Annotated in this window: 31 protein-coding genes (2 of these 31 only partly in view); 29 read left to right on the plus strand and 2 right to left on the minus strand. The window is 41.2% G+C overall.

What is annotated here, in order from left to right; all coding sequences use genetic code 11:
- Positions 1-113: the 3' end of an excinuclease ABC subunit UvrA gene (gene uvrA, locus BN1546_RS14150; protein WP_090738026.1), read on the plus strand. Its footprint begins 2,749 nt before the window's first position; only the last 113 of its 2,862 coding nucleotides appear in the window; the start codon falls outside the window, past its left edge; its stop codon occupies positions 111-113.
- Between the two features lie 409 nt (positions 114-522).
- Positions 523-1,734, plus strand: a complete 1,212-nt coding sequence (locus BN1546_RS14155) for a hypothetical protein (protein ID WP_090738028.1) — start codon at positions 523-525, stop codon at positions 1,732-1,734.
- Between the two features lie 117 nt (positions 1,735-1,851).
- On the opposite strand, the gene BN1546_RS14160 is transcribed toward BN1546_RS14155, so the two are convergent.
- Positions 1,852-3,477 (minus strand): nitrite/sulfite reductase, encoded by a 1,626-nt coding sequence (locus tag BN1546_RS14160; RefSeq protein ID WP_090738030.1) that lies wholly within the window; start codon positions 3,475-3,477, stop codon positions 1,852-1,854.
- A 359-nt stretch (positions 3,478-3,836) separates the two neighbouring features.
- Here BN1546_RS14160 and BN1546_RS14165 point away from each other — a divergent pair, with 359 nt between their 5' ends.
- From BN1546_RS14165 to galU, 5 genes are all read left to right on the plus strand, one after another.
- The gene (locus tag BN1546_RS14165; protein ID WP_090738032.1) at positions 3,837-5,069 is read left to right on the plus strand and encodes a S1C family serine protease; all 1,233 of its coding nucleotides are present in this window, start codon (positions 3,837-3,839) and stop codon (positions 5,067-5,069) included.
- A 49-nt stretch (positions 5,070-5,118) separates the two neighbouring features.
- Positions 5,119-7,032 (plus strand): stalk domain-containing protein, encoded by a 1,914-nt coding sequence (locus BN1546_RS14170; RefSeq protein WP_090738034.1) that lies wholly within the window; start codon positions 5,119-5,121, stop codon positions 7,030-7,032.
- Positions 7,033-7,224: 192 nt separating this feature from the next.
- Positions 7,225-7,665, plus strand: a complete 441-nt coding sequence (locus BN1546_RS14175) for a GNAT family N-acetyltransferase (RefSeq protein WP_165079902.1) — start codon at positions 7,225-7,227, stop codon at positions 7,663-7,665.
- Positions 7,666-8,098: 433 nt separating this feature from the next.
- Positions 8,099-10,609, plus strand: a complete 2,511-nt coding sequence (locus BN1546_RS14180) for a U32 family peptidase (protein WP_058712204.1) — start codon at positions 8,099-8,101, stop codon at positions 10,607-10,609.
- A gap of 193 nt (positions 10,610-10,802) precedes the next feature.
- The gene (gene galU / locus BN1546_RS14185; RefSeq protein ID WP_090738040.1) at positions 10,803-11,684 is read left to right on the plus strand and encodes a UTP--glucose-1-phosphate uridylyltransferase GalU; all 882 of its coding nucleotides are present in this window, start codon (positions 10,803-10,805) and stop codon (positions 11,682-11,684) included.
- Positions 11,685-11,772: 88 nt separating this feature from the next.
- On the opposite strand, the gene BN1546_RS14190 is transcribed toward galU, so the two are convergent.
- Positions 11,773-14,229: an O-antigen ligase family protein gene (locus tag BN1546_RS14190; RefSeq protein ID WP_090738042.1), complete on the minus strand. Its 2,457-nt coding sequence runs from the start codon at positions 14,227-14,229 to the stop codon at positions 11,773-11,775.
- 520 nt (positions 14,230-14,749) lie between these two features.
- Here BN1546_RS14190 and BN1546_RS14195 point away from each other — a divergent pair.
- From BN1546_RS14195 to ligA, 22 genes are all read left to right on the plus strand, one after another.
- A complete protein-coding gene (locus tag BN1546_RS14195; protein WP_255305363.1) occupies positions 14,750-16,153 on the plus strand; it encodes an ABC transporter permease in 1,404 nt (467 codons plus the stop codon).
- 16 nt (positions 16,154-16,169) lie between these two features.
- On the plus strand, positions 16,170-17,441 hold the full coding sequence (locus BN1546_RS14200; RefSeq protein ID WP_090738044.1) for an ABC transporter ATP-binding protein: 1,272 nt from the start codon (positions 16,170-16,172) through the stop codon (positions 17,439-17,441).
- A gap of 9 nt (positions 17,442-17,450) precedes the next feature.
- Positions 17,451-18,365 (plus strand): class I SAM-dependent methyltransferase, encoded by a 915-nt coding sequence (locus BN1546_RS14205; protein WP_255305364.1) that lies wholly within the window; start codon positions 17,451-17,453, stop codon positions 18,363-18,365.
- Positions 18,366-18,383: 18 nt separating this feature from the next.
- Positions 18,384-19,844: a hypothetical protein gene (locus BN1546_RS14210; RefSeq protein ID WP_090738046.1), complete on the plus strand. Its 1,461-nt coding sequence runs from the start codon at positions 18,384-18,386 to the stop codon at positions 19,842-19,844.
- Positions 19,845-19,880: 36 nt separating this feature from the next.
- On the plus strand, positions 19,881-20,870 hold the full coding sequence (locus BN1546_RS14215; RefSeq protein WP_090738048.1) for a glycosyltransferase family 2 protein: 990 nt from the start codon (positions 19,881-19,883) through the stop codon (positions 20,868-20,870).
- Positions 20,871-20,885: 15 nt separating this feature from the next.
- A complete protein-coding gene (locus tag BN1546_RS14220; protein ID WP_090738050.1) occupies positions 20,886-22,118 on the plus strand; it encodes a glycosyltransferase family 4 protein in 1,233 nt (410 codons plus the stop codon).
- Positions 22,119-23,021, plus strand: coding sequence for an NAD-dependent epimerase/dehydratase family protein (locus BN1546_RS14225; RefSeq protein ID WP_090738052.1), 903 nt, complete (start codon positions 22,119-22,121; stop codon positions 23,019-23,021).
- Positions 23,022-23,090: 69 nt separating this feature from the next.
- On the plus strand, positions 23,091-23,834 hold the full coding sequence (locus tag BN1546_RS14230; RefSeq protein WP_090738054.1) for a sugar phosphate nucleotidyltransferase: 744 nt from the start codon (positions 23,091-23,093) through the stop codon (positions 23,832-23,834).
- Between the two features lie 21 nt (positions 23,835-23,855).
- Positions 23,856-24,404 carry a dTDP-4-dehydrorhamnose 3,5-epimerase gene (rfbC, locus tag BN1546_RS14235; protein WP_090738056.1) on the plus strand — a complete coding sequence of 183 codons (549 nt, stop codon included), beginning with the start codon at positions 23,856-23,858 and terminating at the stop codon, positions 24,402-24,404.
- Positions 24,405-24,504: 100 nt separating this feature from the next.
- Complete coding sequence (gene rfbB, locus BN1546_RS14240) at positions 24,505-25,524, plus strand: dTDP-glucose 4,6-dehydratase (protein WP_090738058.1); 1,020 nt, start codon at positions 24,505-24,507, stop codon at positions 25,522-25,524.
- Between the two features lies 1 nt (position 25,525).
- Positions 25,526-26,392, plus strand: coding sequence for a dTDP-4-dehydrorhamnose reductase (gene rfbD, locus BN1546_RS14245; protein WP_090738061.1), 867 nt, complete (start codon positions 25,526-25,528; stop codon positions 26,390-26,392).
- Positions 26,393-26,570: 178 nt separating this feature from the next.
- Positions 26,571-27,488, plus strand: a complete 918-nt coding sequence (locus tag BN1546_RS14250) for a glycosyltransferase family 2 protein (RefSeq protein ID WP_304364168.1) — start codon at positions 26,571-26,573, stop codon at positions 27,486-27,488.
- A gap of 116 nt (positions 27,489-27,604) precedes the next feature.
- A complete protein-coding gene (locus BN1546_RS14255; RefSeq protein ID WP_090738065.1) occupies positions 27,605-29,896 on the plus strand; it encodes a hypothetical protein in 2,292 nt (763 codons plus the stop codon).
- Between the two features lie 138 nt (positions 29,897-30,034).
- Complete coding sequence (locus BN1546_RS14260; protein ID WP_090738067.1) at positions 30,035-31,024, plus strand: glycosyltransferase family 2 protein; 990 nt, start codon at positions 30,035-30,037, stop codon at positions 31,022-31,024.
- Entirely contained in the window at positions 31,021-31,422 is a 402-nt protein-coding gene (locus BN1546_RS14265; RefSeq protein ID WP_090738069.1) for a GtrA family protein, read from the plus strand. The genes BN1546_RS14260 and BN1546_RS14265 overlap by 4 nt, the downstream gene beginning before the upstream one ends.
- Before the next feature lie 556 nt (positions 31,423-31,978).
- On the plus strand, positions 31,979-32,056 hold the full coding sequence (locus BN1546_RS28505; protein WP_354005523.1) for a putative holin-like toxin: 78 nt from the start codon (positions 31,979-31,981) through the stop codon (positions 32,054-32,056).
- Between the two features lie 370 nt (positions 32,057-32,426).
- A complete protein-coding gene (locus BN1546_RS14270; protein ID WP_016324754.1) occupies positions 32,427-33,335 on the plus strand; it encodes a glycosyltransferase family 2 protein in 909 nt (302 codons plus the stop codon).
- Positions 33,332-34,732 (plus strand): undecaprenyl-phosphate glucose phosphotransferase, encoded by a 1,401-nt coding sequence (locus BN1546_RS14275; RefSeq protein WP_013373301.1) that lies wholly within the window; start codon positions 33,332-33,334, stop codon positions 34,730-34,732. The genes BN1546_RS14270 and BN1546_RS14275 overlap by 4 nt, the downstream gene beginning before the upstream one ends.
- 221 nt (positions 34,733-34,953) lie before the next feature.
- A complete protein-coding gene (locus BN1546_RS14280; RefSeq protein ID WP_058830155.1) occupies positions 34,954-35,826 on the plus strand; it encodes a phosphatidylinositol-specific phospholipase C/glycerophosphodiester phosphodiesterase family protein in 873 nt (290 codons plus the stop codon).
- Positions 35,827-35,952: 126 nt separating this feature from the next.
- Entirely contained in the window at positions 35,953-36,663 is a 711-nt protein-coding gene (locus BN1546_RS14285) for a heptaprenylglyceryl phosphate synthase (protein ID WP_090738071.1), read from the plus strand.
- A gap of 42 nt (positions 36,664-36,705) precedes the next feature.
- On the plus strand, positions 36,706-39,030 hold the full coding sequence (gene pcrA, locus BN1546_RS14290; RefSeq protein WP_058830154.1) for a DNA helicase PcrA: 2,325 nt from the start codon (positions 36,706-36,708) through the stop codon (positions 39,028-39,030).
- Between the two features lie 94 nt (positions 39,031-39,124).
- Positions 39,125-40,614, plus strand: partial view of an NAD-dependent DNA ligase LigA gene (ligA, locus tag BN1546_RS14295; RefSeq protein WP_013373297.1) — the 5' portion only. 526 nt of this gene lie beyond the right edge of the window; only the first 1,490 of its 2,016 coding nucleotides appear in the window; it begins with the start codon at positions 39,125-39,127; its stop codon lies beyond the right edge, outside the window.

The raw sequence follows: 40,614 nt of genomic DNA on the forward strand, positions 1-40,614 counted from the left end.
GGACACCAGAACAACTTGTAAAAGTAGAGGAATCCTATACAGGCCGATACTTAAAGCCGATCCTTGAACGGGATACACAGCGCAGTCAAGCGCTTCAGACCGTCGATCTATAGATACAGTTTTAACGTACGTTGTGAAAGCCCTGCACAGACAGGAAGGCAGAATACAAATTAGCGTATTTGTGCCTTCCCGTTGGCAGGGTTTATTTTTTTTGTAAAAAAAGAAAACTTTTATTAAATTCCTGCGTTAAAGCATGTGACACATAGTTTACCAAGCGCTGGAATAATAAATCTATAGGTATATTCTTCGATAGAAAGTCTCTGAGTAATCTCTACATTTTAGAGTTTTGGATGTTTAGGCTCGGGCTTGAAGAGGTTAATATATAACTTATGATTATCTAGCATCATACGAGGTTCCGTGCCCACGTGACAACCATTACTAGTTGAAGCGACCGTTTATAGTTAAATTGCATCTAAGGTTTATATCACATCTCTGAGGAAGTCATGAAGGGAGCTGGAACGTTTGAAGATTAAGCAAAGTAGAGTTCTACGTACACGTGTATACTCATGGGCAGCAGGAGTCGCTTTAGCGGCATGGTTGTTGGGTTATAGTGCTGTACCGGCCTATGCATCCGAGGTGTCCGAGGCGTATGCGCCCAAACAAGCCGAGATCGAAACTAGTGCAGCGATTGGCAGTATTAAGGATTCCGAGAGCGCTCACAATTACATTCAGCCCGCAGCAAAGGGCGGGTTCTTAATGCTGAACGTCGAAGACGATACAGAAGCAAGTGTAGTACACGTCACGTATGGCAAGCTGGATAGTTCTCTGGAGACAGTATGGAAACACCAGCAAGATCTGAGCGTACAACCGGGAACAAGCAGCAAGGGAGTCCAGCGGGAGACGTCGGATGGTGGCTTGCTGTTTCTGCTTGATTATACCCAACCGAACGGAATGCGAGATGTGCAGGCTTCACGATTGGATGCGGATGGAAACCCCCTGTGGTCCAAAACGTTATCCACTGACGGTTTGATATCCTATGGGGAGAATTCTCAGGTAGGATTGGAGCCACTGGAGGATGGTAGTTTTCTAGTGTCCTCGCTGAACCCTGCGGAGCAGTCCTTCACTGTACTCAAATACACTGAAACTGGCGATATACAATGGAATCGAACGACAAACGGAGTGACCTCGGGTTGGCTGGTCGGCAATCACAATGGATATTATGCGCTATTGAACAGCTCAGATGGTCCCGTGGGGGTACAAGCCGATGTGTATGGTCGCAATATCCGTGATGTCCATCTGGACTTAGGATCAGGTAAAGAAATTGCCGCGGTACATGAGTTGTCTAGCGGTCATATTGCTGTAACAGGGCTTAAAGGAAACAGCAAACGCACCCAGGTGTTAAGTAATGGTCTGCAATTGTTTAGTAACACAGAGGACTATGCGGCTGACCGGGTATATCTGCCCGAGGAGCAGTTGTACGTCCAGTTCAGTGATCAATATGACCCACTGGGTAAAACCACGAAGATGCATGGCATCACTATCACAGGCTTAAAAGGAAACGGTACGAAGGTATGGGAAACGAAGACTCATTATAAGGAAGATAACTCCTTCGGCATCCGATATGATACGGGATTGATATATAAGATACCTTCAGGCTACGCGGTGGTGACATCTACAACAGGCGCTCATAAGCCAATAGTACTCGATTTTGCGAAAATATTGATACCGGAGTAATCCGGTGTCTTTTTTATGCAATCAAAGAAGTAGGAAGTAGGTATGGCGCTGGTTTATGGCATAAGAAACAGCCTGCTTGTATATAAAATACAAGCAGGCTGTTAATGGACTTAATGTCTAGGATGCAACGTGGCTGGACTGTAAAATGGCGGACAGCTTTTCCTGGAAAGACGGAATGCCTACACGCTGTACATACGCATAAAAGCTTTCGCCAGCAATCCTATTTTCTTTGTAGAACAGAATAAGCTCTGCCAATACAGGACCAACCTGGTCCCCACGTACGCGGCCTTTGAGTGTCTTGTTGAACTGGGCACCAGCTCCAAGCGCCCCGCCAACAGCGATGTCGAACGCGTCAACCATGCCTTCAGGTGTCTTAAGGAGCGAGCCTTGCAGTCCAATATCCGCAATATGCTTTTGACCGCAGGAATTCGGGCAGCCGATAAAATGGATGCGCACCTTTTCATCCAATTGTACGTGCTGATCCAAATACTCGGCAACGTCAACCGCTCGCTTTTTCGTTTCCACAATCGCCAGATTGCAAAATTCATTTCCTGTGCACGATACCGTACGGCTCATAAAATGCTTGGGCTGTGGTGTCAGGCGTTGCAGCACAGGAGCTTTCAGTAGCTCATCTACTTGGTCATCCGGCACACCGCTCAGCAATATATTTTGCGACATCGTGGTACGAATCTGCCCATCGCCGTAGAGATCAGCCAGGTCGGCCAGTTCGTGCAACTCGTCAGCACTGAGGCGACCGACAGGTACGTTCAGACCGACATAGTTCAGACCTTCTTGGGCTTGGGGATGTATACCGTCAAAATAGGCGGCTTGCCACCCAATGGTTTTATCTTCACCTCGTCCTGGCATTTCGCCAGTGTACTCGGTAAGCTTGGTCAAAAACTTGTCCGGGCCCCAATCGGCAATGAGGAATTTCAGACGGGCATGGTGCCGTTTTTCCCGATAGCCGTAATCACGGAAGATGGTTGTGACAGCAATAGCAACCTTCAGCACTTCCTCAGGACGGACAAACAAGTCCAGCGGATGTGCCAAATGCGGCTTGGCAGATAATCCACCGCCAACCATCACATGGAAACCAACCACTTCTTTTCCGTCAAGGATCTTGGTGGCCGGTGTGAAGGACAGGTCGTTAATTTCAGCCTGTGCATTGTTGTAGGTATTACTGGAGATGGACATTTTGTATTTGCGCGGAAGATTGGAAAAGTCACGATTTAATAAGAAAAAGCGGTTTACTTCATCTACAATCTCCTGAGTATCCACCAGTTCATTAGGATCAATGCCAGCCAGCGGATTGCCGACAATGGTACGCGGGCAGTCCCCACAGGCTTCAAAGGAATACAAACCGACCTTTTCCAATCGTTCGAAAATATCCGGCAAGCTTTCAACGGTCAGCCAGTGAAATTGAATCGCCTGACGGGTGGTGACATCTACGAGACCACGCCCATACAACGCGGAGATGTCCGCTAAGGCACGTGCCTGGGCTGAAGTCATGATCCCTGTGTTGATGCGGACGCGCATCATGAAATGGCCATCCTTGGGTTTTTGCTGGTAAACCCCAGCCCATTTGAATCGGTCCATATCGTCCGCAGTGATCGAGTCATAGCCTTTGTGCGCATAGCTTTCAATGATGGTGCGTATAACGTCGAGACCGTCCTTTTCCAGCTTGACTAACTCAAACTTGTTAAGCTTATCGGGATGAGCATTCCAGATTGGTTCATAGGCCATCCTTTTAACCTCCTTCAGGTGTCTTATTTATACTTGAGATGTTAGATATAGAACTCACGATTTTATTTTTATTTCCGACAATATAACTAAGATATAATGTGATGGTATCATAGTTGGTTATGCCCGTAAACGAAGGAATGGTCTAAAAGGTATAACGATTTTTTATTGTTTTTGCTTATTTTTTTGATATAAGGATTTGGAAAATTTATAATATAAATAGCATGAGAGGATAGGGATGCAGCAAACGGCGCTTTTTTAGAAAAAGATAGGGCTTAAAGCGATTGTATGCGTGTCCCCTCTATGGTAGATTTGGACTAACTGATAGAACAGGGTCATGTTAGAGAGGAAATGGTGAGTATATGCGTAAGATGGGGAAAAGGGTGGCTGTGTTGGCTTTGGGCAGCGCTCTATGTGTTTCTGGAACGGCAGGTGCAGCCAGCAGTGGAACTGCGTTAAAGGCCAAGGTCATTAATGGTGGGGTCTATGTTAACGTAAGTGATATGAATAAAGCATTAGGAACCAACGGCGCGTATAACAGCGCAAATGGTACATATACGTTATCGGCCGATCGTGTGCCACAGGTCGTTAAAAATGTTTCTCCTTCTGTAGTCGGTATCATTGGCCGTTCAGCGACAGGAGAGACCGTAGCAGGGGGAGACCGATACAACCTGGCTCACGGCACGGGTGTCATCATTCGGGCAGATGGATGGATTGTTACGAATGCGCATGTTATCGAAGGATTAGGTGATGCCGTAGTTGTAACTTCGGACGGAAAATCTTACGGAATCATCGACAGCTACAGCGATCCGATCAGTGATTTGGCGTTGATTAAAATTAAAGCAAGCGGCCTTAAGCCTGCTACCTTTGCAGCTTCTACGAACAGTTTACAGGTAGGCGAGCAGGTAGTGGCTATCGGTACGCCGATCTCTTTCTCACTTCGTAACTCGGCAACCTCAGGTGTTGTTAGCGGGCTGAACCGTGGTGTCAACGCTGCTTATCGTCTGATCCAAAGTGATACCGCGATCAACCCTGGTAACAGCGGTGGTCCGCTGGTCAACCTCAAGGGCGAGGTCATCGGGATTAATACAATGAAATTCTCAGCGGTCGGAATTGAAAATATGGGTTTTTCGATTCCGGCAGATACAGTGAAATATGTCATCAATCAATTTTTCAAATATGGCGAGGTTCGGCGTGCTAGTCTTGGCTTAGGGCTCGAAGAGAGCTGGTCAGCTATCGTCGGATTGCCTACCGAGGATCCTTTGAAAGTCACGAAAATCACTTCAGCCAATGCCGTACAGGCCAAAATCAAGGAAGGCGATGAGCTGTATAGTATTAACGGCAAGCGTGTAGCCTCTGCCATTGATGTCAATGAGCTGCTTAAAAACTATCAACCAGGGCAAACGATAAGTGTACTTATGCAATCGGACGGTGATATTGTAAAGCGCAAGCTGGTACTGACACAGGATAATGGTGAAATTTATGATTCCATTCAGTCTGGAGAAGATCTTGAGGATTCGAATGAATCAGGAGCTACTGTAGATGACGGCATAGCGCCTTCGAAAGAAGCATCAGATTCAGCTACGGGAAAATGAACGATAACGGCTCATGAATCTATAAAATAAAGCTAAAGGGAGATTTACTGTGAACCATATGCAAAGAAAAATGATGCGTAAGCTGGGGGTCGGCGCTGTCGCATTGTCCCTTCTGCTTACCGCTTTACCAGCAGTTGCAGCAGATCAAGATAAAAACATATTGGAATTGCGGCTGCAAAGTGGCAGCAATACAGCCATCGTGAACGGTCAAAATGCGAATATTACGAAGCCCTATTCCAAAAGTGGTGCACTGATGGTTCCGGCTGGTGTGTTTAAAAAGGCATTTAACAGCAAAATTCGCCTAGCTGAAGATAATGTGGTCAAGATCACCAGCGGCACTCACGTCGTATCGCTGACAATTGGTAGTCGTACAGCCTGGGTGAGGGGCCACAAGGTAACACTTCCGGCTCCGCCAGAAATGTCATCAGGGATCCTCATGGTGCCTTTGCGTCAAGTAGCAGAAGGGCTTGGCGGTAAGATGGAGAAGAATGGCGCAGGAATCATCATTCGGATGCAAGCCCAAGAAGAGGTGGGTACGGTAGCTGAAGAAACACCGAACATTGATAATGATGAGGGCAAGACGCAGATCGGGAACAGTTACTACGATTGGTCCATGAACTATCCAACAGGACTCGTCATCGGTCAGGGAGGTGGAGATGAGAGCATTTCCACATTTATGGACGAGAACAGTGCATACTATATGGAAGTACACACAACAATACAACCGGTTCCATTGAATGCAGACGATCTGCTGCAACAATTGGTGCAGGCAGCCAAGGAAACGGGAGAAACTGTGGTGGACCGAAAATCCTTCCCGAAAGCGAAAGTGCCTTATGCGCGTGTTATTACGAAGGATGGGGACGGCGTACTATGGGAAAATCGTCAGTACTATGACAATGGACGACTGTATGTAATATATTTTTCCGATGCTAAAGCAACGAACTATAAAGATCTGGCCCAGTATGCCGGACTGCTGAACTCCTTTAAAACCTCTTTTAACGCACAGGATAAAAGTATTAAAGACTTGTCCACTGTTGTCGGAGGCACACGCGAGGCCGGGAACCCAGACTATGGTGTGTCACTCAAAATACCCGCAGGCTGGAAAATGGACGACCAGCGAATGCAATATGAAAGCAATGACGGATCAAGCTTCAACATGAAAGTCACCTCAGCTCCTGCGGATGGAAAATTGGAGAACTGGGGTCAGCAGCTGCAAAAATGGCTGAGCGATTCATTTGTGTCCACTGCTTATGAGGCACAAAAGACATATCCGCTGGAAGTTGCAGGCGTTCAGGGATTAGTGCAGGAGTACCGCTATAATTTTGGAGATGAATGGGTCAAAGAGTACAATGTGCTGATTCAGCAAAATGGATACCGCTACCTGGCTGAATATGCAGTGCCTGAAAAAGTAAGCAAGGGAAATGACCAGTTCAACGCGATCATCTCCTCGCTTCAAATTGATTTTCAAACGGTAGCAAATAACTTCGGACAATTGGAAGAGGATGACTACCTGGCCGACAAAACGAAAACGATTAAAAAGACGTCTAAAGCATATGAATATACAGTGAATATCCCACGCTATTGGACCGCGGTTAGCGATCAATTTGAATTGGGAGATATAGAGTATCAATTTACCGGAGGACGTTTTTCCATCAAAATCGACAACGACCAATCCTTTGAATTAACGGTGTCTCAGCTTAAGGACTTCTATGATAAGCAAGCCAAGAACTATAAAAACCTCAAAGTAGAGGAAGTGAAGGACGTAACGTTTGCTGGAGTTCCAGCAGTGTCCTTTACATTCCACCGTGTAGAGGAAGGTATCGGTTATACAGGTCGCCAAATCGTTTTGGAGCATAACGGTAAAACCTATACCGTGACAACGACATTGAACGATGCGAACAACACAGCGGCACAGTCTAATGCACTAGATTCGACGCTGAATTCGTTTCATTTTGTGAAGTAGAGGGTGTGGGGAAAAGATTAGTGAGTTGTAGTCGGTAGAGGCTACGCGTACCATTTGTTCCTACGATCGCTGGCGCTTCTTCGGATTCAAATGGCCCGCTTCGCTGACGACCGCCAAATACCACTAATCTTTTAAAGAGTGAAGTAAGCAGGGAAGATCGAAGATGTTGTTCTATATAGGAGGAATCTAAAAATAATTACATTAAAGGCAGTCGATAAAAGTAATTGGGAAGAATGTGTTGAGCTTGAACCGAGTCCTGAACAACAAAGATTTATGGTATCTAATCTTTACTCAATTGCCGAATGTCAGTTTTTAGATGGATTTTTATCTAAAGCAATTTATAATGATGACGTATTGATTGGCTTTACGATGTTTGGTTTAGACCCGGATGACGGAAACTACTGGGTTTACCGATTTATGATTGACGAAAGATTTCAAGGTCGAGGTCATGGTTACCATGCAATGTTGCTGGTTATCGACGAAATCAGGAAAGCCAGTGATAGGACTGATGTTATCATGATTGGATATAAACCAGACAATGAACTAGCTAGAAAGCTATACAGAAAATCTGGTTTCAGGGAGGAAGGAATATCACCCTGGGGAGAAATGCTTGCGAAGTATAGGTTTGCTTAGTTAATGATATGATGACGCACCTCCAAAGCACCGCTGACCGGGATTGGAGGTGTTTTTGTGCTTTTAGTATTATATTTTTAAAGGAATCGCTTGGAAAGTGTAGAAGCTTGGGGCGCAGTCTGGTACACTAGATTAGTTACAAGATAAGAATGATTTCTGCCGCAGATGTTTGTGATGCGGATTTTTTGAGTTGGGTGCGATTCATGCGGAGGACCGATGATTCGGTGTGTGAATGATCGGACAAGATGATAGAGACAGATAGGACTTAATAATATGATTCTTAGTAAGTTTCCATTCCCCTGACTGAACATAACCAGCTTTGGAATGAGTGGATGGAACGTTCTTGAGATGACCAAGTAAGCAGCATAGCTGCCCTGAAAACAACGAGATTCAATGAGGGGTCATTCGTTTTCAGCATATAGGGAGGGCAATAATGAAATCAGCAGTACGAAGAGAAGATGTCGAGCTTCTGGCACCAGCAGGTGACTGGGATTGTATGCGTGCAGCGGTAGCGAACGGAGCCGATGCGATCTTTTTTGGGGTGGAAAAATTCAACGCACGAGCACGGGCGAATAATTTTCGCATGGATGAACTGCCCGAGATTATGGCTTTTTTGCATAGCTACGGGGTTAAGGGCTTTTTGACATTCAATATACTGGTATTTGAAAACGAGCTGGAGGACGCTAAAGAGCTGGTTGATGCCTGTATTGATGCCGGAGTCGATGCCCTAATTGTTCAGGATATGGGTTTGGTGAAAATGATCCGCGACATTTCACCGGATTTCCCGATCCATGGTTCTACCCAAATGACGATCACCTCGCCGGAGGCTGTAGAATTTACAAAGCCGTACAACATGGAACGGGTTGTGCTGGGTCGTGAAAATAATCTAAAACAGATTCAAAAAATTGGCGATCAAGCGAGACTTCCGATGGAAGTATTCGTGCATGGAGCGTTATGCGTATCTTATTCAGGCCAATGCCTGACTTCAGAAATGTGGGGCGGACGCTCTGCAAACCGTGGTGAGTGTGCACAGGCATGCCGTTTGCCTTACGATTTGATGGTGGATGGAGAGCAAAAGCCGATGGCCGATGTGACATACCTGCTATCCCCCAAGGATTTGGCGGCCATTGATTTGATGCCAGAACTCATTGATGCCGGGGTGGTTTCCTTTAAAATTGAAGGGCGACTGAAAACGCCTGAGTATGTAGCGAATGTGGTTAGCAAATATCGCAAGGCCATTGACAAGTATTTTGATGGCGATACGTCCAAGACGAGCAAAGAAGATATCCGCGAGCTGCAGCAGAGCTTTTCACGCGGCTTTACGCACGGTTTTCTGGAAGGAACGAATAACAAAAAGCTGGTGGACGGTACGTTCCCGAAAAGCCGGGGCGTGTACCTGGGCCGAGTGGAACAAATTCTTCGTGATGGGGTAGTATGCCGCATCGATGCCCCGCTCAAGCGTGGCGATGGTATTGTATTTGATGCAGGAGATCCTACGCAAAAAGAAGAAGGCGGACGCGTATACGATATCCGCCGCAAGGGTGTGAAGATTGAAGGCGAAGCCGGAGAAGGCTGGATCGTTGACATCGTAGCAGGACGCAATGATGTGGATCTGCGCCGTGTGCACGTAGGCGACCGTATTTGGAAGACCAACGACCCGGCACTGGATAAGCGTCTGCGCCAGTCGTATGAAACCGAAAAGCCGTACCGAGTTTTCCCGGTACATGTGCGGGTCAGCGGCTCCCCAGGACAGCCGCTTTCAACGTGGTGGACCGATGTGCAGAAGGGCACAACGGTCCGCGTGGACTCCGAGCTGGAGCTTGAAATCGCCCAGAAGCGTCCGATGACGCACGAACTGCTCGAAGAGCAATTCGGCCGACTGGGCGGAACAGTGTTCCAGCTGGAAGAGCTGGACGTCCATCTGCATGGAGACGTCATCGTGCCCATGCGCGAGCTGAACAGCATCCGCCGTCAGGCGGTGGAACTGCTCGCGGGCGAACGCCCCAAACCACCCGTATACACGAAACGGGCGGTAGAGGTGTATGGCGATGCCTCGGCTCCGGCATCGTCTGTGGCACGCGGTCAGGCAGAGCTGACCGCGCTGTGCCGCAGCCTCCCTCAGGTAGAGGCTGCGCTTGAGGCCGGCGTGGAGTTCATCTACGCCGACTTCGAGTTCATCAAGCAATTCCCGGCAGCTGTAGAGGCTGTGCACGGCGCTGGGCGCCGAATTGCGTTGGTGACTCCGCGTATTCACATGCCGGGCGAAAATGGATATCACAACAATATCCTGCGCCTGAAACCGGATGCTGTGCTGGTACGCAATCCGGGAGCCTTGTATTTTTACATGCGTCATCGCTTGGAGAACCCGGATGCACATCATCCGCAATTGATTGGCGACTTCTCGCTAAATATTGCCAACCATAAAGCGGCTGATCTGTTCCTGGATTCCGGCTGTGACCTGGTAACACCGTCATATGACCTGAACATCCAACAGATGGTCGATATGCTGGGACGTACACGTACCGACAAGCTGGAGATCGTCATCCAGCAGCATTTGCCGATGTTCCATACTGAACACTGCGTATATTGTACCTTTATGAGTGAAGGCACAGACTACACTAACTGTGGTCGTCCGTGTGAGGATCATCGCGCATCCCTACGTGATCGTATTGGGATGTCTCATCCGGTTCGCGTGGACGAAGGATGCCGTAATACAGTGTATAACGCGATTGAGCAATCAGGCGCGGAATACCTGTCTAACTTCCTAGAATTAGGCGTATCCCGTTACCGCGTGGAATTTTTGGAGGAGACGCCGGAGCAAGTTCATGAGGTTATTGATCTCTATAACCGTGCCTTGCGCGGTGAAATCAGCGGAACACAAGTATGGAAGACGCTGAAAGCGACGAATCAGCTAGGGGTTACACGTGGGCAACTGGTGAAGTAAACAACTGTATATTTGTTCAGGAGCCAAATAGATTTTAGCGCATAATATAATCATATAGTAAGTAGAGATTGAAGACATGTTCTCTTTAAGGGAAGATGTCTTCTTCTTTAACCTATTAAATTTATCCATCTACCTGTTATAATCATAGACAGTATACCTAACCGTTATATTGAAGACAAAGGAGTTTTAACCTATGAAAATCCGTAAAGCAATTATCCCTGCTGCGGGATTAGGGACCCGTTTTCTTCCTGCTACGAAAGCGATGCCCAAAGAGATGCTTCCTATTGTAGATAAACCAACAATTCAATATATCATTGAAGAAGCTGTTGCATCTGGTATAGAGGATATCATTATCGTTACTGGTAAAGGCAAGAGGGCAATAGAGGATCATTTTGACTACTCCTTCGAGCTGGAGCATAATTTGACCTCGAAGGAAAAATGGAACCTGCTTAATGAAGTGCGCAAACCATCAGAGATGGCAGATATCCACTATATTCGTCAAAAGGAACCTAAAGGCTTGGGACATGCCATCTGGTGTGCACGCAAGTTTATTGGTGATGAACCTTTTGCCGTACTTTTAGGAGATGATATTGTTGAATCTGAGAATCCATGTCTCAAACAGATGATTGATGTGTTTGATGAGTATCAGCGTTCCGTTGTAGGTGTAAAACAAGTCGATTGGAACGAGGTACATCGTTACGGGATTGTTGAAGGCCACGCACTTACTTCCAAAATCTCTGAGGCGGAACGATTGGTAGAAAAGCCAAAGAAGGAAGAAGCTAAATCCAATTTGGCGATCATGGGACGTTATATCTTGACACCCGATATTTTCGATATTCTGGGTCAGCAATCCGCCGGGGTAGGTGGGGAGATCCAGTTGACGGATGCATTGTCTAAACTGGGAGAAGAGAACCCTATTCTGGCCTACGAATTTGATGGCAATCGCCATGATGTTGGCGAGAAGCTAGGATTCATTGAAACGACCATTCATTATGCTCTACAGCATAATGAGATTAAGGGTGAAGTACTGGCTTATATGAGACGGGTTATTGAAGAGATTGACCAACAAAAATAAACATCTCGCTAAACCCAACTATGCTTCCTTAATATAAGAAAGAGACTACCGGATGATATAACGTCATCTGATAGTCTCTTTTTATTAACTATTTCTCCGATTTCAACTGAGCAATTTGCTCTTTTTCCTTCGGATCAGCCTTAATCAGCTTATCGTACAAAGCTTTGTCATCTTGTCCCTGCTGCTGTAGGGCAGCAACGTAATAGCGAGCAACCTCACGATTCGTAGCATCGCTTAAGTCGTCCTTCAAGGCGTTTTTGAGGATGCTTGCAGCCTCAGCAGGCTTACCTGACATGAACTCAATTTTGCCAGTACTGAGTGCAATACTTGGAGTTACTTCAAAAGTACGTGGCAACTCAATTTCAGGTGGAAGCGTCTTAATATGGGCTACCCTATCCAAAACCTGCTGATAAGTAACAAGACCTGCTTGGAAAAACTTCTGTTCTTTGGTGGTGTCTTTTTGCTCACGTGCCTTAATGCCAACAGTGTAAGCTTGGGTAATCAACATATTGTACCAGTCATTGTCCCAGTTAAAGTTGGAAATGTTATCTTCCAAAATACTGAAGGCTTGCTCATTCTCACCTTTTGCTCGTAAAAGGTTAACTTTGGAGTTTAACATGATTTTATTATACGGTTCTGCCTTCAGGCCCGTATTAAGTACCTCTATTGCCGCGTTATAAAATTCCTCTTTTTTCGTTTGATCATATACATTCTTGTACAGTGCAGCCAGTCTTATTACCGAATCCGGATGTGTAGGGCGAAGCTCCAAATCTTTATTAATAGCACTTTGAATTTCTTCAAATGATGTGCTTACCGCCATAATCTGTTTGGCATTTGTGGCAGCATTGGCCGATTGCACAAAGCGGAGTCCTGCAAAAAGCACAACGATGCTTAGAATGCCAATGACTGCACTATACAGGATCCGGAATCCTGAAACACTCATAGACAGACGTTTAAGCGGCTTGCTGTCCATAGCAGCGGCCATGCCGCCTAGACTCACAAATACCAGTACGCCCATAAACACGTAACTCAGATTAAAGTCCAGCAAGCTATGAAGTAAGATCGAGAGTGCCAAAATGAGATATAGGAAGTGAGAATCCCGTTCTTCATCATTTTGTCTAATATAGCTGCGAATATATTTGTAGAAAATATATATGATGAATGATATTAAAATTACAAAACCGAAGATGCCTACTTCAACCAGGTACTGCATGAAAAAGTTATGGGCCTGGCGGCTGCTATAAGGATAATCCTGGTACCTTTCGTACAAGGTAGCCCACCCGCCACCACCGCTTCCGATAATAGGGTGATCTTTAATTGATTTGGCAGCATCCTCATAGAATACAAGTCGTTCCAGCACACTATGCTGGCGGAAATTGATGTTTTCTAACCGAACTTGAACGTTCTCCGGCAGTACGCTGCGCAAGCCAGTTCCCATTAACAGAAAAGCTAACAAGCCAATCACCACAACTGACCCGACAGGCAACCACAGGTTGGATAACTTTCGTGAGTTCCACCCTTTGAGGGCATTTTCCAGCTTTGGTGCCAGATAGCGTTCAACAAGCCACAGTACAACAGCTACAGCCAGAGAGACTCCAATAAGTAATCCCCATCCTTTAGCCGCCTCTCCACCGTTGTAGGTCTTATTGAGTTGTAATCCCATATTTGTAATCGGCGCCAAGATAGATATTGATGCTACACCAGCAATGGCGCAATGTAAAATCCATATAATTTGGCGTGCAGGGTTAAGGAAAAGCAAGAGCAGCACGAACACGACAGGCAGCATAACCAGACCGCCCCGTGACAAAGTTAGAAACAGCGAGACCAGAATAGGCACCAACATGAAGGCATGAATAGCCTTGCCATACCATAGTTTTGATTTCATCAGACAGAAAACGGCAGCGAACAGGAAAGCCATTAGAAAGGCGGCATATGTATTCGCATATTGAAACACTGATGTCAGCCGGAGACCATTTGTATCTGTCATAACCGCATTAATATAGCGATATTGATACACATATTGGCTAAACCAGCCCACCATCTTGCCGGCAAGCACCCACTGTCCGAACCAGTTAATGAAGCCAAAGCCTACGATGATATAGGCAATAGTCATAATCAGGTTGTGAATAATCTTATTGCCTAAACGATCCTGAAGTAGATAGATTGAGATGATAAACAGGGCAGCATATACGCATTGTACCACCACCATATTCATGGCCAGGTAATGCGAAGCTGCTGACGTCAGTGAAAGCACATAGGTCAGAGGAAGCAGTAATACTAGTACAACTAGCCAATCCCTTTGCTCTTCTAGCTTGAATTTTTTATAATAGGTTACGATTCCTAAAATTAATAGAATCGTGCTGATGATCAAAGCCCAATACAGAGGCTTCTCAAAGTCGAGCATTTGACCATTAAAAAGTGCAGCCTGGAAGGGGGCCCAAGCTAAGAACAAAATCATGCCAACAATTAACACCCAAAATATAGCCGGCCTTTTATCGTCACGGGTCGACGTAGGGGCTTTTTTCCCGTATACTGGATTCGACAAGGTTTATAATCTCCTTTTCTTGTAGATACGTCAATATTTTAGCACACCGAACAAGGAAGAGGCTAGGTCACCTGATGCATTATATAATTTCAAAGATTAATATTTGTTTACTTCTAATTATAAGTGAGGCAGTAAACTAATTTATGGGTGTTTCTTGTAAGCTAGATAGTTTGAATTTTTGCATGGTCATAGGGAGTAGTACCGCTAAAATCTATAGAAAGAGGCTTGGTTTAATTGAAGGGAATTGTATTAGTAGGTGGATCAGGCACGAGGTTGTATCCTTAATGAAGTCAGATCTAAACAAGTGCTGCCTATTGTGGAGTTTAATGAAAATAAGAATGTCATTTCTATCGAGAAAAACTGCTTAAGCCAAGGTTTAATTATGATACTCCAGTACTTTGATCTTATGACAATTGTGTTATAGGATGTCATAAAAAAATGTTGCCCCCTTAGCAAGGGGGGATTAGAGATAGGATAAATATCTATTAGATATTACTAATAGCTTGTAAAGGACATGAAGATGAAAAAAACAAAAATTTATTATCTTACCGGAATATTATTCCTTATCTGCAGCGTTATGTTTTTTTATAATTATTATGATCATAAAAACCAAACAGACTTTAATGTCAAGTTGGTTGTGAATTTAACGGTTAAGTCTAATGTGGCCACGGAAATTAAGCTCTATTATAAGGAAAAAAAAGAATATCCTTATAATGAGGGACAAACGATTTCCAAAATTGTTGAATCGAACAAAAAACATTCACTTACCTTTGAACTGCCTTCGAATGCCAAAATACTAAGACTAGACCTTGGTGAACAAGCACGAATAATCAATATTGACGAGATTACTGTGAAAAGCGGATTGGCTTCTGCTGAACTTGATCTCGGCATGCTATTGAAGAAAGAGGTCAAATCGTCTGGAATATCCTCAACTGCTTTATCTGGAGATGCTTTGAAAGTCACTACTACAGGGGAAGATCCTTTTTTTCTTTTAGGAGATATAAGGGGTTTAATTAATGAACTTAAGCACAACAGTATTAATAATGCATTTCAAGTTGCTCTTCCGAGTGTAGCAATCACTGCCTATGCTTTATTGCTGCTTCGGATCATCAATTCAGTTGGCTACGGATACCTGAAGGGATTTACAAAAGACATTATTACGTCCCGAGGCTTAATACTTAAGTTATCGAAAAATGATTTTAATGCAAGATATAAAGGATCTTTTTTTGGAGTAACCTGGGCGATTGTATCACCTTTACTTACCGTTTTGGTATATTGGTTTGTATTCCAGGTTGGTTTTAAAACATCCAATATTGAAGACGTGCCATTTATTTTGTGGTTTATTCCCGGAATCATTCCGTGGTTCTATTTTTCTGAGGCATTAGGAGCAGTGACCGGTTGCTTTATGGAGTATAGTTACCTAGTTAAGAAAATGGTATTTAAAATCAACATCTTGCCAATTGTAAAGTTATTGTCTCTTACACCAATCAATCTGCTTTTTGTTGTTATTGCTTTCATATTCTATTTTGCATATGGCAACGGTTTCCACTTTTCGAATCTTCAGATATTTTATTACTATTTTTGCTTATTGGTCCTTTCTTTTAGTATTACCTTAGTTACCTCTTCTATTATGATCTTCTTTAAAGATCTGAGTCAGGTAATCGGCATTTTTTTACAATTTGGTTTTTGGCTTACACCGATTGTTTGGAATATGAATATTATCTCACCGTCGTTTATTGTTTTTTTTAAACTTAATCCGTTGATCTATATAGTGGATGGTTTTAGAGATACTTTTATATATCATCAATGGTTTTTTGATAAACCTTACTATACTCTATATTTTTGGTTATTAAACATTTTTATTTTATTTGGCGGGATACTTGTATTTAAAAAACTTAAACCTCACTTTTCTGATGTATTGTAGGTGAGAGGGAGGAACTATGGGCTCAGTAATTGAAGTTAATGATATTTCTAAGGTGTATAGATTATATAATAAACCTGTTGATCGGTTGAAAGAAACATTAAGTATACAAAAAAAAAAGTTGCACGTTGATCACCATGCTCTTCAAAATATTTCATTTGCTATTGAACAAGGAGAGTCTATTGGGATTATTGGAAAAAATGGCTCGGGGAAGTCTACTCTGCTTAAGTTAATTACCGGAGTACTTACCCCTACGCACGGAACTATTAGTGTGAACGGCAAAATTGCTGCTTTATTGGAATTGGGGACAGGGTTTAACCCTGAGTATACAGGAATGGAGAATATTTATCTTAATAGTACGATGATGGGTTTTTCCAAGGAAGCTATTGATTCTAAGGTACAAGATATCATCGATTTTGCCGATATAGGGGAGTTTATCAATCAACCCGTAAAAACATATAGTAGTGGGATGTTTGCCAGATTAGCTTTTTCTGTAGCAATAAATGTGGAACCAGACATTCTTATTGTAGACGAGGCGCTATCAGTAGGTGATATTTTTTTTCAAAGTAAATGTTACAAAAAATTCGAGGAGTTCTCCAATAAAGGAAAGACAATATTGTTTGTCAGTCATGATATGGGGAGCATTATTAAGTACTGTAAAAGATCGATTGTATTGCATCAAGGTAAACTAATTTCTGAAGGGCCATCCAGAGAAATGGTTGATATCTACAAAAAGCTAATGAACAATATTGAAGATGAGCATTTGATGCCCTTAACAGATGATGGCAAGGACAATCAAGTTAAATGGTCTGATCAGCTCACAAATAAAAACCCCAACTTTATTGAATATGGCAACAAAGATGCAACAATTTTTGATTATGGTGTTTTTAATCTTGAACAATCCTCGATCAGCACTGTGATGGGAAAAGACTCTTTTTTAATTAATATGAGAGTGGCTTTTAATTCCAAAGTTATTGATCCCATATTTGCTTTCACGATAAAAGATGTTAAGGGTAACGAAATTACGGGAACCAATACCATATACGAAAAAGTGAATACTGGAACTGCGGTTAAGGGGGATATATACGAGATTTCTTTTAAACAGAAAGTGCCTCTCCAAAATGGTGATTACCTTATCTCCCTCGGATGTACTGGCTATAATAACGGAGAATTTCAGATATATCATAGGTTGTATGATATATTGCACCTAAATGTTATTACTGAAAAGGATAGCGTTGGTTTCTTTAATATTGACTCAGTGATTACGTTAAGAAAAAATAAAAAGATGTAAGGTGAAAATATGACGAAAAGTTATCATGTGGAAGAAGTTTATCTTAATATGGAATTTGCTCCTGATGATAATTTATACAGTGATGGAGAAGTAGAAGACAGATTGCTGGATATCTTCAAGAACGGGCAAGATTATAATAGTATATTGGAAGAAAGCAATGAATGGGCTTTACTTTACCATTTATCGGAAAAACGTCATAATTTGCTTAACTGGTATGAATTTGAAAAAAAAGCAGATATCCTTGAAATCGGAGCCGGCTGTGGTGCAGTGACAGAATTGTTTGTGAAAAAAGAGATGAACGTTACTTCAATAGAATACTCACACAAAAGAGCATTAATAAATGCCTATCGGAATAAAAATGCAAAAAATCTGGAGATAATAGTTGGCGATTTTAATGATATTCATTTGGAAAAAAAATATGATTATATAACCTTGATAGGGGTTTTTGAATATTCTGGATTAATCAGTAAAGGTAAATATACAACAATTGATTTTCTGGAAAATATTAAAAACCTTTTGAAACCGGGTGGACAACTTATTATTGCTATTGAGAATAAATTAGGTTTTAAATACTGGGCTGGTGCTGTTGAGGACCATCTTGGGAAACTTTTTTTGAGTATTGAGGGCTATGACCGTAGCAAGGGAATAGAGACATATTCTAAGCAGGAATTAGTGACCCTTCTTAATCGTAGCGGATTTGTGAATACAAAATTTTACTATCCGGTTCCTGATTATAAATTCTGTTCACAAATTTTTTCAGATAATTACCTACCGAGAATAGGACAAGTCAATGATATTGTCACCAATTATGATAGCCCAAGAGTAAGTTATTTTAATGCGGTGAAGTCTATAAACAATATTATCAATAGTAGATATTTTGATGTTTTTTCGAATTCATTTTTAATATTCTCCAAACTTTCTTAATATGGGATGGGTTTGAATATGAGCATTGAATATGTTAAACACTCGTATCATCGTAAAAAACAATACCAAATTAGAACAATTATAAGAAATAACAAAGTTGAAAAGCATCCTGTATATGCTGAAGGAATGTCGCATATTAAGAAGATGGCTGAAAACTATAATTTGCTTCTTAAGACTTATAATAACATTAGCCTATGCCGTAATTCTCTGCATGACCAGTATATTGAGTTCGAGTACATTACCGGGCAAACATTAAATGAACGTCTGCTGAACCTGTCGAATTCTTATAATAAGAATTTATTTCTTACCGAAATTGCATCTGTTATAGAGCGGATTTACCGTATAAGTGATAAAATTCCATTTAGTTACTCGGCAGAATTTTCAGAGGTATTTGGGGATCAATTGAAAGAAATGCCGAATGACTATAAAATGGAAAGTTTTCTACACAGTAATATTGACATCAATTTTGATAATATTATTGAAAGTGACAAAGATTTTAATTGGTACATGGTAGATTATGAATGGGTATATTCATTTCCTGTACCTATCAGATATATTCAATTTAGGAGTCTGTTGTATTTCTATACGGCAAATTCTATGATTTTACAAGAGTTTATCTTATTTGAGGAAATATTAGACCATTTGGAGTTCACGGATTTAGAAGTTAAAACGTTTCAAAACATGGATGAACATTTTATTAAAACTATTACTGACAAATCATATTCGTTAAATAGATTTTCTAAAAAAAGTGTGAATCTTGACCTTGAGACTGCCTTGCATAAGTCAGGAGAGGACTACTACAGTCAGTTATATATAGTAAATAGTGATGGAATGATCTTTGAAAACAACAGTTTGAAAAAGCCAATCCTTCTTCCAGGAAATAGCCCGCAACAAATTTCACAAGTATTTGATGGCTTGAATTTTTCCGAAACTTACGGATTTCGTTTTGATCCATTAAATAGTTCTTGTCTGGTGGAAATCAATAATGTGTATTGTGTTATTGATGAACGCAAATATTCGCTCTCCTATTCACATATGAATGCATTTTTAGTGGATGAGAACAGAATGCTCTTTTTGTCAAAGGATCCTCAAATTTATATATATCTTGACAACATAAAAGAAGTATCTAGAGATTTTCAATTTAATCTAATCATTGATTATACAATCGTAGATGTTGAAATCACTGAGAGTCATTATTATTTGCCTTTTATGAAGAGATATAAGGAAATAATTGATATGAACACTAAATTAAATAGTGAGAAGAAAGTTCTGCTAGAGGAACAAATATCGTTATCTCAGTTGATTGAAAACAAAAACATGCAAATTGAAACGCTTCAGGATAGCTTGCAGTTTACACAGCAGGAAAATGATATTTATATAGAAAAACTTGATATTAAGATTTGCGAAATTCATGAGTTAAACGAAAGAATCGAATCTATGAAGTTTAAGAATAGGATTAAAAAAATATTTAGAAGATAGTGGCCTAAAATCTGTTGAAAAAAGGAACTATGACATATGAATAAATTAAACCAATTAGCCTCTGTAATTATTCCCACAAAAAACGGAGGAGATATATTCAAAAAAGTATTGGTGGAAGTTCTGAATCAGGACTTGGGAGCTCCTTTTGAAATTGTTATAGTAGATTCGGGGTCTTCTGATGGAACAGTTGAATTTATACAAGGTCTGCAAAACCAAAATGAAAACATTCTTCTAAAGCAAATAATGCCCAAAGAGTTTGGACATGGGAAAACAAGGAATCTAGGAGCCTCTTTGGCCAGTGGTAAATACCTTGTGTTTATTACTCAAGATGCTTTGCCCTATGATCAGTTTTGGTTGAAAAACTTGGTTTCGTGCTTTGATTTAGATGAGAGCATAGTGGGTGTATTTGGTAGACACTTGCCTTATGATGATTGTGATATTTTTGAAAAGCATAACATCATAACACATTTCAACAATTTTGGTACAGAGACAACCATATATTATTTGGATGATCAAGAGAGATACAACAGGGAAGAAGGATACAGACATTTATTATGTTATTATTCCGATAATTCCTCTGCAATGCGCAAAGAGATTTGGAATACAATTCCTTATCCAGAAGTTGATTTTGCCGAGGATCAGCTGTGGGCAAGGCAAATAATTGAAAGAGGGTACAAGAAGGCTTATTCTCCCCAATCAGTAGTTTACCATTCTCATAATTACACGTTTAAGCAGCAGTTTAAACGCTATTATGATGAGTATAAGGGTCTGTACCATATCTATAATTACGCTTCTGTTAAGAGTGTTTTTTTATTGCCGGCATATATAGCTAAGCACTTTATAAGTGACGTAAGGTTTTTGCGACACAACACCAATATAAGTCGAAAAAGAAAACTATACTGGGCAGCTTACTCTTTAGTTAAAAATACAGTAAGGTACTCAGGCGCCTATTTAGGAGTTTTGGGAAACAAGTATACGTCACTTAATCGGTTGTTTTCAAGAGAATACAAATTAATAAATAAGTAATAATGAGGGCTGATCATGTATAATGTGTTTCTTTATAATGCTAAAAAAGCAGCAAAGATTATTCAGTCGCAAGGAGTTATAAAAGGCAGCAGAACCGTGATCTCAAAAATAAAGAAAAAAAATGAGATTGCTGTAAATAAAAAAAATGTTTTTAAGTTCTATCATTATTTGTTACTGGAAAATAAAGCAGCTAAATTAATTAATAGGCTTGGAAATGAGTTGAGCCTGGCATGGTTTATTCCTGACTTTGGGATTGGATCAGGCGGTCATCTGAATATTTTTAGAATTGTATATTTATTAGAAAAATTAGGTGTTAAATCAGATATATATATTTGTGGTGGATCTCAATGGGGGGATTCAGCCAGTGTTAAAGGGGTTATTGGGAATTACTTCTTTCCGTTAAAGTCAAATGTTTATATACTTGATGATAAAGTTGATGTAAACATCGAATATGATGCTGCTGTTGCGACTTCTTGGCAAACAGCCTATTATGTTAGATCTTTTGATAATTGTGTGAAAAAAGTATATTTTGTGCAGGATTTTGAACCTTATTTTTATGCTCCAGGAAGTGCATATTCATTTGCAGAACAAACCTATAAATTTGGCTTCTATGGAATAACGGCAGGTGACTGGCTTAAAGAAAAGCTGGCGTCAGATTACGGCATGGTATGTGAAAGTTTTAGTTTTTCATATGAAAAAGATCTTTATAAGCCACAGGAAAAACGGGATAAGGACATACGAAGAGTGTTCTTTTACTCTCGGCCACCTACAGAGCGGAGAGGCTTCGAGCTGGGGATTTTAGCTTTGAACGAATTCTGTAAGAAAAATCCAGACGTTGAGATTGTTATGGCTGGTTGGGATGTTTCTGAGTATGAGATTCCTTTTAAGCATTTTAATGCTGGTGTAGTCAGAATTGAAGAATTATCACATTTGTATGCTCAGTGCGATGTATCGTTAATTCTATCTTTTACAAATCTGTCTTTATTACCTTTGGAATTGATGGCGTCTGGATGCCCGGTTGTAATTAATCAGGGTAGAAATAATGACTGGATCGATCCCGATAAGAATATGTTCATTTATGTGGAAGATGATGTGAATGAAATTGTGGAGGCTCTCGATCAAGTTGTTAATAAAAAAGTAGATGTTCAGATTTTAATGGATAATGCAAGTGATCTGCTGGAGAACTCATCCTGGGAAATAGAAGCGGGAAAAATTCAAACGTATCTCTTTAAAATATTGGAGGGTTAAATGGAAGATGTTGTGATTATTGGTTGTGGATATCTAGGTTCACATTTGGCCAATTATTTTCATGAAAAAGCTTGGTCTGTGACAATTATAGGCAGAGACTCAGAGTACTCGCATTTGCTTTCAGAAGGAATAAGATTTGTTAGAGCTAACATAAACGATATGGAAGAACTCCAGAAATATATTAAGCAAGATGACATTGTTTTGTACGCAGCCGGTTCAATAAACGCAACAAATATGTTTTCAGATGTGTTACCAGACATAGAGTCCTATTATACTTCTTTTGTAAAGCTTATTGAATTCTGTAGCTATGTTAAAGTGAAAAAATTTGTGTTTTTATCCTCTGCAGGAACAGTATATGGCAATACCTTGGCCCGAGCCAAAGAGGATGATTCCATGAATCCAATCAATATATATGGGTTACAAAAAGTCTTTTTTGAAAATTTAATTAAAATTAAGCACAATGAAACTAATAATTTGCCTTATCTTATTTTGAGGGTTACTAATCCTTATGGGGGATTCCAAAATCCCAATAAGAAACAAGGAATCATCCCAGTCCTAATTAATAAAGCGCTAAATAAGGAAGAATTTATATTCTGGGGTAATATTCAGGCTGTTCGTGATTTTATATTTATAGATGATTTTCTGGAAGCAACTTTCCGTGCGATTAAGCTGGCTGACCAAGAGATATTAAATGTTGGCAGTGGAGTAGGCACATCTATAAGTCAGGTTATTTCAATAGTCGAGCAGAGAACAAATCAGAAAATAAACATTGCATATAAAAATACAGGGCAAACTACAATTATGAAAAATGTGGTTAATACAGATAAATTAAATAGTTTAACGGGATATTATCCATCAACTACTCTTGAAGATGGAATAGCCTCTATTATTAAAGGTAATTAAGAAAGAAACATAAAATAAGTAAATTGTTTTTTATATAAAGTCTATTTTTTATATCGGGAGGTTTTTTTTATGAAAGGTATAATTCTTGCAGGAGGTACAGGTTCTCGCCTCTACCCCTTAACCAAAGTAACAAATAAACATCTGCTGCCAGTGGGTAAATATCCAATGATTTTCCATTCCGTATCCAAGCTCAAGCAAGCTGGCATACACGATATTCTTATCGTTACAGGTAAAGAACATATGGGAGATGTCGTTAACCTTCTTGGTAGTGGTCGTGAAATGGGCGTAACATTCACTTATAAAGTCCAAGACGAAGCTGGTGGGATTGCGCAAGCGCTCGACCTGGCAGAACAATTTGTAGGCGATGATCAAATGGTTGTTATTTTGGGTGATAATGTATTTGAAGATGACATTGCACCATTTGTGGACAATTTCCGCAATCAAATCACGGGTGCGAAGATCCTTCTTCAGCAGGTACAAGATCCACACCGTTTTGGAGTGGCTGAGCTTCAAGGGGAACGAATTGTGTCTATTGAAGAAAAACCTAAAAATCCAAAAAGCAATTATGCTGTAACAGGAATTTATATGTTCGATCATAGTGTGTTTGAAATTGTAAAAACACTTGAACCTTCAGCTCGTGGAGAACTTGAGATCACTGACGTCAACAATGCATATATTGCTAATGGAACATTGACATATGATGTTCTCCAAGGATGGTGGACGGATGCGGGAACCCACCCATCTCTTGCACGTGCTAATGAATTAGCCAAGGATATCGTCTTTGGTGAAGAATTTGGAAAATTAAAGCTTTAAATAAAGGGAGGATGCGGACATATGAAGGTAATCCCTTTGAAACTGGAAGGTGCAAAATTGATAGAACCGGTAGCCCATGGTGATCATCGTGGTTATTTTATGGAGAGCTACAATGAGCAGATCATGAAAGACAACGGTATTGACCATGCTTTCATTCAGGATAATCAATCGTTATCTGTAGAGACTGGAGTTATTCGTGGCTTGCATTATCAGCTTGAACCAAAAGCACAGACAAAACTCATTCGTGTGATCTCAGGAGCCATCTATGATGTGATTCTGGATATTCGTAAAAGTTCCCCGACATTCGGTCAATGGGTTGGGGTGATTTTGAGTGAGCACAATAAACATCAATTACTGGTCCCTAAAGGCTTTGCTCATGGATTCTGTACGCTTGTGCCTAATACTCAGGTGTTTTATAAGGTAGATGAGTATTATTCACCTGAGAATGATCGTGGTATACTCTGGAATGATCCCGCACTTGGGATTGATTGGCCTACTTCCCATGCAATTCTTTCGGAGAAAGATCAGAAGCACCCTTTATTAGCAAACGCGGAGATTAGTTTCGAATAGATAGGAAACAACAAAGTGGGGGCATTATCCATTATTGATGGTTCCTTCTTGTTTTAAGTGCGTGTTATGTATATATCGGAATTTATTTTAGGAGGCCTTTATGAAACTTCTTGTCACTGGCGGTGCCGGATTTATTGGCAGTAACTTTGTATTGTATATGTTAAAACAGCATCCAGATTACCAAATTGTGAATATAGATGCGCTTACGTATGCAGGTAATCTGGAAAATTTGAAATCCATCGAAAATCATCCCAATCATACCTTCGTGAAAGCAGATATTACTGACGCGCAAGCGATTGATCAGCTGATGCAGCAGGGAATCGATGTGGTAGTGAATTTTGCGGCAGAGTCGCATGTGGATCGGAGTATTCTAGAACCGGAAGTATTTGTTAAAACAAATGTGTTGGGTACTCAAGTACTGCTGGACGCAGCTAAGAAATCTAATGTGATTAAGTTTGTACAGGTATCGACAGATGAGGTGTACGGTTCTCTGGGTGAAACAGGCTTGTTTACTGAGGAAACACCGCTACAGCCTAATAGTCCTTACTCTGCTTCCAAGGCAGGCGGCGATCTGTTGGTTCGTGCATATCATGAAACCTTTGGTTTGCCAGTGAATATCACGCGTTGTTCTAACAACTATGGTCCGTTCCAGTTTCCAGAAAAACTCATTCCACTGATGATCTCGCGTGCGTTGAGTGATCAGCAGCTACCTGTATACGGGGATGGCTTGAACATTCGCGATTGGTTATATGTAGAGGATCATTGTAGTGCAATTGATCTGGTCATTCATCAAGGGAAGCTCGGTGAGGTATACAATATCGGTGGAAATAATGAGCGGACAAATGTGCATATTGTCAAAACGGTATTGGAGGAGCTGGGCAAGCCAGAATCTCTGATTTCGTATGTGCAGGATCGCCCAGGTCATGACCGCCGTTATGGTATTGATCCAACGAAGACCATGAATGAGCTGGGCTGGAAGCCAAAGCACTCTTTTGAAACAGGCATTAAAGAAACAATCCGTTGGTACTTGGACAACAAAGAATGGTGGACTCGTATTCAATCCGGCGAATACCAACAATATTATGCTAAGCAGTACGGTTCCCGCTTGGGGGATGCGTAAGATGAAGGTGCTGGTTACTGGAGCATCCGGTCAACTTGGCAAAGATGTATTGAACGTTTTTCAGAACCAGGGACATGATGTCTTTGGATACGATCGGGAACAGCTGGATATAACGGATTTGGAGCAGGCTGTAAAGATCGTGGGACAGTACCAACCTGATGCTATCATCCACTGTGCAGCGTATACGGCAGTGGATGCAGCCGAGTCTGATATAGATGCGGCTTACCAAGTCAATGCGTCGGGAACACGAAATATGGCGTTGGCTGCGGAAAAAGCAGGAGCCAAGCTGGTGTATATCAGCACGGATTACGTGTTCGATGGAACAGCGGAGCAGCCATATCATGAGTATGACAATACAAATCCGCAGAGTATTTACGGAAAGTCTAAGCGGGCCGGAGAGATACTGGCCCATACACTTTCCTCCAGATATTTTATTGTTCGTACTTCTTGGGTATACGGATTGCACGGGAATAATTTTGTAAAAACAATGCTGAAGCTTGGGCAGGAAAAGCCGCACCTTCAGGTTGTGAACGACCAGAAAGGATCACCTACCTATACGGTGGATTTGGCTCGCTTTTTGGCAGAATTGGTTCAAACTGAGAAGTACGGCGTATATCATGCGTCCAATAGCGGTTCTTGCACCTGGTATGAGTTTACGCAAGCTATTTTTGAAGAAGCAGTAGGCTTATTAGATGCTACGATAATTGCCAAACTTGAGCCATGCACGACTGATCAGTTTCCAAGACCGGCAGCACGTCCAAGAAATTCGGTCATGGAACATATCGCAATTCGTACCAACGGTTTGAACGATCTTCGCCATTGGCGGGAAGGTTTACATTGTTTTATAAAAGAACTAGCTGATTTTTGAAATGATAATTAGAATGTTAAAGAGATCCCCCTATAAGCTACAGAAATTGGGGGATTTTTTCTTGTGCTTAGTAAGAAGGGCAGTCTATAGTGTATATAATAGCCAGAGTATATTCATATAGTAAGGACACGAGAGTGTTTTACAAGGGGGAGATCATCTGCTAGTTTCCAGAGTTCAGATCCTATTATCTACTTACAACGGAGAACAGTATATTGACGAGCAAATTTTAAGCTTGATTAGACAAGAAGGCGTGTCGGTTCAAATATTGATTCGTGATGATGGTTCAACAGATAATACTTTGGGTAAGCTGGAGCATCTAAAAAGGCTGTATCCTCAACAAATTGTTATATTTAAGGGTGAGAATAAAGGGGTTGTGCAGAGTTTTTTTGACCTCGTACTAATGTCTTCCAATGAGTTTGATATTTATGCATTCTGTGATCAAGATGATGTTTGGAATAAGGATAAGTTAATAAGTGCAGTATCCTGTTTGAATAAACTAGCTGATAACGTTCCTTTAATGTACTGTTCTGCAACCCAAATGGTGGATCAGCGGCTATCTCCTATGAAAAAATGGCCTGTAGCTCCGCAAAGACCCTTATCTCATTACAATGCATTAATTGAGAACGTATGTGTTGGTTGTACAATGGTATTCAATAAAACCACAATGGAATTGGTGAAAGAAACCCCCCCATTAAATATAAATAATGTCATCATGCATGATTGGTGGATTTACTTGTGCGTTTCATCCTTTGGAAGGGTAGTTTTCGATCCCGAGCCGAGGCTTCTCTATCGTCAACACAATAATAACGTTCTGGGGGGAGCAGGAGATGGATGGAGAAGCAAGTGGAGCAAAAGATGGAATAGATTCTTAAACGGAAAAAATCATTATATTTTAAGTAAACAGGCTAAAGAGTTTGCAGATACATTTCAACAGAGGTTTGATTATCAAAAACAACAGGAAATTTCCGAATTTCTTAGTTTTCAAAGCAAAAATATAATTGGGCGTGCGATATATATTTTTAGAGCACCATTTTATAGGCAGTCTGCAATTGACAATTTGATTTACAAATTTGTTTTTATAATAGGTAAGTTATAAAATGATGATGCTTATTTTAAATGGGATCTTAAAATGCTTGCTTAATGTAATAAAGACCACGGTTTTGTTATAAGGCTATTCTGTATACCTGAACTATTGAAAGGATGTTAACCTGAATGCATTTATTACCCATAAGCAAGAAACTTAAGACTATATACAGTCTAATTTTTATTTTTATAGCAGCGGTAGTAGCTTTTTTTGTTAATGACACAAGCGATCGTAATATACTTTTTTTGGCTTATATCGATATATTTATTTTTGCGTTCTTTCTGTACATTTTGTCGAAACAGAATTTTGTACGAAACCGAAAAGAGGCGATTCTATACACATTATCTTTTATGTGTATAGCTTTACTCGGAACCGTGATTATAAGCTATATTTATTCTATTGAACGGACGATATACTTTTCGGATAATGCTTTTTATTGGAGTAAGAGCAATGTTTTTTACCAAGGCCTCGATAAGAGTTTTTTTGAAATAATTTATAAAGTATATCAGTCTGTCCTTCATGAAGACTATAATGATTTGGTTCTTTTGTTTTTAACTCCCTGGATTAAAGTGTTTGGTTTTGGGTATAAAGGCTACATATTAAGTGTATTTTTTGCCTTTATCCTACCAGCGTTATTTTTCTTTGTTATATTGTCCAGTAATCTTATTAGAAATATTAAAGAGTATAAAGAGAATAATGTACACATAGGCGGGATCCTATTGGTTGTAACGCTTATGATTTTTTCTTTTAGCGGCGTGGTGTATTCCAGCTTGATTGGTTACCTTGATGGAGTAGGCCTCATACCTATTATGATGTTGTATCTTCTTCTGTATAAAAAGAGAATCCAATCACTTAGTGTTCAGGAAATTATAATTATGGTTATCCTGCTGATCTCACTTCCCTTTTTGCGTAGATGGTATTCTTATTTTGTAGTATCTTTTTTCGCAGCAGTATTTGTCACTGAACTTATTAAAAACTTTTGGGATAAGCAATATGGGTTAAAGGACCTCATTCGTAGTGTTTTTAAGCTGTTTATAATTGGAATAGGATGTTTGTTAGTATTATTTTTGTTTTTTAGGTCTTTTATTTTACTGAGTATACGTGATGTAGGCAAAGGGGTGTATGAGTATAACAACCATCCTCCTCTGGATAAATTTATTGAGATGCTTAATTATTTCGGTTTAATTACCATGATTTTAGTACTAACTGGAGCAATTATTGGTGTCATTTTAAAAAGGACTCGATATTTCGCCATTTTTTCAATATTGCAGAGCTGCTTTGCTTATCTATTAATAACAATGGAGCAGGGGATGTCACCTCAGCATATTTTATTAGTTTCAACGGGTATGATGGTGCTTGTTTTTATGAATTTCAATTATGTGTTGTTAATAAAAAAACGCTATGCTAATTTGTCTATATCTAAATTAGATTTGTGCTTCAAGCTATTGCTTACTGCTTGCTTAGCGGTAAGCACACTATTTATAGCTAATGGCTATTTCACTAATTTGCAAACCAATGTTGGCAAAGTGACCTTATTACCAAAACACATAGAGCCTAGAGTTAACAATGATATTGATAAGCTCACGGAAATAACTAATTTTTTAAATAGTGTTTCAAGTCCAAGTAAACCTGTATATGTAATCTCGGGAAGCTGCTGTTATGATGATATTTTCAATAATTTGTATCTTCCTGAACAAAAAAATGCATTGAACTATTTAGTACGTTCATCCTACAATGATGCTTTAGGATTTCCAGATTTATTATTCAGGTCTGGGTTTGTTGTAGTAGTTGAACCCATCGCATCCAATGAAATGACTGTAAAAACAACCGCTGAGTATTTCCTCAATGGTCGATTTGATAATTATTCCGTAATAAAAACAGTTAATCTAGTTGGCAATACAAAGGTCACTATTTTTGAGCGTATGAGGCCATTTTCTAATTCATCATTGCAAGCTCTAAATGAAATGCAAAAAGATTTTTTTGACAAGTATTCTGACAAAAAAGAACTATATAAATTTTCTGATTATAGGGTTAATATCTCAAAAACTTACTCTGGATTGCCTAATGTTGAAGTTAGGTTAACGCCGGATAAAATAGCAATTCACCCTGGAGAAACCAACGATGCTAAAAGTGTTTCCTATATAGAAGTAGATTCACAAAAATCTCTTAAAGGACTCTCCTTTACTGCTTCTATGGAAACGGTAGATAAGGATATAGCTAAAATGCCAGAAGCTGCAGAAGTATATTTAACAATTTTAGGGGATGGGAAACAGTTAAAAAAAGAGTATATTACAATTAATAACCCCAAAGTATTCGATGTAGATATTTCTCAATATAAAAAAGTGGTGATTCAGGTTGATAAGGGGAAATATTCGAATAATAGCGATACTACTCAGATTAAAGATATTAAATTCAAATGATGTTTTGATTTATTAAACTATCAACCATACTATCAATAAAATAAATTTTAGAATATTGTTGTTTTTTTTGGGGCCGGAAGGTTTTAGAATTATAATGGTTTTCAATTTGAATAAATATGCTATAAAGAAGGGGTCTCTATGTTTAGAACTATAACAATTCTTATACCTGCATATAATGAAGAAGAAGTTATTTACCAACTTTATTCTCGCTTAACTAAAGTGATTGATTCTATTACTGGTTATAATTTTGAATTATTATTCGTAAATGATGGAAGTAAGGATAACACGGTTGAAATTATTAAAAATTTAGGTAAGAAGGATAGAAGAATTTCATTAGTCGACCTATCACGTAACTTCGGAAAGGAGGTTGCGATGATTGCTGGATTAGACTTTTCCGTGGGGGATGCTGTTGTGATTATTGATGCAGATCTTCAGGACCCTCCTGAGTTAATTGTTGAGATGATTAAATACTGGGAGCAGGGCTATGATGATGTATATGCCAAGCGGGCAACCAGAGCGGGGGAAACCTGGTTTAAAAAATGGACAGCATCCAGCTTTTATAAATTGCTTCAAAGAATGAGTAGAATTCCTATCCAAGAAAACACAGGGGATTTCCGATTGCTTGACAGGCGTTGTATCGAGGCATTAAAACAGTTGAGAGAAACACAAAGGTATACAAAAGGTATGTTTAGTTGGATTGGATTTAACAAGAAGGAGATTTTATTCAATCGTGACTCTCGTGCGGCGGGAGAAACAAAATGGAATTATTATAAGCTTTTAGATCTGGCTATTGAAGGAATTACTTCTTTCACAACGGCACCCTTAAGATTATCTGCAATGCTGGGGGTATTTATTTCGATAGGCGCATTTTTTTACATGATTTTTATCATAATTAGGACTCTTATTTTTGGAGGCTCTGTTGCTGGTTATGCTTCACTTATGACAGTAATTTTATTTCTTGGAGGAATACAATTGTTGTCTCTCGGTATTATTGGTGAATATCTAGGCAGAGTATTTAATGAAACCAAAAGTAGACCACTGTATTTTGTCAAAGAGTATAACAATGGTAAGGGTGCTATCTCGGAACAAAAATATATGGAAAATAGATTCTCTCGGGGTCGGATATGAAATTAGGTAAGGAACTTGTCAATTACGTTGTTTTTGGAGTTCTTACAACTATTATAAATTTGATTATTTATGCCCTCTTTACAAAAGTATTGGGTGCAGATTATAAGCTTTCTATCACTGTAGCTTGGTTGATATCTATGATATTTGCTTTTGTAACGAACAAGCTATATGTATTTAAAAAAAATGACTCTCGATTAACTTCGTTGCCTAAAGAGTTCTCTTTATTCTTCCTGATCAGATTGTCATCTCTTTGCCTGGACTTCATTTTAATGATTGTGCTTATCCAAAATGTAAGGATGGATGATTTTCTAGCAAAAATTATTGTTAACTTTATAGTTATAGCAGTGAATTACTTGGCAAGCAAATACTTGGTATTTATGAAAAGAACAAGTGACTAAATTATTGGGAATTGTCACGCTTTCCGATTAATTACAGGATTTTCATGAATACAATTAAGATGAACTAATTTCCATATAAATATGGCAAGCGCTCTTTCTGCGCATGGCATTCTAATTAACTACGTTAAATTAGAATGCTGATAGCTCATGATGGTTTGTTGTGTAATGGTGTATATTATCATTTTACGCGAAATCAGCATGGGCTTTTCTTTTCTCTTAACATACTCCATATGTCATACTACTACAATCTACATTGGAAACATAAGTAAATATTTTCTGCATAATGATAAACAAGTTCTGAAGTTCAATACTTATGGCAAATCGTAATTCATCGGTGGTTTTTTGTTAATTCAGTGGGGATTAAATGAAAATATAAAGCTTCATTTTGATAATTGTTCAAGCTTATACTTTTTTATTAGACATAACTATTTTATTGAAATACCATCGAATGCGTGTTCCTTTTTGGAAATATATAGTATAATTGAAGCGTGCAACCGATAGAGCTGGCAAGGGCGGTCGGCTAACTCTCCCGAGGAGGGGGGTGAAGCCTGTGACAGTGTTTGAGGCGCTCAGTTTAATGCTGACGTTCGGGGCGTTAATCGTCACACTGTTAGAGTTTAACAAACGAAAATAGACCGCCCCCGCAAGGAAGGGTCTATTTTCGGCCTGATTGTTCTAAAACCGTCCGCTCTTGGAGCGTTGGTTGCGCGGGGCTGGCTGGCACCAGCCCTTTTTCCATGTATATCTTACCACGATGAAATTTAGACCTCAACCGAGGATTTTACAAAAATCTAATAAACGACTTCCAATGAACAATATATAGATCGAAATGGTTTCGTTTGTCTATATTTGCACTTTGGAGCGACTGGAATCGAATTTTGTGAAATTCTACTAACTATGCAAGGTTACAAGTTATGTGCTTTTTTGCGCCCCGTGGCCTGCACGGTATGCTATAATAGGCGATAGTAGAATAGATTACTGAATTTGTCAGGAGCGTTTTAAATATGGATGTAAGCATACTGGTCGTCAACTATAATACGTGTCGATTGACGCTGGATTGTTTGCAGTCAGTGTATGCGTCAAAGACGCAGTATCGATATGAAGTGATTGTTATCGATAATCACTCCAGTGACGGGTCTGTTGAGGCTATTCGTGCTGCGTACCCGGATATTACATTGATAGCTAATAAGGATAATACAGGGTTTGCCAAGGCGAACAATCAGGGGATGGAAGTAGCTAGCGGGCGTTATGTATTGCTATTGAACTCCGATACGTTGGTGCAGCCGGATACGCTGGATACAATGATTCAGTTTATGGATACACACCCGGAGATGGGGGCATCGGGCTGTAAGGTCATTCTGCCGGATGGCTCGCTAGACAAGGCTTGTAAGCGAGGGTTTCCAACGCCGTCGGCGTCTTTTTACTATGCTTTCGGCTGGTCGAAGCGTTACCCGGATAACCCGAAGTACAACCAATATCAGCTTGGGCATCTAAGCCCCGATGATGAGTATCCTGTAGATGTACTGGTTGGTGCTTTTATGCTGGTGCGTAAGGAGACGATTGACCAGGTCGGCGGATTGGACGAAACCTTTTTTATGTATGGTGAGGATATAGACTGGTGTTATCGGATTAAACAAGCCGGTTGGGGCATTTACTACTACCCACGCACATATATTATTCATATCAAAGGAGGCAGTGCTCGCCGTCGTCCTTTGAAAATTATTTATGAGTTTCATAGAGCGATGTGGGTATTTCATCGTAAGCATTATAAACAGCAATACAGCTGGATCACCAACATGGCTGTATATACGGGAATTACGGTGAAGTTTGGAATGGCTTTTCTTAAAAATAAGTTGTCTGCACCGGTTAAGCCGGACGGCGGGGAACAATCTCGTACTGAGGTGAAAGCATGATACGCAGAAATCAGCGTTTTTTAACCCAATTATATATTGTGGCGGATTTCGCGGTCATTCAGTTATCTTTTCTGATCGCTTGGTTTTTCAAATTTGAAAGTGAATGGATCACTTATAAAGAGCCGCTTCCTATTCAAGTATATGGAGGGTGGAGCTTAATATACGGTCTGATTGCTGTAGTGCTGGGGATGTTATTCTCACTCTATTCGCCAAAGCGCAAAAAGAGGTTTGCAGATGATGTATTTCGCGTAACCCAGATTCACATTGTTGGCCTGTTTGTGCTGTTGAGTGTAATGTTTTTCGTAAAGCAAATCGACATCTCGCGGTCCTACCTGGCGATCTATATGGTTGGTAATGTGCTGATTATTTTGTTTTATCGTTATTTTTTGAAGCAAATTCTTAAAATTCTCCGTCAAAAAGGATACAATAAGCAATTCATGCTCATTCTTGGAGCAGGTTCTTTAGGCCAACGATTTTATCATAACCTTGGACAGTATCCTGATTTAGGTTATGAAGTAGTGGGATTTCTGGATGATAAACGGCATTGGAACGAAGAGGAGGAAGCTCATTTTCGTCCGATTCTTGGAGGATTAGATCAGTTGGAGGCAACGCTGTCACGCCTGATGATTGATGAGGTCATTCTGGCGCTGCCGCTGGATGCTCATGATAAGTATCCCAAGATTATCAACATGTGTGAAAAGGCTGGAGTACGCACGCTTATTATTCCCGATTTCTTCGATTATTTGCCGGCACGACCTTACTTTGACAACTTTGCAGGTATGCCGATGATCAATGTACGAGATATCCCACTGGATGTAGCAGGGAATCGATTGTTTAAGCGTCTGTTTGATATTTTATTTTCTTTATTCGCCATTATTCTGACCTCTCCCATTATGCTGGCCGTGGCGATTGGTGTGAAGGTTACATCGAGAGGCCCCATTATTTTTAAGCAGGAGCGGGTAGGCTTGAATCGTCGCACCTTCCGGATGTACAAATTTCGTTCGATGAGGGTACTGCCACCTGGAACTGAAGATACGGGCTGGACGACTGCTAATGACCCAAGACGCACACGTTTTGGTACTTTTATTCGTAAAACGAGTCTCGATGAGCTGCCACAGTTTTTCAACGTACTGTTAGGTGATATGAGTGTCGTTGGCCCACGTCCGGAACGGCCCTATTATGTGGATCAATTCCGTGAGGAAATTCCAAAATACATGGTGAAGCATCATGTTCGTCCTGGAATTACAGGTTGGGCACAGAGTAACGGTTTACGTGGAGATACATCTATTGAGGAACGGATTAAGCACGACATCTTCTATATTGAGAACTGGTCGCTCTTATTCGATATTAAAATTATTTTTCGTACAATCCGTAACGGCTTCAAAAACGCTTATTAATTCAGAGCGCCCTTCGGCTTAGCCGGAGGGTATTTTTGTGTCTATTACACTTCCATAGCCAACGTCCCGAGATTTCAATAATAAGGCCAATGAATACGCGCTTCACCAGTTCAGTACTATTTTGCCTACTTATATGTACATTTTTTAGTTCAGCTGATATAGAGCTGTTTTGAGTAGGTGTATGTAGGGTATTGACCTGTACGAAAAGGATGTGACACCCTATGAAACGAGTGATTGCTGCGGTTATTCTTTTAATGTTAATCGGTACATTTTTACTGGCTTACAAAGGACAATCTACAGAAGAACATACTGGCTTTACCACACACCGCGTAATTTCGCATGCCATGGGAGCCGTTGATGGTTTGGCTTATACCAATGCGCGTGAAGCGTTTGTAGAAAATTATAAAAAAGGCAGCCGTGTATTCGAGGTCGACCTGATGTTTACTTCGGATGGACATTTGGTGGCACGCCATGAATGGACAGAATCCTTTACAAAACAAATGCAACAGGAACACGCAGTTGCTACAGAGCAGGGCGGAAAGCCTTGGAGCTATCATCAATTTAAAAACACCCCTATACACGGTTCCTATACTCCACTAGATTGGAAGGATGTATTGGATTTATTGGAAAAGTACCCGGATGCCTATATTGTGACCGATACGAAAGAACAGGACTCTGCCCAAATCAAACGGTTGTTTGCGCAACTGACCCGTCAGGCTCAGGAGAAAAATCCCGAACTTTTATCTCGTATTGTCCCTCAAATTTATAATGAGGAAATGCTGCAAACGTTACGGAGTATCTATCCTTATACATCCATTATTTATACGCTCTATGCTACAGAAGATACGGATGACCAGATCATTCAATTTGTTCAACAACATGATATAACGGAAGTAACTTTACCGGAAAATCGCGTGAATGGTGCCTTAGTTGAAAGTTTGCGTCAGGCAGGGGCAGTGTGCTATGTAAATACGATTAACGAGTTGAAGGATGCTACTGAGTACGAACAGATGGGTGTAAGAGGTTTCTATACAGACGTTTTAACGGAAAAAGAACTTAGTAGAGGCAGTTGGTTGTATGCGCTGAGACCATAAGCTGTCTGAACTCGGTGTTCCCATTTGATACGAACATTGACACCTTTTAAGCACTGTCATAGACTTAGCATAGAACGCTTTTGGATATTAAAATTCGGCTCGTCTGGATGATGATAAAAGCAATGGATGCTGGAGGAATGTGTGTTGGCAGATTCAATTCAATCATGGAGGCATGTATTTAAGCTTGATCCTGACAAGGAACTGAATGATGAAGCGCTTGATGCCGTGTGTATGTCTGGTACGGACGCCATTATGGTAGGCGGTTCATCGGGCGTAACGTATGAAAATACGGTGGATTTGCTGTCACGGGTTCGGCGTTACGAGGTGCCGTGTGTGCTTGAGGTATCCGATCTGGAAGCTGTAGTGCCGGGGTTTGATCTATATATGATTCCCATGGTGCTGAATACCAGTGACAGTAATTGGATCATGGGCCAGCACCAACGTGCGATTGAGCAATTTGGTTATATGATCCCTTGGGAAATGCTTGTGACGGAAGGATATATTGTTTTGAACGGTGATTCCACCGTCGCTAAGCTTACCAGTGCGGATACTTCGCTGAGTGCTTCTGCTGCCGCTTCATATGCACAGATTGCTGACAAGCTTATGAATCTACCGATTGTATATGTGGAATATAGCGGTGTCTTTGGAGATATGGAGCTGGTACAACAAATACATCGTGGTATGGAGCGATCTCGTGTCCTATACGGAGGAGGGATCGTGGATAAATCTACCGCGTTACAAGCAGCAGCTGTTTGTGACACCATTGTAGTAGGAAACATTATTTATCGTGATTTGGCGAAAGCGCTGGAGACGGTAGCTGTGAAATTGGAAGTATAGATCGTGAATTTTATGAAGGCTTAGAGAAAGGAGCATGCACGCATGCAATCAATAGATATACACGAGGCGGTAGCACGCCTTAATCAGCCTCAGCGTCAGGCCGTGGAGGCTGTAGATGGTCCGCTGCTGATTATGGCTGGCGCAGGCAGTGGTAAGACGCGGGTGTTGACGCACCGAATAGCTTACCTCATTGCGACCCGCAAGACGGCTCCATGGGGGATTTTGGCGATTACCTTTACGAATAAGGCCGCGCGTGAAATGCAGGATCGCGTATCCAAGCTAATTGGCCCGCAGGGGAGAGATGTGTGGGTATCCACCTTTCACTCCATGTGTGTGCGTATTTTACGCCGGGATATTGAGCGGATCGGCTTTACCTCCAATTTCAGCATCTTGGATTCTACGGATCAATTGTCTGTCATTCGGAGCTGCATGAAGGACTTGAATATAGATACTAAGAAGTTTGAACCCAAAGCGGTTCAGTCTATGATGAGTACGGCTAAAAATGAATTGGTCACTCCCGAAATGTATGAGCGCAAGATTGGCGATTATTTTGAAGGAATTGTGGCGAAGGTATATACCAAGTATCAACAACGGCTCAAAAATAACAACTCTCTTGATTTTGATGATCTGATCATGGCAACGATTCAGCTCTTTAAAGAAGTGCCTGAGGTGCTTGATTTCTACCAAAAGAAATTTCAATACATTCATGTTGATGAATATCAGGATACGAACCGTGCGCAGTACATGCTGTGCAAAATGCTGGCTGACAAGCATCACCGGCTATGCGTTGTAGGTGACAGCGACCAATCCATCTATCGGTGGCGGGGGGCGGATATTAGCAACATTTTGAACTTTGAAGAGGATTACCCAGAAGCACGTACTATTTTGTTGGAGCAGAACTATCGCTCAACTTCGAATATTCTTAATGCGGCTAACGAAGTCATTGGCCAAAATACAGGCCGTAAGCCGAAAAAACTATGGACCGACAAAGAAGGCGGTGCCAAGATTAAGGTTTATCGTGCTGACTCCGAACATGACGAAGGCTACTTTATCGCCTCAGAAATTCATAAGAATATAAAGGCGGGCAAAACCTATAGCCATCATGCTATTTTGTACCGAACGAATGCCCAGTCTCGGGTAGTCGAGGAAATTTTGATTAAATCGGATATTCCTTACCAAATCGTGGGCGGAATCAAGTTCTATGATCGTAAAGAGATTAAGGATTTACTGGCGTATCTTCGCCTACTGTCCAATCCTGACGACGATATCAGCTTGATCCGAATCATTAATGTACCCAAACGAAGCATCGGCGACACAACGGTTGGCAAATTACAGGCAGCCGCGGCGGAACGTGGGGTTTCGATTTTCCGTGTGCTTCAAGTGGTGGATGACTTGGGCTTTGCTGGGCGCACACGCAATGCGCTTGTAGAGTTTTACGATATGATCGAGGGTTTAAGTCGGATGGTGGATTATCTGTCAGTTACTGAGCTGACCGAAAAAATGCTGGAAACCACTCAATATCGAATGGAACTGCAAAACGAGAATACACTTGAGTCACGCTCGCGTTTGGAGAATATTGATGAGTTTCTGTCGGTAACCATGGAATTTGAAAAAGGGACGGAAGACAAGTCGCTTGTCTCCTTCCTGACCGATCTTGCTCTGATTGCCGATATTGATTCCATGAATGACGATGAAGAGGAGCAAAGTGATGCGGTTGTATTAATGACCATGCATAGCGCTAAAGGATTGGAGTTTCCTATCGTATTTATCGTCGGTATGGAGGAGGGGGTATTCCCTCACAGCAGGGCCTTTTTGGATAATGAAGAGCTGGAAGAAGAGCGCAGATTGGCGTATGTCGGGATTACCCGTGCTGAGGAGCAGTTGTTCCTCACATGCGCACAGATGCGCACTCTGTTTGGACGTACCACAGCTAACCCGCCTTCCCGCTTTCTCGAAGAGATTCCGGATGAGTTAAAAGAGGATACGATCATCAAGCGTGACCGCTACCGTCGTTCAGGCAATGTAGGCGGATCTTATGGTGGCCGCGGACTGGGCAAAAGCAGTGGCAGCAACTTTGGTGGAGAGCGCTCGTTTGATACGATGAGCCGTAGTGGCTCGTCTGCTTCCGCGTCGCCCCGCGTAACAGTGACCACTTCCTCGCCCGCAAAACCAACTTCGACTGCTTCGACAGGAGGTCCATCCATTTTTGCTGCCGGAGACAAGGTACAGCATGGCAAATGGGGAATTGGAACCATTGTAGCTGTAAAAGGGACGGGCAATGATATGGAACTTCAAATTGCTTTCCCGGCTCCAGTAGGGGTTAAGCGACTGTTGGCTGGCTTTGCGCCGATTACAAAAGTAGAATAAATCTTAAATCTCAAATTTCATTAAATCTCGAACCTCATAGGGCAGCTTGGCTTAGGCCTCTGCCCTAATGAAGTTCCCGGAGGGATACGCCTGCATGAACCCAATGCACAGGATGGAGCAGCTTGTTGCTGAACTGAACACATATAACTATCACTACTATACATTGGATGACCCCCAGATCAGCGACAAAGAATATGATGTGCTTTATGACGAACTGGTAGCACTTGAACAAACAAGCGGTCTTGTACTGCCGGATTCGCCAACACAGCGTGTGGGTGGGGAGATACTCAAGGGCTTCACACCGCATCGCCACCTCGCTCCATTATGGAGCCTTGATAAAGCTCAGAATATGGAGCAGCTGCGTGCATGGAACGCGCGTGTCGTGAAGCTGGTCAATGATTACAATACCAAGAACCCGGAGCAACCCTTGCCATCTCCAGGCTATGCGATAGAACTAAAATTTGATGGACTGACGCTGAACCTGACGTACACGGATGGACAACTGGTGCAGGCTTCTACCCGTGGTAATGGTGTGGTAGGTGAGGGGATACTGGCACAGGTAAAGACGATTAAATCCGTGCCACTTAAAATTCCTTTTCAAAATGGAACTATTGAGGTGCAGGGAGAAGGGATCATGAATCTCTCCGTACTGTCCAATTATAATGAGAAGGCCGTAGAGCCTCTTAAAAATGCACGAAATGCCGCAGCAGGGGCTTTGCGTAACTTGAATCCCAAAGTAACAGCAGAGCGGCGTTTGAATGCATTTTTCTATAATGTAGGCTATGCGGACCGTATTCAGTTTAACAGCCACCAGGAGATGATGACCTTCCTGCGTGAAAATCATTTCAAGGTAAACCCATACCTAACTTACTTTGATAATTTTGATGATGTAATGGAGCAGTTAATTGAGATTGAAGAATCCCGTGCCGGTTTGGATTATCTTATTGATGGGGCAGTATTGAAAATTACAGATATGCGCACACGTGAGGTTCTCGGATATACCGATAAATTCCCACGCTGGGCGGTGGCATATAAGTTCGAAGCAGAGGAAACGACTACGGTGCTTAACTCGGTCGAGTGGAATGTAGGAAGAACCGGGAAGATCACTCCACTGGCTAGGGTAGAACCGGTAGAGCTGGCGGGAGTCACTGTACAAAATTGTACGCTGAACAATGCTGGTGATATCGAGCGTAAGAACCTGAAGTTTGCCTTGGGGGCGCGTGTGTTTATTCGTCGCTCAAACGATGTTATTCCTGAGATTTTGGGAAAAGTAACATCTGAGAACGATGGGGAGGAAATTGTTGTTCCAGAGCATTGTCCAGCTTGTGGATTTCCGTTGCAGCAGCGAGGCGCCCATTTATTTTGTGACAATAAGCTAGGTTGTAAACCACAAATTGTGGCCCGCATTTCCCATTTTGCATCACGTGATGCCATGGACATTGAGACGTTCAGTGACAAAACAGCCATCCAACTGCATGATGAACTGGGAGTTCGTGAACCTGCGGATCTGTATACTCTGCAATATGATGATCTTGTGAAGCTGGAGCGGTTTGGTGAGAAAAAGGCCAATAACCTCTTGGCGGC

This window comes from Paenibacillus sp. Mc5Re-14, assembly GCF_001049835.1.
In the GTDB taxonomy this organism is placed as follows: domain Bacteria; phylum Bacillota; class Bacilli; order Paenibacillales; family Paenibacillaceae; genus Paenibacillus; species Paenibacillus polymyxa_C.

Bases quoted from the DNA above. Each gene is read 5' to 3' on its own strand.
- BN1546_RS14160 (WP_090738030.1), bottom strand. From the start codon at position 3,477: ATGGCCTATGAACCAATCTGGAATGCTCATCCCGATAAGCTTAACAAG.
- BN1546_RS14165 (WP_090738032.1), top strand. From the start codon at position 3,837: ATGCGTAAGATGGGGAAAAGGGTGGCTGTGTTGGCTTTGGGCAGCGCT.
- BN1546_RS14180 (WP_058712204.1), top strand. From the start codon at position 8,099: ATGAAATCAGCAGTACGAAGAGAAGATGTCGAGCTTCTGGCACCAGCA.
- galU (WP_090738040.1), top strand. From the start codon at position 10,803: ATGAAAATCCGTAAAGCAATTATCCCTGCTGCGGGATTAGGGACCCGT.
- BN1546_RS14195 (WP_255305363.1), top strand. From the start codon at position 14,750: ATGAAAAAAACAAAAATTTATTATCTTACCGGAATATTATTCCTTATC.
- BN1546_RS14200 (WP_090738044.1), top strand. From the start codon at position 16,170: ATGGGCTCAGTAATTGAAGTTAATGATATTTCTAAGGTGTATAGATTA.
- BN1546_RS14205 (WP_255305364.1), top strand. From the start codon at position 17,451: ATGACGAAAAGTTATCATGTGGAAGAAGTTTATCTTAATATGGAATTT.
- BN1546_RS14210 (WP_090738046.1), top strand. From the start codon at position 18,384: ATGAGCATTGAATATGTTAAACACTCGTATCATCGTAAAAAACAATAC.
- BN1546_RS14215 (WP_090738048.1), top strand. From the start codon at position 19,881: ATGAATAAATTAAACCAATTAGCCTCTGTAATTATTCCCACAAAAAAC.
- BN1546_RS14220 (WP_090738050.1), top strand. From the start codon at position 20,886: ATGTATAATGTGTTTCTTTATAATGCTAAAAAAGCAGCAAAGATTATT.
- BN1546_RS14225 (WP_090738052.1), top strand. From the start codon at position 22,119: ATGGAAGATGTTGTGATTATTGGTTGTGGATATCTAGGTTCACATTTG.
- BN1546_RS14230 (WP_090738054.1), top strand. From the start codon at position 23,091: ATGAAAGGTATAATTCTTGCAGGAGGTACAGGTTCTCGCCTCTACCCC.
- rfbC (WP_090738056.1), top strand. From the start codon at position 23,856: ATGAAGGTAATCCCTTTGAAACTGGAAGGTGCAAAATTGATAGAACCG.
- rfbB (WP_090738058.1), top strand. From the start codon at position 24,505: ATGAAACTTCTTGTCACTGGCGGTGCCGGATTTATTGGCAGTAACTTT.
- rfbD (WP_090738061.1), top strand. From the start codon at position 25,526: ATGAAGGTGCTGGTTACTGGAGCATCCGGTCAACTTGGCAAAGATGTA.
- BN1546_RS14255 (WP_090738065.1), top strand. From the start codon at position 27,605: ATGCATTTATTACCCATAAGCAAGAAACTTAAGACTATATACAGTCTA.
- BN1546_RS14260 (WP_090738067.1), top strand. From the start codon at position 30,035: ATGTTTAGAACTATAACAATTCTTATACCTGCATATAATGAAGAAGAA.
- BN1546_RS14265 (WP_090738069.1), top strand. From the start codon at position 31,021: ATGAAATTAGGTAAGGAACTTGTCAATTACGTTGTTTTTGGAGTTCTT.
- BN1546_RS14270 (WP_016324754.1), top strand. From the start codon at position 32,427: ATGGATGTAAGCATACTGGTCGTCAACTATAATACGTGTCGATTGACG.
- BN1546_RS14275 (WP_013373301.1), top strand. From the start codon at position 33,332: ATGATACGCAGAAATCAGCGTTTTTTAACCCAATTATATATTGTGGCG.
- BN1546_RS14280 (WP_058830155.1), top strand. From the start codon at position 34,954: ATGAAACGAGTGATTGCTGCGGTTATTCTTTTAATGTTAATCGGTACA.
- BN1546_RS14285 (WP_090738071.1), top strand. From the start codon at position 35,953: ATGCTGGAGGAATGTGTGTTGGCAGATTCAATTCAATCATGGAGGCAT.
- pcrA (WP_058830154.1), top strand. From the start codon at position 36,706: ATGCAATCAATAGATATACACGAGGCGGTAGCACGCCTTAATCAGCCT.